We start from the raw sequence: 56059 nt of genomic DNA, 5'->3' as shown, positions 1-56059 counted from the left end.
CGACGACGGGTCGACCAGCGACGAACCGTCCTCGGGATTCCACCTGGACCGTGACGCCCTCGAACGGGTACCGGTGATCCGCACGCTGTGTTCACAGACTGCTCTCGAGGCCACGCACCTACGCCACCCGTGCGCGTCACTGACCGAGGCCCGGGCACAGGTGCGGACCGCTCCCGCCCTGCCGACGCGGCTCCTGATCCTCGACGAGCGGACGGCGGTGATACCGGCCGGCCCCCACCCGTCGAACGGCGCCTACCTGATAAACGGGACGGCGCTCGTGGCGCCGGCGGCCGCCCTGTTCGAGACCATCTGGTCCACCGCCCGAATCCGCCGACCAGAACCAGACGAACCACACAAAAGAGCCCTGTCGCCCCAGGAAGCGAGCACATCCGACACCGCCGCGCATCCCCCCTCACCCCTGCCACCACAGGTACTGGACACCCTGATCCTCTTGGCCCGAGGACACAAAGACGCATCGATCGCACGCCGCACACGCGTATCCACACGCAGCGTCCGTCGCCGCATCACCCAGGCCATGAACCTCCTGCACGCCGACAGCCGCTGCGAACTCATCGCAACCGCCGCACACCAAGGCTGGCTCCCACCCCCCGCAGCACGGCCAAACGACAGCGGTGACCTGCCTCATGCCCTGGGTTCCAGATGCGGTGGCTGACTGGCGGCCCTTCACGAAAGGCCGGCAGTCGTGCCTCGTCCTACGCCGTCATCTGCTTCGCGGCCCTGCAACGGGACCGTCGGTCTCCGGGCCCGGCATGACTGCTGCCCCCTGTCGCTCGAATGAGCTCGAAGGACCTGGGGTTGGTGTCACCGGGCCCGGGGGGTACCGCAGGAGACGCCGATGAGAGGACCGGCCGTCGCCTGACCTGGTGCAACACCAGGTCCTCCGCGGGCGACAGGTCTGCATGACGTGGATGCGCGCGCGGCCCCGAAGCCCGAGGCCGGCATGCCATCGACGACGTGTGGGGGCGCGCCGCCCCTATCGCCACCCTCCGCACCACCCTTCCGCACCGCGCTGCCGCTCGTCGGCCGCGGCGGCGCCATCGGCGCGGTGGATGGCGTGCCGGTGGAACGCGATGCCGGGCGTAGCGGACCACGGCGCGGCCAAGGCTGCCCTGTCCCAGTGGCTCTCCGCGGTACGGGCCGAGGAACGCCGGCGCAGGGTGCAGGTACTGGACGACCGGCCGCCGCATCTGGATACCGGCCTCGCGTGGCTGTTGGCGGCACTCCGCCGGCGGTCCCCGAAACCACGCACGCCAAGAGCGCGGCGACGGCCCCGGTTGATGCGCCGGCTGAAGGAGCAGAGGCCCCCCGCCCTGAGCCGGACGGGGCCTTGACGACCGCGGCTCACTGACCTGCCTCCGCTACGGAGACGGGCGAGCGCGGAGGAGCCGCCCTCAGCCCTTCGCGCGCGGACCGGCGGGGGTGGCGGTGACCAGGAGGAGTTGCTGGTACCCACCGTCTTCGGGCTGGAAGGGGCCGGTGCAGGTGATCAGCGTCAGGACGGGTGGCCCGGTGGTGCGGAAGACGCGGTCGGAGAGGGCGGTCTTGTTCACCGTGCGGCGCGCGGTGATGCGGTAGCGGGTATGGGTGCCGTCGTCTTGGCGGACGAGCAGCGGGTCGCCGCGTCGGACGGTGGCCAGGGCGGCCAGCGCCCCCAGCTCGCCGGACCGGGAGTCCACGTGCCCGACCAGGACCGCGGAACCGTGGCGGGAGCCCGGGCGGGCGCCGGGGCGGTACCAGCCGACGTCGTCGGCGTCGCCCGGAACGGCGAGGTCGCCTGCGGAGGTGACGCCGACCGGCACCACGTCCGCCCGTACATGCTGGTTGGGAAGCCGCAACCGCACCGGCACGCCCGGTCGTCTGCTGCCGGACGCCGCAGCGCCGCCGTGGCGACCGTCATGGCCGGCCGTAGGGGCGCGGCCGAAGTCGGACGGAGCCTGTTGCGGCGCCGCCGCAAGGACCAGCGTGGTGGCCGAGGTGAGCAGGGCGGCCACCAGTACCGCCCACCAGCCCACCGCGCGCACGGGTGGGCGCGGTCGGCCGGTGGTGCCGGGACTCTCCGGTCCCGGCACCACCGGATCCGCCTCGCAGGGCTGGTTCACCGCCTGCGGTGGGCCAGTCGGACGCCGGCGATCAGGGCTACGAGGCCCGCGCCCGCCGCAGCGGCGTACAGCGCGGCGTCGTCGTTCGCGACGGCCGCCCCCGCGCCGCCCGCGGACGGCGCGCCCGGCGTCTTCGAGCCGGTGGTGAGCGTCTGCACCTTGAGCGCGAGGTTGTCGTCCTCGGCGCTGCCCCAGGCGTAGACGATGGTCGAAGCTCCGTCGGCGAGGTCGAGCTTCGCCGGGCCGATCACCACCTCCCCGGTGCCGGCGAGCGTCACGTCGGCGTTGACCGTGCCCGCGGGTACCTCGCCAGTGGCCTCGCCGGGGTTCTTCAGGTCCTTGAAGACGGCCTGGCCGTCGGCCCGTACATCGACGGCCGGAGCGGCGGCGACGTGGCGCACGGTGAGCCGCGACTTGCCGTCGGGCACGGTGGAGACGTCGTTGACGTAGGCGTTCAGGGCCGGCTGGCCGCCCTCGCTGAGGTTCGCCGTCACCGAGGCGTTCGCCCCGCCCGGCACATCGATCTGCTTCTCCACGACGGGATCGCCGGAGGAGGGCGAGGTGCCCACCGCGAACACCTCGATGTCGTAGGACCCGGCCGGCAGCGTCAGCGGGTCGGTCAGTGTGCCGGGCTGGAAGTCCGACAGCAGCTCCTTGCCGTCGGCGTACACATCCACCGGCGTGCCGGGGATGCCATGGAAGACGGTGACCGTCGCCGCGCCCTCCGCCGGGGCGGCCGGGGCCACGGGCGCGAGAGCGAGAGCGAGTACTCCGGATGCGGCGAGCGTGCACGCGGCACGCACGATACGACTGCTCATATGACGTCCCTTCCTCACAGCCCTTCCGGCCTACCCAACCGGCTGGCAGTACGGCCAGCCTGCCGAGCCACCGGGGTCGACTGCTCCGGTCGTGAGCGGCTCACCGATCACGATCGAAGCAGCCCCGCCGGCACACAACCGGAAACGGCAGCAAACCCGCGCCCGGAGCAGAGAAAGGCCAGACACGGGCTCGGGAAAGGAACCGCGAAGCAGCGCCCCCCATTCAGGTGAACACCAAGAGCAAAACAGAACTATCGGGCTGCACGGCGGCATCGCGGTCCTGATGCAGCCCCCGTCGACCGGCCACCCCAAAGGGCTACGTGCTCACCCACGGCAACCTCTGGACCGGAAGCCACGAACACCGCGCCACTACCACATCCGCCCCCCCGGCGGTGACCGGGCAGACCGCGACAACACCACTGTTCCTGCCGCTGACACACATCCTGGGCCGCCATCCAGATCGCCTGCCTACTGGCACACATCGAGGCGGGACCTGCCCGAACATCCAGCCGGACGAACTGCAGCCCAAGCTGCGGGAGTTCCCACCAACGTTCACGGCGGGGGCGCCGTACCCGTCCGAGAAGATCCACAACACCGCACACACCACCACGAAGAAACTGGACCGAGAACAGCACTGGCGCACCTCCCGCCCCTTGGAGCGGGCGGGTGGACGGCAACGCAGGGAGAGGAGACGCTGACGGGCGGCGGTGCTGACCCGACGTATCCGCAGTTGCGCAAAGCGTTCGAGAGCGGTATCGGGCCGGGCGAGTAGATGGAGCGGACCACGCCGGTGCCCACGCGGCACCTCGCGGAGCTGACGTGGAACCTGTTCGAGGACGCCGGTGAAGACGTCCTGGTCACCAAGGAGCAGGTGACCGACCACATCCACGCCACCGACTCGCAGTTCGGAAGGCTCAAGGGCTACATCCGCGACCACGTCACTCTGGTGAAGGGGACGACCTTCCTCGCCTACCGTGGCGGTACATGATCACCACCGACCCGGCGAAGATCGCGGAGAACGTGACCTGGCAGCAACGGCCGGGCGGCCGAACGGTTCAACGTATCGGTCCCCACCGCCCAGCAGTGGGCGACCCGCCACCAGGCCGACAGCGAGACCGCCATGGCCGACCGCTCCTGCCATCCCGGGCGCTGCCCGCGCCGGACCCCGACGCGTATCGAGCGGCGCCTCATCAAGGTCCGCGTCCTGCGCCGCTGGGGCCCCGCACATATCGCGGCCTGGCTGCACCTGGTGCCCTCCACCGTCCACCACATCCTGGCCCGCTACCGCGTCAGCCGCCCGCGACCACTGCGACCGGGCCACCGACCGGGTCATACGCCGCTACGAACGCGACCGCCCCGGCGAGCTGGTGCACGTCGACATCAAGAAGCTGGGCAACCGCGCACGACGGCCAGCCACCCGCCAACCTCACGGCCCATACAACCTGGCGCAAGCGGCCCCGTGGGACGAACACCCGACCGGGGCCGGCCACCGGGCGCCCGGTCACCTTCGCCACAGCAGGTGGTGCGCCACACCGCTCGAACTCGGCACGACCTCCAGATGGAACCGGTCGAGCAATTCATCGGGCGACTCCCAAAGCCGCAACCCGGACCCGAGCTTTACCGGTGAGACCGCTACGTGCATGGTGTCGACGAGGTCGGCGTCCAAGAACTCCCGGATGGTGGTGACCCCGCCACCGAGACGGACGTCCCTGCCCTGCGCCGCTTTCCGGGCCCGTTCCAGGACCGTAGCCGGGGCGCCGTCGACGAAGTGAAATGTGGTGTCGGAGAGCGTGAACGAAGGACGAGGGTGGTGAGTCATGACGAACACCGGAGTGTGGAACGGGGGCTCCTCACCCCACCAACCGCACCAGTCATGGTCCTGCCAGGGCCCGCGCTGTGGACCGAACTTGTTGCGCCCCATGACCTCGGCACCGATGTTGCGCCCGTAGTCCCGCGTGAAGTAGTCGTCCAGGCCCCGGCTCCCACCAGGTTCGGTGCGATTGGGCCAGCTGGCCGTGGCCCCGGCCCAGGCGAACAATCTCGCCGGGTCGACGGCGCGGCCGAACGGGCTCTCGAAACTCTGGTCCTCACCGGCAGCGACCCCATCACTCGAGACGCTGAAATTCTGGACTCTCAGCAGCTGAGCCACGCCCACCTCCTGTGCTGTCGACGACGGTATTGAGACCCTCCCGGCCGCGCAAACTCATCGCTGCGAGCTGCTCTGGGTTGCGTGCTTGGACGTGGCGTACAGATTCCACCCGTTCCGGGGGCTTTGCTCCCGGTAGCGCGTGTGGTGCCCGCACGTACAAGGGCTACCGGCTGATCCTTCAAGACGGTCAGGTCATCGAAGGAGAGCAGCACGACCAGTGCACCTGACAGTGTGCCCCTGTCCACGTTCGCGGACGAGAACCTCACCTCAGCGAGTCCCGACCTCCTGCGCGCGATGATCAAAACGTTCTCCGACGCCATGATCTCTGCGGACGACGACGCAGCCTGCCGCGCGGAGAACGCGCAGGTCAGTGACGAGCGGACCAACCGGCGCAACGGCTACCGCCCCGGGAATGGGACACCTGCGCCGGCACCATCGAGCTCGCCGTCTCGAAACTGAGGCAGGGCAGCTACTTCCCGCACTGGCTGCTGGAGCGCCGTCGCCGGGACGAGCAGGCCCTCGCCCCCGTCTGGCCACCGCATACCTGGTGAGCATCTCCACCTGCCGGGTGGAGAAACTCACCGAGGCCCTGGGCGTGACCCAGCTACCGAAGTCGCACGTATCGGAAGACCGGACCGCTAGTCGACCGCGCAGGCGGCCGTCCTTTCGCCCGGGTGGACGATGAGCAGAGCGAGCCGGATAAGACTTACGTGACCGCCCAACACCCAGGGCCCGGGCTCCTCCACCGTCAACCCACGGATCGGCCTCCGGGAGAACGACTTCCACACGCTCTCCGACTCTCTGCTGCTACAAGCGACCCGTCCGCCTCACCACATAGGACACGGTCTTAGGGCCACGTGATTCACGGGGCGAGCAGTCTCGGCATGACTTGTCGCAGTTCGCGTTCCCAGTACGCGGGGCTGTGGGTGCCTCGGTAGAAGTGGGTCGTGACGCGGACTCCGGCTTCTTTGAGGCGACGGGCCACGGCGCGGGACTCGTCGGCCATGACGGCCTCGGTCAGCGAGATCACCTCGTCCGGGTAGAGGGGGGGCGAGGTCAGCCAAGCCGGGGATGTGGGGGTCCGGCTCGGTGCCCGGTGGGTCGAGGGCGCCCGGGGTGCCGTCCCCGGCGGTGATATGGACCCGTGTGCCGCGGAGCCGTTTGGCCAGGTAGTAAGGGTCGTTGCGCTGCCAGATGTGGCGCTGACGTTGCGGGTCGCCCCAGATTCTCCGCCATGGCACGCCAAGGTAGTCCGCGCCGCCGCTGACTGCTTCGGGGTACTGGAGGGGGTGGAGGAATCCGCTGAAGCTGGCGGCCACGTCGAACATCCCGGGACGTCGGGCCGCGTACTTGACGGCGCCATACCCCCCTTGCGACTGGCCGGCGATCGAGCGCTGCCGTCCAGCCCCATAGTCGCGTTCCAGGATGGGGACGACTTCGTCGAGGTGGAAGGTCTCGACTGCCGGGGCTCCGCCTTCCGCGTTGTTCCACCAGTCGCTGTAGAAGCCGTAGAACGGCATCTGGGGCACGACGACGAGCGTCTGGCGCAGTTGGGGCCACCGTTCGATGTGGTATTCGTCGGTGTAGCTGCGGTAGTCCCCACTGCCGTCGGGCAGTAGGTAGAGCACCGGCCAGCGGTCGTTGGGGCGCCGCGCGTCCCAGCCCTCCGGGGTGAGCAGCCGCACATGGCCTGTGCCCGCCAGGGCTGGGGAGCGGATTGTCAGATCGAGGAGCCGCGGGCCTACCCGTTCCTCGCCGACGACGTAGGCCGCACGTTCGGGTCCGGTCCCCGAAGTTCCGCGGGATGCCGAGGTGATCGACGAGGTGTCCTCGGTGGGGAGCAGCCCAAGACTTGGTACCAGGGCAGCCACCGGCACGATGAGACTGAGGCGCGTACGGGTACGGTTGCGTAGGGTCATGTCTCGAGGGTGGCCGAGCAGAGTTCCTGCTGCATCCGGCAAGTCCCGGAGACTCCCCGGACACGACCCGGACATGCTCCCACTGGAACAGTGGGCCTGGTCCGGCTCGGCCAGGAGCCGCGTCACATCGAGGAGCGACCTGCAACGCCGGGGGCTGTGAACACCCTGTCTCACTTTCGATAGTGACAAATTGTGTTGTCAGCCCACCAGGGGCCGGTCCCGAAGGACCTGGTCGCCGGTGCGAGGCCGGCGCAGGAGGCCAGGTGGGCGCCCGTGGGGAAGCTCCTGCCGTCGCCGACGGTGGCCAGGAGGACTGCGGCGGTCCTGACGCCGACGCCCTTCCGGCGTCAGCGGGGCGTTGGCGTGCCCCGCCACATCGCCTCATCGAGATCCCGCTCCTGGTGATCATCCGGGCAGGTCAGATGAGAGGGATGAAGTAGCCGGCAGCGACGGCGACGCCGATGATGGCGAGGGTGCAGGCGGCGAGCAGCCGCGGTGCCATGACCTTGCTCAGCAGGCCGAGTTCGGGAATGTTGACCCCTGCTGCGGAGATGACCAGTGCGAAGACCGCTCCCAGGCTCATACCGCTGTCGTGCAAAGCGGCGGCGATGGGCAGGAACGCCTCGGTGGAGACGTAGAAGGGGGCGCCGAGTATCGCCGCGACGGGCACGGCCAGTGGGTTGCCCGATCCGGTGAGCCGGGTGATGAGCTCCTGCGGTATCAGGCCGATGACGGCGGCAGCGATGGCCACGGACACGATCAGCGGTAGCATCAGCCCGCGGGCGAGGCCGAGCGCGTAACGCATGGCGCGGCGAACCTCTGTGCGCCACCCGGCCCATCGGGCGGTGTCGGTGAACGGGTCGTACTTGGCGAAGGTGCAGGCGCCGTCGGTCGGCACCGGGTCTCCGGCCGTATCGCCCCCGCCCACCGTGACCGTGACGGGCGCCTGGACGGGCCGCAGGCCGCGCTCCAGGTGGGCCGCGTCGGCGAGCAGCGCGGCCAGCAGCACGCCGATACAGGTCACCGCCACGTAGGCGACGGTGGCCTGCCATCCGAACAGCGGAATGAGGATGGCGACGATGATCGGGTCGAGGACCGGTGACGACAGGAGGAACGCAGCCAGAGTCGCCGTCTGGATCCGCGCGTTGACCATGCCCACAACCGCAGGTAGCGCCGAATAGGTGCAGAACGGCGTGATGAACCCGAGCAGGATCCCCTTCACCGCCCCGCGCAGCCGGCCACCGCCGAGCCAGCCCTGCAGCCGGGACACTCCGATCTTGCGGGCGAGCAACGCCATGACGGCTGACACCGCGACCAGCAGAACCACCAGCTCGACCAGCAGGACAGCGAAATCGACCAGCGCGGCCGCCAGCCTCTCACTCACCGTCCTCACCCGCCTGCCAGGGAGCCAAGACCGGCGCACTGACCCCGGGGCGGACCGGCGCACGCCCCATGACCACCTCGGCAGCGGTCGGGAACTCGGCCAGGCAGTCCGGGTTCACACGCACCAGAGTGGAGGTCCCGGCCCGCTCGACGAACACGAACTCCAACTCGGCAAGGCGGCGCACATGGGTGGAGACGGTCGACTGCCCCACACCCAGTGCAGCCACCAACTTCCCGATCGTCACCGGTGTGCGCTCCGTGGCCAGCAGGTGCAGCAACTGCAACCTCGTCGGGTCCGCCAGGCACCTGAACCAGCTCGCGTATGCCTCTGCGGAAGAACGGTCAAGCACGACCCTCCCCCTTTCATCGTTCATCGGCGATGATAGATGAATAGGTCCGGGAGTGCCAGCCTCAAGCTCATCCGAAGGGTGAATTGCGCTTGCTCCGATGGGCAGGACTCAACGTCATCAGGCTTCACGCGGCGTGGAACAACCTCATGAGACGGCACAGCGCGGGCGAGTGTCACCCGGACCGGCCTGTTCGGGCAGTCGGCCAGACCGCCGGTGAGCGCCCGGCGCTCGGCGTCGCCAACGGTGAGCTACCACCGCGTCTTCACCGCCACCCAGTCCGCGAGGTACTCACACCGGTAGGCCTGGTGCGGCGGGAGCCACATCGCCGGATCCTGATCGGCCTTGGAGCGGTTCGAGCGGGCGGTGACCGCGATCAGCGCGTGCTCGTCCCCGAGGTCGTTGGCGTACTCCTTCCGCTCCTTGGCCGACCACGCCCCGGCCCCGGAGCCCCAGGCCTCCGCGAGCGGGACCATGTGGTCGATGTCCAGCCCGCCCGGCGCACCGACGTAGACCTCGTCGTAGGGCTGTACCACTGGCCACCGGTCAGCTTGTCCGGAGCGACGAACGCCTCCCCCAGCAGGACTTCGTTGCGGGTGCTGCACGAGTCGCCATCGGCGTCCGTGCAGTGCCTGCCCACCGCCACCTGCTCCAGCCTCGACACAGTCACCTGCAACCCGCGCTGCCACCCGGGCGAGGCCGCGTCACCCGCCCACAACGAAAGCCACCTAGAGGCAATTTCTGAGCCATTTGACGTCTATTCAGGTGTACGATGGGTGCTCATGAGCAGTGGACTCGAAGGGGACGGCGTCGCGGCGCTGCTGGCGGAGGTGCAGCTGGCGGCGGCGTTCGAGGACCCGGGCGAGCGGGTGCGGTTGCGGAAGGCGGCCGGACTGTCACTGGACCAGGTCGCGCGGGCCGTGGGCGTGGGCCGGCAGACGGTCGCGAACTGGGAAGCCGGCGGCATGCCCGCCTCCACCTCGCGGGGGAAGTACCTGCGGCTCCTGGAGGGTCTGGCCCAGATCCACCCCGCCACCGCCGCGCAGGCTGAGCCTTCGGTTCAGCAGTCCGACGTTGGGGTGCAGTCCGCAGGGCGGGGTGCCGGGCCCGGATCGGACGGTCGGGAAGCGGTGCCGGTGGAGAGTCCGGCGGCGCGTCAGGCTCGGGCCGGGCACGCCCGACAACAGGCGCGGCGCCGGGCCAGTTCGGCGGAGCAGGTGCGCGTCGAGTTGCGGGAGACGATCACTGCGGCCGTGGACCAGGAACTCGTGAAGGCGGGCGGGGACGCGGACGCCGCCACCGCCGCGCTGGTGAAGCGGGCGATCCCGGATGTGATGGGGCTGTTCGCGCGCACCCGGGCGCAGGCGCGGTACGAGTACACCGCCTACCCCGCCCTGCCGGACATCCTGCGCAAGCCTTCGAAGAGTGACCCGGACCTGATCTGGGAAGCGCGTCCGTCCTGGCGCCACCCAGGCTACCGCCGTCACCCCGACGGTGAGGTGGTGGTGACTGCGCTGGACGTCAATGCGGCCTACCTGTCCGCGCTGAAGACGCACCTGCCGATCGGGAAACTCACCCACAGCCCGGGTGGGGAGCACGACCGCAAGCGCGCCGGAGTCCACCTGATCACCCCCGGGATGTGGGAGCACCCGCACCTCCCCTCACCCATGGGCGACCGCGAAGAGGAAGGGCCGGTCTGGGTCACCGAGCCGACGCTGCGGCTGCTGCTGCGCCTGGCCGGGCCGAAGCACCGCCTGGTCGAGGCGCCGGTCATCCACGAGTCCTGGACCTCCAGCGCGACGGAGACCTTCCTCGACAGCCTCCGGCAGCTCCTCGCCGCCGCACGAGCCGACGCCCTCGCCGACGGCGACGACGTCACCGCCACCTACATCAAGGCCATGTACTCCAAGTTCGTCTCCACCCTGGGCGAGTCCTCCCACAACCGGGAGATCGTCCGCCCGGACTGGATGCACCTCATCCGCTCCCAGGCGTTCGCCAACCTGTGGTCCCGCGCCCACAAGGCCCACCAGGCCGGACTCACCGTCATCAGCGCACTGGGCACCGACGAACTCCACCTCGCCGGCGGGGACTGGCGGCAGACGTGGGCCGAGGGCCGTGGCCTGGGTGAGATGAAGGTCAAGACCGACCGTGACGGCCACCCGGTCACCTACACCGCCACCACTGCTGCCGGGGAGCGTTGATGGCCGGCCGCTGGATGAACCTCGGCCAGTACAACGCCCACGGGATGCGCGGCGCCGACGCCCTGGGCGCCGGCATCGAGAACATGGTCACCGGCATCCACTCACCCGCCGACACCGACCGCGGCATCTCCGCACGGCTGCGCTACCTCACCCACTCCGAAGCCGGCTACGCCGCGATGGAACGCGCCGGGATCCACGTCACACCCCGCACCCTGTTCGCGTGGCTGGCGGAGGAGCGCTCCCCCAGCCAGGCGAACCGGGCGCGGCTGGATGCCGCGTACTGGGACCTGCGACGCCACAACGTCGCCGCCGACCTCAAACGCCGCCTCACCTCCCGGGGCGGCACCCGCATCGAGATCGACCCCGTCGACCAGACCGGCGTGGACCGCCGCCACCGCCGCAACCTTTCGGTGCGGCGGCTGACCGTACGGCCCCACCACTGGAACACCGCAGTCGACGCCTGGCTCGCCGATGACGACGAAGCCCTCGACACCGTATGGGACGAAATCATCACCAACCTCGGCAGCGACTACGACTCCTACACCCACATCTCCTCCCTCGGATGGAACACCTGACAAACCACACCTCCACCCACCACCCCACAAACACAAGACAGGGGGCTTGCCTCAAGGTGACCGGTGAGTAAGTTTACCCAGGAGTAAGGTTCGAGTTCGCCGCGACAGCCACGAACCCCAACCCCAGAAACCAGCCCCCGGGACAGAACGAACGAGCGCCCGAACCTACCCCCTGACCCCCACCACTCAGGCCACTTCGCGCGAGCGGTCGCGAACGGCGACCCAGCCACAGCCGAACCTCGTGAACCAAGATCCCCACGTCGGCACGGCCCCCACCCCGAAGGACCCGGCACCACACACGTCCACAAGGACACCGGCGCGACCATCACGCTGGGCAGCCACGTAACGGAACCGGCCTCGCGCGACGGGCGGGCGGCTGCTCCGGGTGGGAGGCTCCCGTCAGGAGGCGGGAGGCGCCATGGCCCAGCGAATGCCACGCGTCACCGCCGCGCCCGCCGGGAGCACCAAGGCCCTCTCCACCGCGGGCACACCCGGAAGGCGCAGCTCCCGGCGCGCCCACGGCGGGAGCAGCGCGACAGCACTCGCGGCCAGAAGGCCGTACGGAGGCCGTGCAGCCAAAGGCAGTGGCGGGTGCCGGAGCAGGAAACGCGCCGCGTCCAACGCAGGGGCCGTAGCACGCAGTTCGGGCGCGAATCCGTCCAGCACGGCACAGAGCTCGGACCGGCTGCGAGGAGGATCCCGGACACCCAGCGCAGCAGCGACACGGGCGGTGTCCGCGATGTACCCGTCACACTCGGCATCACTGAGACGACGAGCACCGAAACGACGGAATGCACAGAGGAAACTGTCGACCTCGGCGGCATGTACCCAGGCCAGCAGACGAGGATCGGAAGCCGCATAGCACCGGCCCTCGGCAGTCCTGCCCCGCACACGCCCGTGCACGGCCCGGACTGCCTCGACCGCCTGGCTCGCATCACCGGCGGTACCGAAGGTCGTGACAGCAAGGAAAGCACTGGTCCGCTGCAGACGCCCCCAGGGGTCGCCTCGAAATCCCGAGTGCCCCGCAACCGCCGCCATGGCCAGGGGGTGCAACGACTGAAGCAGCAACGCGCGCAATCCACCCACGAACATCGACGCGTCACCGTGCACAAGGCGGATCGGACTCCCCTCGGCAAACCAGCGCGGTCCCGGAGTGTCATGAATGCGGGCACGCACGGCGGGCCCGTCCGGTCCGGCCACGCGCGCGAAGATCGCCCTGCGCAGTCGTGCGCGGAGCACCTCGAGGCCGGGTGCGGCGGATATGCCGGTCCTGGAAGCCGTCACGTCAACCACACTAGGAGGTCCGGCCCGGGGTGCGGAGTCCTGCGTGCGCAAGACCCGCGGCGCACGGTTGCATCTGGTGTGCGAGGTTTCCGGGAAGAGCCGGTACAGGCGTCCTCCGCATCCGGCGGGGTCCTCGACGGCGGAGGTTCCTCATGCTGATCAGCAAGCTGTACGACGCCGGGGGGAGCGAGCACGCCTACACGGCGGCGTGCCCGTCGATCGGTGCCTCGTTCCTGGCCCGGATGGTGTCGACCGAGGAGGAGAAAGCGGGCCTGGACGGGGCGGACCGGCGGGGGACATGCGTCGGGGAGTGAGCGCCGACGTTCTCCGGGCTCGGTGTCGCACTGGCGGTCCACGAACAGAACGAGGGTGCTGCCTGACCTTGGTCGGCCGGGGACGGGATCGGCGACACCGTCCCTTCACACATGTGAAGTCGCCGCTCCGGCCACGGGCATGCGCGCCGCAGAACGCGGCCGGTCGTCGGCGCGGGCCGCACCGCTCCACGTCCGCAACAGGTGTGACCTGCGTAAACAGTCATGACTTTCGCCGTTCCGCTTTCGTGTCGCGCCGATAGGCACGATGCTTGACCCGGCACCACGCCGGGAGCCTCACCGGGTCCGCGGGGTGCGACCGCGCGCACACCGCGGGCGGTCGGTGTGTAAACCGAGGAGAAGGTGTGTCTATGGCGAAGCACGATGCCGACGTACGCAACGCGGTGCTGCTGCTGGCGTTGACCGCCCTGGGTATCGGTCTCGTGGCGACACTGGCGGTCATGAGCTTCTGACCGGTGCTTCCGTGGCCGCGTGAGCACCGCTGTCTGCGGGGTGCCTCGGTTGGTTCACTGCTCGCCGTGCCACGGGCTCGTGCCCGTCGCCGGTCCAGCAGAAGGAACCCCATGCAGCACGCCGACCCCGCTCACACCAGGCCGGTCTCGGTTTGGCCGCCCGTGCCGCCGGGCGCCGAGTCGCCGGTGTTCCCGGACGCCGCACCACCGGTCCGCGTCACCCTGCCCGACGACAGCATGCACTGGCTGGTCAGCCGGTACGCGGACGTGTGCGCCGTGCTGTCCGACAGCCGGTTCTCCGCGGACGACCAGCATCCGGGATTTTCCCCGCCTGATTCCGCTGCCGCCGCTGCCCGGCGGCAGCGCCTTCCCGCGGATGGACCCGCCCCGGCACGACGTGCTGCGACGGGCCCCGACTCCGCGATTCACCGTGCGCCGCATCGAGGCGCTACGGCCGGCCGTCGAGCGCACCGCGGAGCGGAACCGCGCAAGGAACTGCCGTCGCGGGCGGGCGGACAGCGTTCACGGGCGGTGGTGCCCCCCGGCCGCAAGATCCGGCCGGCTCGGAGTCCCGGGCTGTCGTGCTCCCCGCGAGATCGACAGCCGTGGAGACCGGCCCGTGCCGTCGTCCCATCGAGATTCCGGGGCGATGTGATCACCAGCTGCCTCAGCATCCCGTCGACGGACCCCTGTTCCCGGGGATGGACGAACCGGGTGGTCTACGGGCGGCGTGAGGGGTTACCCGCCCCGCGGTACGGCCGCGGGAGGACGCATGGCGAGCACGATCGTGTCGGAACGGTTGACGCTGCGCCCGTGGAGGCTGGACGACGTGGAGGCCGCCTTCGCGATCTACGGGCGACCGGACGTGGCACGGTGGCTGAGTCCGGCGATGGACACGGTCAGCGACCGGGACGCGATGCGGCTGGTGCTGCAGCAGTGGATCGCTGAGGATCACAGGGGGTCACCGCCCACCGGGCGCTGGGCGGTGGAGCTGACGGCGGAGCGGCGGGTGGTCGGCGGCGTGATCCTGCTGTACCTGCCACCCGGCGGCGAGGACCTCGAGATCGGATGGCAGCTCGAGCCGGGCTCCTGGGGGCGGGGGTACGCAGCGGAGGCGGGGCACGCCACGGCCCACTGGGCGCTGCAGCAGGCGGGGGTCGACGAGCTTTTCGCCGTGGTGCGTCCGGCGAACGCGCGGGCGGCGGCCACCGCGGAGCGCATAGGCATGGAATGGGTGGGCGAGACCGACAAGTACTACGACCTCCGGCTCCAGGTGTACCGGCTGCGGACGGGCGACCTGGACCGTCCGCTGCCCGGCCGCACCTACGGAGCGGACCGGCACTCCCGGTAGCCGGGCGGCGGGGTCGGTCGAACCGGATGTGGCGCAGCCCGGCGTGGAGGCGGCGGAGGAGACCGCGCAACCGGCCGAGTCCCGACGAGGTAGGAGGGCTCGACAGCGGTCATGGGCACATGACGGCGCCGTGGCGCTCGCCAGGAGATGGTCGAGGACCTCGTACACGCCCTGCCGCCAGACGGGGTAGTCCTGGAAGTCGCGCCGGAGAGCGGGCGGACGCATGCGCTGCAGACCCAACCCGGAGTGTTCCGGTCGCTGACGACGCTCCCGGGGGAGTCGGCGGCAAGGTTCGTGGACGGTCTGCGTCCTCCCGCCGCCCGAATGGGCCGTAGATCCATACGGGCATGCCCGGACCCTACGCCGCCTGTGTGGGAACACACCCGCCGAAGGCGCCAATGCCACCCGGGAGGAACGAAACGGAACATACTGGGCGGGTCCTGTTCCGTGGTGTGGGGGTGGTGTCCTTGCCCGAGACCGGCGCCTGCGTGCCCGACGACCTCAATCCCCTCCGGCCGGACTTCTGGCGACTGCCGGGGCCGCAGCGGCAGGCAGCGTTCGCGCGCCTGCGCGCGAGGGATCAGCCCGTGCTGGTGGAGGAGGGCGAGCGCGGCCGGACGTTCGCTCTTGTGCGCCACTGCGATGTGACGGAGGCGAGCAGGAGGCCGGAGGTGTTCCGCAGCGCACCAGGGGCGACGACTCCCCCGCCGGCACGCTGGGTGCAGGCGCTCTTCGGGGCGTCCATGGTGAACCTGGACGGCCCGGAGCACGCCCGGTTGCGCGGCGTCGTGGCACGGGCGTTCACCCCCCGCATCCTGGCGCGCGCCGAGGACGACATCCGGCGCACCGCGGACCGTGTGGTCGACGGGATCGCGGGCGCCGCGGGCGGGGACGGCACCGGGGACTTCGTGGCGGCCGTGGCGGCGCCGATGCCATTCCACGTGTTGTGCCGGATGATGGGCATCCCGGAGGCTGAGCGGGAGCGCATCCAGGTGCTGATCGACCGTGCGTCCGAGCACGTCGGCCTGGACCGCACCCTGGCGCAGCGGCTGCGGACGCCCGGTCGGGGACTGCGGGCGCTGGCGGGGATGCACCGCATCGTCGCGCGGGTCGGGCGGGAGCGGCGGGAGCGCCCCGGTGACGACCTGATCTCCCGGCTGGTGGCGCCGGACCGGGACGGCCAGAGCCTCTCGTCACGTGAGCTGGGCGCGTTCTTCTCGCTGCTGCTGGTGGCGGGTGTGGAGACGACGCGCAACGCGCTGGCGCACGGCCTGCACCTGCTGACTGTCCATCCCGGCCAGCGGGAGGTGCTGCTCTCCGGCCTCGACGCCCACCTGGACACGGCGGTGGAGGAGATCGTCCGGCACAGCACGCCCATCCACCAGTTCCGGCGCACCGTCGCCGGGGAGTACGGCGGGGGTCCGGGCGGCTACCGGCCCGGCGACCGGGTGGTCCTCTGCTACGGCTCCGCCAACCGGGACGAGCGCGTGTTCGCAGATCCGGAGGCGTTCGACGTCACGCGCAGCCCGAATCCGCATCTGGGCTTCGGCGGGGGCGGGCCGCACTACTGCCTGGGCGCGCATCTGGCGCGGCAGGAGATCCGGGCGGTGCTGCACGCCCTGTTCACGCGGTATCCGGACGTGCACACCACGGCGCCGCCGTCCGTGCCGCCGACGAGCTTCGACCACCGCGTCGCCCGTCTGCCGTTCCGCCTGTCGGTGCCGCGAGGGACGATGAGGGTATGAGCGGCGAATCGTATGAGAACGGCCCTGCGGCCCGGCGTACGGGCGTCCCCCGCGACCTGCCGGACCAGGAAGCGGCCGGCGGCAAGGAGACGCAGGAGGAGAGCACCGGCAGCGCAGAAGGACTCCCCGACGCGGACGAGGCCGGGTCGGGCCCTCGCGGGTCCGGCACCTCGGGTGGCGGGGATCTCGGCGACCGGGAGCCGCCGGAACCGGAGGAGCCCACGGACTGAGCCGCGCGGTGCGCGGCGGCGCGTCACGGCGATTCCGTTAGGGTGGACTCCAATCCTGAGGCATTTGTCCATTTCTGTCGGCATCCGGAAGTGAGGCGAGGCGGAGTGGCGGCTGCGAAGCGCCCGATTTCCGGCGCACCCTGCTGGGTGAGCCTGGCCACCTGCGACATGGCGGCGGCTCAGGAGTTCTACGGCCCGGTGCTGGGCTGGACCTTCCGGCCGGGACGGCTCGGGGAGGAGTTCTGCATCGCCATGACCGACGGGGTCCCGGTCGCGGGAATCGGGGCCGTGAGCCGCAGACTCGGGGTGGCGGTGGCGTGGACGCCGTTCTTCGGCGTCGGCGACGCCGACACGGCTTCGGCCCGTGTCCGTGAGCGGGGAGCGACGGTGGCGATCGGTCCCATCGCGCTGGGCGACGGGCGGGCGGCCCTGGCCGCGGATCCGGGCGGTGCGATCTTCGGGCTGTGGGAGGGGACGGTGCACTCCAGTTGGCACGTCGCGCACGGCAGCCCGCCCGCCAGACTGGAGCTGCGCACCAGGGACGCGTTCGCCGCCGCGCTGTTCTACGGCGAAGTCCTGGAGTGGGCGTCGGAACACCCCGAACACTGCGAGGTGGACTACCGCGACGACGCGGTCACCGTCGAGTTCGGGCCGCACACGGTGGCGACGATCCGGGGCGGGGGCGTGGACTCCGCCCCGGACCCGCACGTGCGGCCGCGGTGGCACGTGTCGTTCTACGTGGAGGACGTGGATGAGGTGGTGCGGGTGGCGGTGGAGGCCGGCGGCACCGTGGCGGCCGCTCCCGAGGACTCCCCCAGGGGCCGCAACGCGATCCTCCGCGACCGGCAGGGCGGCTTGTTCACCGTGCAGGCCCGCAAGTAGCGCATCGTGCCGGGGCCGCCTGACGGGCGCCGGGCAAGGTGGTCAGTCCGCGGGGCCGTACCAGACGGTGGTGATGTTGCAGAACTCCCGGATGCCGTGTCCGCCGAGTTCCCGCCCGTAGCCGGAGCGCTTGACGCCGCCGAAGGGCAGGCCGGGGTGGGACGCGGTCATGCCGTTGACGAAGACGCCGCCGGCCTGTAGGTCTCGGGCACAGCGTTCCTGCTCGGCGGGGTCGCGGGTCCAGACGTTGGAGCCGAGGCCGAAGGGGGTGTCGTGAGCGGCCTCCAGCGCCTCGTCGAGGCTGCCGACGCGGTAGAGGACGGCGACCGGCCCGAAGGCCTCCTCACGGTGGATGCGCATGCGGTCGGTGACGTCCGCGAGCACGGTGGGCTGGTAGTACCAGCCGGCTCCGTCCGGCTCGGGTCGAGCGCCGCCGACCAGCACGGTGGCGCCCTGGCGGCGGGCGTCCTCGACGAGCTCCTCCACGTCGCGGCGGACCTGTTCGGTGGCGAGGGGGCCGATGTCGGTGCCGTCGGCCATCGGATCGCCCACCGTGAGGGCATCCATGGCGCTCACGAAGCGCTGGGTGAAGTCGTCGTAGACGTCGTCGTGGACGATGAAGCGCTTGGCGGCGATGCAGGACTGGCCGTTGTTCTGGGTGCGGGCGGTGACGGCCGTGGCGGCGGCTTTGGCGATGTCGGCCGAGGGCAGGACGAGGTAGGGGTCGCTGCCTCCGAGTTCGAGCACCGTCTTCTTGACGACGTCGCCGGCGATGGACGCGACGGAGCGGCCGGCTCCTTCGCTGCCGGTCAGGGTGGCGGCGGCGACACGCGGGTCGCGGAGCAGAGTGGCGACCTCCCCGGAGCCGATCAGCAGGGTCTGGAAGCAGCCGTCGCGGTAACCGGCACGGCGGAACAGGTCCTCCAGGTAGAGGGCGGTCTGCGGCACGTTGGAGGCGTGCTTGAGGAGTCCGACGTTCCCGGCCATCAGGGCGGGGGCGGCGAATCGCACGACCTGCCAGAGGGGGAAGTTCCACGGCATGACGGCGAGGACCGGGCCGAGCGGGCGGTAGCGGACCACGGCGCGGACCGCTCCGGAGTCGGCGACGTCGTCCTCGGCCGGGTGCTCGTCGGCGAGGAGGGCGGGCGTGTGCCGGGCGTACCAGCGCATGGCCTTCACGCACTTGGCCGCCTCGGCGCGGGCGGCGGCGAGGGGCTTCCCCATCTCCAGCGTCATGGTGCGGGCGACGTCGTCCTGCTCTCCCTCGAGGAGGTCCGCTGCGGCGCGCAGCAGTTCCTGACGGCGGTCCATGGGGGTGACGCGGTGGTGCCGGAACGCTTCGTGGGCCGCCGCCAGCCGGTCCTCGATCTCGCGGGGGCCGAGGGCGTCGAAGGTCTTGAGGGTCTCCCCCGTTGCCGGGTTGACGGTCGCGATGGGCACTGCCGGGTCCCTCCTCCTGGGATCGTTCTCAGGGCTCCGGGTGCCCGGCGCGGCGGCGGCTAGTCCCAATGCCGTTCGGTTAGCCGTCTGGCGGGTGTGGCAAGGCGTTGTGCTGGATCTTGATGGTGATCGGGTGGGTTCGGTGGTCGATGTCGCGTCCGACGGCGCGGTATTTGGAGTTGATCGCTCGTTTCTTCACGCGGGGTCGGGTCCGGTTCCGGCGGGCGGGCAGGAGGCCGTGGAGTAGGGCGGTGCCGATCCGTCCGACGAGGTCGATCCGGGTGTGGGCGATGATGCCGGCAGCCCGGATGATCTGGTCACGTGCCGTGTCCAGCGCGACGCTGAACGCGGCACGGTCGGGATCGATGTCGGGCCGGTGCAGGACGGCGTCGCTCATCGCTGTGCGTAATGCCTGGTAGGCGACCAGAAGCGCCCAGGTCTCCTGGGTCACGGCTGTCGGATGGCGGCCGCGCAGGACGCGGCCACCGAGGAGGGTCGATTTCAGTTCGCAGTAGCCGGTCTCGATCTCCCAGCGCTCGTGGTAGAGCCTGACCAGGTCGGTCGCGGATGCTTCGTCGGGGTCGAGGAGGCTGGTGATCAGCCGGTAGGTGCCGTGGGTGACGGCGTGTTCGGCGGTGCCGTGGGTGGGGGTGGCGGTGACGTGAGCGTCGATGACCCGGACGGTGACCTGGCCGACGCGGGAGAGGAAGGTGCCATCGGGCAGACGGCGCAGGACCGGCAGTTTCAGCGCCGTGCTGTGAGTCTTGGCGCGGATGAGGAAGTCCGCGCCCGTGGAGGCGAGCGTGCTCACAAAGGCGGTGGCCGAGAAGTTCCGGTCACCCAGCAGCAGCATCCCGGGCCCGAGCGCCTCGTTGGGGACCAGGTCACGAGCGTAGGTCAGCTCGCCGGTGGCATCGGTGCCGAAGACCGCGTCCAGGAGTGTTCGGGTTCCGCAGGCCACCAGGGTGACCAGACGCAGCATCGGGTAGCCGGCCGGCCCGTTCGGTCCGGGTTTCGCCTTGGGGAAGGCCGACAGGTTCGCGGGCGTGTCCGGCAGCGCGATCTGCGTGCCGTCGATCGCGACCACCAGCCTGCCCGCGAACCGTGCAACCTGCATCGCGGTCACCGCAGCTGGGCCTTTGACCAGGTCGAACAGGGCTTTGACTGGTTTGGGCCCGACCCGTCGCATCGCCTCCGTGATCGACGAAGCAGCTGGTGAGGGCAGTGGCACGGGCAATGAAGCGGTCAGCCGGGACCAGACCCGCACCCAGCCCACTCCGGTGAACAGTGCGCCCGCCAGGAGGAGATAGACCACCACCCTCGACGGCAATCGCCGCACCCGGTGCTGCTGACCACCCGCGGAAGCGAGTGCCTCGTCGACGACGTCGAACGGAACAACCTGGGTCAACTCGCCCAGGTGTCCCACGGCCCATGTGCCGGGAGCATGCGTAATGACAGAATCGGACACTGCAGCCCTTGTGGAGGAACACGAGTCTTGGCGGACCCGAGAACCACTACAGGGGCTGCACCCGTATCACCAGCCGAACCCCGAAAGTTGCACCGCAAACCAGACGACTAACCGAACGGCATTGCGGCTAGTCCTCTCTGGGGGGAGCGGCTGGGGCGGATACCGGTGACCGCCGCTGCGGTCAGGCCGCGGTGCCCTGCGGGCTGCGGGTGGCCCAGCGCAGTACGGCGCCGCAGCCGCCCGCGGGGCCCGGGCCACCGGCGGGCACCCGGAGCACGTCGGCGTCGGCCGCGGCCGCGGCGCGCAGCAGGGCGTCGTCGGCGCGGGCCGACAGGGGGCGGCGCACCCCGGTGGCCTGGGCCTCGTTGCGGCGGACGGCGACCTGGTCGGGGGCGGGGCCGACCCACACCTCGTGGGCGGGGTCGGGGCCGGACACGGCGAGGAGCAGGGTGGCGAGCCGGCGACTGCGTGCGGCGTCGACGACGGCGGGGATGCCTTCGGCGGCCTGTCCGGGCCCGGCTTCCCTGCCCGGCGCGAGGTGTGTGCCGGGACGCCCGCGTCCCGCGCGGAAGAGGTCGAGGGTGTCCTCCAGGTGGCGGTGGACGTGGGCGTCGCGTGCTTCGGCGACGGCCGCGTCCACCGCGTCCGGGGAGCCGCCGCGGTCACGAGTGCCGCGGCCGGCCTCGACGGCCCGGCGGCGGATGTGCTCGGGCAGGCGTTCGCGCACGGCTCGGCGTTCGCGGGGATCGCCGGCGAGGACCAGCAGGGCGGCGCCCGAGGGGTCCCAGTGGCGGGCGAGGGCACGGGCGATCATGTCGGCGGTGCGGGCCCAGCCGTTCTCGATGCGGTGACGGTAGTGCCATTCGTGACGGTCCGCGGGAAGGCTGCGGTGTCCGCGGCCCGGCCCTTCGGCGCCGACGGCGCGGCCGACGGACCGGCGGCCTCCGGCGTCGCACAGTTCGATGTCGGCGCCGGTGTGGTCGACGCGGGCGAGGAGGCAGGCGGGCGCGTGATCGAGGTGGTCCAGCAGCGGGGCGAGGCGCGGCAGGGCGGACCAGTTGGTGAGGACGGCCGAGGGGGACGTGGCGAGAGGGACGTCGAGTACGACCTCGGCGGCGGTGGCGAACAGGGCCCGTCCCGGGGGTGCTCCAGCGGCGGGTCCGGCGGCGAGGTGCCGCGCGACGGCGTCGCGGGTGTAGTCGTCGGCGCCCTGGGCGGTGAGCTGTTCGGCGGCGGCCCGGGCGCGCAGGCGCAGCCGGTCAGCGGCGTCCTGGGTGGCCCGGGAGGTGTCCAGGTAGACCGAGGCCCAGGGGCCGGGACGGTCCAGCAGCGGGGCAAGGAAGCGGGTGTCCATGGTGTCCTCCGGGAGGTGGGAGGTCAGCGTGTGTTTCCCGTGCCGTCCAGGTGACGGAGGAGGCGTGGCAGCGGCCAGGTGTTGATGACGTCCTCGGCGGTGAGCCAGCCGCGCTGCGCGGTGCCCACGCCGAAGCGGTGGTATTCCAGGTCGCGGACGGAGTGGGCGTCGGTGTCGATTGCGAACTTCACGCCGTGGCGCTTGGCGCGGAGGATGTTCTCGTCGTTCAGGTCGAGCCGGTTGGGGTGGGAGTTGATCTCCAGCGCGGTGCCGGTGCGGGCGGCGGCCGCGAAGACGGCGTCCAGGTCGGCGTCGACGGGCTCGCGCTTGCCGAGGATGCGGGTCGTGGGGTGGCCGATGATGTGGACGTGGGGGTTCTCGCAGGCGCGGACGAGGCGGCGGGTGAGGGCGTCACGGCTCTGGCGGAAGTGGGAGTGGACGGAGGCGACGCACACGTCGAAGCCGGCGAGGAACTCCGCGTCCCAGTCGACGCCGCCGTCGGGGTCGATGTTGAGTTCGGTGCCGTGCAGCAGGCGCATGCCGCGGTGGCGCTCGCCCAGTGCGCGGACGGCTTCGCGCTGTGCGAGCGCCCTCTCGTCCGTCATGCGCTGCATGACCAGGTCGGGGGCGTGGTCGGTGACGGCGTAATACTCCAGACCGCGACGGGCCGCGGCGTCGACCATGTCCTCCAGGGAGGCCAGGCCGTCGGTGAGGTCAGTGTGGGTGTGCAGGTCGCCGCGGATGTCGGCGTCGGTGACAGTGGCGGGCAGTTCGCCGCGCAGGGCCGCGGCGACCTCGCCGCGGTCCTCGCGCAGCGTGGGCGGGATCCAGGGCAGGCCGAGGCGCCGGTAGACGTCCTCCTCGGTGCGGGCGGCGATCTTCCGCCCGGTCTCGGCGTGGAAGAGGCCGTACTCGGAGAGTTTCAGCTTGTGCCGGACGGCGCGTTCGCGGATGCGGATGTTGTGCGCCTTGGAGCCGGTGAAGTAGATGAGGGCGGCTCCCCAGGAACCGGGCGGGACGACGCGCAGGTCGATCTGGAGACCGTCGGTGGTGCGTACGGAGGTCTTCTTGGTGCCGTGGGCGAGGGTCTCGGCGACGTAGGGCAGCCGGGTGAGGGCGTCCATGAAGGGTGCGGAGCGGCGGGCGGCGACGAGGATGTCGAGGTCGCCGACGGTCTCGCGCATGCGGCGCAGGGAACCGGCCCAGGTACACCGTTCGCAGCCGGCGATCGCGGTGAGTGCCGCGACGACTGCTTCGGCGGTCTCGGCCGCCTGCCCGAGACGGACACGGCCACCGGAGGCCTGGACGACGTCGATGCCGTGGAGGATGTTCTCCTCGGTCTTGGGCCCGAAGCCCTTGAGGTCCCGGAGCCGTTCGGCCTCGATGGCCTCCCGGAGCGCGGGCACGGAGGAGATGCCGAGCGTCTCGTAGAGGGTGAGCGCTTTCTTGGGGCCGAGGGTGGGGATGGCCATCAGGCGGCGGACGCCGTCGGGGATGCGCGCGCGGACCTGTTCGACCTCGGGCATCGTGCCGGTGGTCAGGTAGGCGGCGACCTTGTCGGCGATGGACCGGCCGACGTTGGGGATGTCGCGCAGGGCCCGGGCGTCGAGGGTGGAGACGTCCGTGTGGTGGCCGCCGATCGCGCGGGCGGCCTTCTCGTAGGCGCGTGCCTTGAACGCGTCTCCGCCACTGATCTGGACGAGGTCGGCGTACTCCTGGAGCAGTGCCGCGACGTCGTCGTTGGGTCGGGCCACGAGGCCAGTGTAGGGAGGGGCGAGGGGTCTCGCCGGGCCTGCGCCCGGTGCGTGGCGCCTCAAGGGGTGGTGGGGCGGGAGAGGATGCCGACGACCTCGTCGTCGGTGGTCTGGGAGAAGTCGCGGTACCACTCCCCCACGGCGAAGAACACCTCCGGCACGGACAGGCAGACGAGTTCGTCGACGGTCTTCTCGAGGCGGGCGGCGGTGTCGGGGGGCGCCACGGGGACGGCGAGGACGACGCGGGCGGCGCCGTGGGCGGCGGCGACGCGGCACGCGGCGGAGGCGGTGGCTCCGGTGGCGATGCCGTCGTCGACGAGGATCGCCGTGCAGCCGTCCAGAGGGACGCGGGGGCGGTCGCCGCGGAAGCGGAGGGCCTGGCGTGCGAGTTCCGTCTCGGCGGCCCGCTCGGTGTGCTCCAGTTCACCGGGGCCGGCGTGGGCGGCCGCGAGGACGTCCGGGTTGAGGACGCGGACGCCGTCCTCGCCGAGGGCACCGTACGCCACCTCGGGGTGGCTGGGGACGCCGAGCTTGCGGACGAGCACGACGTCCAGGGGCGCGTCGAGGGCGTGGGCCACGGGGTGGGCGACGGGCACGCCGCCACGCGGCAGGGCGAGGACCACTGGACGGTTGCCGCGCTGGTGGCCCAGCCGTTCGGCGAGCAGCCGGCCTGCTTCGGCGCGGTCGGTGAAGAGCATGCCCCGCTCCTTCCTCGCTCCCTTTGCGGCGGGGGCGGTGAGTCCGGTGAGTCCGGTGGGCGCGGGCGACCGGGCGGGGTCAGCCGTCTGCGGCGGCGAGCGCCGCGCGGAGCCGGGCCGCCACGTTCTCCGCTTCCGCCTCGTCCGCGTACCGGGTACGGGGCCAGAAGAAACCTCGCAGGCCGTCCTTGCGGTTCCGGGGGACGACATGGACGTGGAAGTGGGGCACGGACTGGCTGACGCGGTTGTTGGCGGCGACGAAGGTGCCGGCCGCGCCGAGCGCGTCCTCGACGGCGGCCGTGGTGCGGCGGACACGGGCGAAGAACGGACCGAGTTCGTCCTCGGTGAGGTCGGTGAGGGTCTCCGCGTGCCGGCGCGGGACCACCAGGACGTGGCCGTGGAACAGGGGGCGGGTGTCGAGGAACGCGACGGCGGTGGCGTCCTCGAGCACGCGGTGGGCGGGCGCGTGACCCGCGACGACACGGCAGAAGACGCAGCCGGGTGAGGCGACGCTCCCGCCGACGACCGGTGAATCACCCATTTGCGGCTTTCCTCCCTATAATACTTTCTGTGATGGTGGAACAGCTCATGGTGAAGGTCCCCTAGTCCAGGAGTCTCCATGATTCTGTCCATCTCCGGCGTGGTGCTGCTCGGCATCGTCATCTTCCTCTTCTTCAAGAAGGACGGGATGAAGCTGTCGCACTTCGCGGTGTGCGCGCTGTTCGGTTTCTACCTGGCGGGCACGGCCATCGCGCCGGGCATCAAGGCAGGTGGCGAGACGCTCGCGGGCCTGATCGGCGGCCTCCAGCTCTAGGACCGGGACGGTGGACGCGGTGAGGTGCCGGCGGCGCTTGAGGGAGGAGAGGCTGTGGGTCTGCTGCCACTGCCCGGTCTGACGGGGCTCGGGAGCGGAGCGATGCAGGCGGTCCGAAGGAGCCGGGGCGCGGCGCGGGCCGGCGCGGACGGCGCCGCGGACGTCCTCCAGCCGCTGGTGATGGTCGGCCGCGGCCTGCGCAGGCTGACGTACGAAGGCCGCGCCTGGTGGCAGGCCGCACCGCAGGAACGGCGGGGTCCGGTGGGCGCGCTGGTCTTCGTGGGTCTCATGTGCGTGTACCTGCTGCCGTACGGGCCTGTGCTGGCGGTCGGGGCGCTGCTCGTCGTCGCGGGGTGGAAGGGCCGGGGCGGCGACGGCGCGGAGGGACCGGCGGAGACGGGTCCGGGCCCGGAGGAACTGGCCCGGCTGCAGTCGCTGTACGAGGCGCTGGTGCCGTGCTTCGCCCGCGCGGACGAGCCGGGTGAGGAGCCGCTCTACGCCCACGACGGGACCTACGAGCGCAGCTTCGAGGAGTTCTCCTTGACCGGGGAGGGCCGCGTCGAGCGGCTGCTGCTGCGCTATCCGGCGCACTTCGCCGACTGCGACGCCGAGCAGCGGCAGCGGGTGGAGCGGGTGCTGGACGCGAAGGCCGGGCGGGGACGAGAGTACCGCTTCGGGTGGGACGAGGAGCGCAACCGGCTGGAGCTGTCGGTGCTGCCTCCGCTTCCGGCGGACGTGGTGGCGCAGCCGTTCGTCACCTCGCCGGGCGAGACGGTGCTGGGCTTCACCGACGAGGGGGCGGTTCCGCGGACGCTGCCGGTGACCGACGGCTGGGGTTCGCGGGACGTGCCGCCGGTGGTCTGGCGCACCGGGCCGCGTTCGACCGAGCCGCACCTGCTGGTACTGGGCAATCCGGGGTCGGGGGCGAGCACGCTGCTGCGTTCGGTGGCGCTGCAGGCGCTGCGGCACGGGGACGTGCTGGTGGTGGACGGCGGCGGGGCCGGCGAGTTCGCGTTCCTGACCGGGCGGCCGGGGGTGCCGGCGGTGGAGTCGTCGGTGGTGGGAGCGCTGGCCGCGCTGGAGTGGGTGGTGCACGAGACGGAGCGGCGGCTGCTGACGGGGCACCGGGCGCGGCAGGCGGGTGACCCTGTCCCGGCGGACGTGCGGCGGCCGCTGTGGGTGGTGGTGGACCGGCCGGCGCTGCTGAGCCATCTAGCCCGCGCGGAGGGCCGCCGCGACCCGCAGGAGCTGCTGGAGGTGCCGCTGCGGCACGGGCGGGCCGCGTACGTGACGGTCGTGGTGGCGGAGCAGTTCGAGGGGGCGCAGGCGCTGGCCCAGGCGGTGCGGGCGTACACGCGGGCGCGGGTGGTGCTGGGGCCGGAGTCGGCGGACCAGGTGCGTGCGGTGCTGGGCGAGGGCCCGGCTGCGGCGCCGGCGCCGCAGCCGCCGCGGGGGCGCGGGTACGCGCGGCTGGGCGGTGGTCCGGTGCTGCGCCTGCAGGTGCCGGCGACGCCGGACCCGCACGACGAGGAGACCGACGAGGCGCAACGGCAGGCGGTGCTGGCGCTGCTGCCCGAGCGGGGGCAGCCGGCGGGTGCGGCGCGGGCCGCCGCACAGGCCACTGGACCGCCTCCGGCGGGCCCGGTGAGGGCGGGGGCGGGTCAGGCGACGTAGCTGCGCGGAGTGGGGCTGCCGCCGACGGCGCCGGAGCGCACCAGGTCCGCGGCGGCTGCCAGCCGGGCGACCGCTTCGGTGGCCAGCGGGTCGGCGAGGGTGAACGGCAGCCGTACGTACGCCTCGAACGCGCCGTCCACGCCGAACCGGGTGCCGGCGGGGACGCGCACGCCGAGGCGTTCGCCGGCCTCGGCGATGCGCGAGCCGGAGAGGCCGCCGGTGCGCGCCCAGAGGGTCAGGCCTCCGTGGGGCAGGGCGAACTCCCAGTCGGGCAGGTGCTGCCGGAGTGCGCCGGTGACGGCGTCGCGGTTCTCCCGGGCGCGGTCGCGGCGCAGCCGCATCGCAGGTTCCCAGTCGGTGTCCAGCAGGTGGGCGACCGCGAGCTGTTCCAGGACCGGGCTGCCCAGGTCGGCGTAGGCGCGGGCGGCGGTCAGGCTCCGTACGGTCTCCGGCGCGGCACGGATCCAGCCGATGCGCAGCCCGGCCCAGATGGTCTTGCTGACGGAGCCGACGGTGACGACGGTGGAGCCGCCGGTGTCGAAGGCGGCGACCGGCCGCTGCCCCGGCACGTCGTCGAGGGTGAGTTCGGCCATGGTCTCGTCGGCGACCAGGAGGGTGCCGACGGCGCGCGCGGCGGTGACCAGGTCCCGGCGCTGCTCGTCGTCGACGAGGACGCCGGTGGGGTTCTGGAAATCGGGGATGACGTAGGCCATGCGGGGTGCGGAGTCGCGGAGCACCTGGCGCCAGGCGGTCAGGTCCCAGCCGGGGCGGCGGTCGGACAGGGCGACGGGCACCAGGCGTACGCCGGATTCGCGGAGGAGCTGGAGGATGTTGGCGTAGGAGGGGTGTTCGACCGCGACGCGTTCCCCGCGGGGGGTGAAGAGGCGGGTGAGGGCGGCGAGGGCGCCCATCGCCCCCGTGGTGATCATGATCTGTTCGGGCATGGTGGAGACGCCGCGCGCGGTGTAGTGGCGGGCGACGGCCTCGCGGAGCACGGGCAGGCCTGCCGGGTAGTCGCCGTGCGTGTGGGTGTAGGGCGGGAGTTCGGTCAGGGCGTACTCGAAGGCGGCGGTGAGGTGGGGTTCGGGGGCGGGGAGAGCGGCGCAGCCGAGGTCGATCATGGTGTCGGCCGCTTCGGGCGGGAGGGGTTCCAGGCCGCCGGTGGGCAGCGGGCTGCCCTCGGGCAGGGCGGTCCAGCTTCCGGCGCCGCGCCGGGAGGCGAGGTAGCCCTCGGCGCGCAGGGCCTCGTAGGCGGTGGCGACGGTGGTGCGCGAGACCTTCAGCGCGGCGGCGAGTTCGCGTTCGGCGGGGAGACGCGCGCCCACGGGCACGCGGCCTTCGAGGACGAGGATGCGGATGCCGTCGCACAGACGCCGGTAGGCGGGCCGGACGGGGCCGGTGCGGCCCGAGGTGCCGGTGTGCTGGGAGGTGAGGAGGCGGGCGAGCTGCGGCGCACCCACCGCCGATGTCCAGGGAGCCATCCGCATCCAGTCCACTCGTCGTTGATTGGCCGTGTTTTTCTCAGTCTTTCAGGCCACATGCTGCCACGGTCGGTCCATGGTCGCCAGAAAGGGGTTCCCCGTGTCCGTCTCCCCCGGGTCGGGTCGTCGTCTCGCGCGCCGGTTGGTGCAGCTGTACGTGGGCCTGGTGCTCTACGGTGCCAGCGCCGCGTGGATGGTGCGGGCCGAACTGGGCCTGGGGCCCTGGGACGTGCTGCACCAGGGCGTTGCGGAGCTGTCGGGGATGTCCATCGGCATCGTGTCGGTGATCGTGGGCGCGGTGGTGCTGCTGCTGTGGGTGCCGCTGCGGCAGCGGCCCGGGCTCGGCACGGTGTCGAACGTGTTCGTGGTCGGGCTGGCGATGGACGCGACGTTGTGGCTGAGCCCGGAGCCGACGGCGCTCGCGGTGCGGATTCCGCTGCTGGCGGGCGCGGTGGTGCTGAACGGCGTGGCGACCGGGCTGTACATCTCGGCACGGTTCGGGCCGGGACCGCGGGACGGGCTGATGACCGGCCTGCACGCCCGGACCGGGATGTCGGTGCGGCTGGTGCGTACCGGCATCGAGGTGGCGGTGCTGGCCACCGGGTGGCTGCTGGGCGGTGCGGTGGGCGCGGGCACGGTGCTCTACGCGCTGGCGATCGGGCCCCTCGCACAGGTCTTCCTGCGCGTCTTCGCGGTGCCGGCTCCGGACCGCGGGCGGAGCCGGGTGGCCGCAGCGGACCCGCGCGGGGCGGCGGACGGTCCGCGCGGGGTGCGCGCGATACTGCGTCGGTGACCGAGATACGACACCCCTTCCTGGACCGTCCGCCGCCCCTGGCCTTCGCCCACCGCGGCGGAGCCGTCGAGGGCCTGGAGAACACCGTGACCGCGTTCCGGCGGGCGGTGGACCTGGGGTACAGCTACCTGGAGACGGACGTGCACGCGACCGCGGACGGCCGCCTCGTCGCCTTCCACGACGACACCCTGGACCGGGTCACCGACGGCCGGGGGCGGATCGCGGACCTGACGTGGGAGCAGGTACGGCGGGTGCGGATCGCCGGGAAGGAACCGGTGCCGCTCTTCTCCGACCTGCTGGAGACCTTGCCCCACGCGCGGTGGAACATCGACGTCAAGGCGGACGCCGCGCTCGCCCCGCTGCTGGCGGAGCTGGAGACGGCGGACGCCTGGGACCGGGTGTGCGTCGGCGCGTTCGACGAACGCCGGGTGGCGCGGGCGCAGGAGCTGGCGGGTCCGCGGCTGGCGACGTCGCTGGGGACGAGGGGAGTGCGGGCGCTGCGGCTGCGTTCGTGGGGACTGCCGCTTCCGGTGCGGCGCGGCGCGGTGTGCGTGCAGGTGCCTGTCCGGCACGGGCGGATCCGGGTGGTGGACGCGGCGTTCGTACGGGCGGCGCACCGGCTGGGGATGCAGGTGCACGTGTGGACCGTGAACGACGCGGACACGATGCGGGCGCTGCTGGAGCTGGGCGTGGATGGCATCATGACCGATCACATCGAACTGTTGCGTGAGGTGCTGACCGCGCGGGGGGCCTGGCAGGGCTGACCGCGGGCGCCGCGCGACCGGACGTCCCCCCTTTCGAGGCGGCGGAGCCCGGCGTGGAGGGGACGAGGTATCCGGATGGACGCGGTCGCGGAGCGGGCGGCGGAGGGCGGTGCGGCCGAGCGCCGCCGGGAGCAGCGGGGCTGGTACTTCTACGACTGGGCGAACTCGGTCTTCTCCACCAGCGTGCTCACGGTGTTCCTCGGCCCGTACCTGACCGAGGTGGCGAAGGCCGCTGCGGACCCCGAGGGCTTCGTGCACCCGCTGGGTGTTCCGGTGCGTGCGGGCTCCTTCTTCGCCTACTCGGTGTCGGCGTCGGTACTGCTGTCGGTGCTGGTGATGCCGGTGGCCGCCGCGCTGGCGGACCGCACGGGGAGGAAGAAGCCGATCCTGGGCTTCTTCGCCTACCTGGGAGCGGGCGCGACCACGGGGATGTTCTTCCTGTCCGGCGACAGGTATCTGCTGGGCGGGGCGCTGTTGATCCTCGCGAACGTCGCGTTCGGTGCGGCGGTGGTGGTCTATCACGCGTTCCTGCCGCAGATCGCGCTGCCGCACGAACGGGACAAGGTGTCCTCGCGCGGCTGGGCGTTCGGCTACGCCGCAGGGGCACTGGTCCTGGTGGCGAACCTGGCCGTCTTCCTGGGGCACGACTCGCTGGGCGTGGACGAGGGAACGGCGGTGCGGATCTGCCTCGCCTCGGCCGGCCTGTGGTGGGGGCTGTTCACACTGGTGCCGCTGCGCCGGCTGCGGGAACGGCCGGTGGCGGGTGCGGGGGGCGGTCGCCGGATCTCCTTGGGCGGCGGCGGACGGCAGCTGCTGGCGACGGTGCGGGACCTGCGGCGGTACCCGCTCACCCTGCTCTTCCTCGGGGCCTATCTGCTCTACAACGACGGGGTGCAGACAGTGATCACCCAGGCGTCGGTGTTCGGGGCGGAGGAGCTCGGTATGGAGCAGACGACGCTGATCACCGCCGTGCTGCTGGTGCAGGTGCTCGCCGTGGCCGGGGCGCTGCTGATGGGCCGCCTGGCCCAGCGGTACGGCGCCAAGCGGACGATCCTGGGGTCACTGGTGGCGTGGACGGCCACCGTGGGGGCGGGCTGGTTCCTGCCCGCCGGGGCGCCGGTGTGGTTCTTCGCGCTGGCGGCGGCGATCGGCCTGGTGCTCGGGGGCAGCCAGGCACTGTCGCGTTCGCTGTTCGCCCAGCTGATACCGAAGGGCAAGGAGGCGGAGTACTTCGCCCTGTACGAGATCAGCGACCGGGGCACCAGCTGGCTCGGTCCGCTGCTCTTCGGGCTGACGTACCAGCTGACCGGCAGCTACCGGGACGCGATCATCTCGCTGGTGGTCTTCTTCGTGCTGGGCTTCGTCCTGCTGGCACGGGTGCCGGTGGCACGGGCGGCGGCCGCCGTGGGCAACCCGGAACCGGACCGGATTTAGCCCGGGGCGGTGCGGGGCGGTAGTGTACGCCTTTGGCCCGCCGGATGGACCGTGACCGCATGCACCGCGGCGAGCAACGCCGGGTGACAACCTCTGTCACATGTGACAAACCGGGCGTCGGCGGGTATCGCAACATTCGACGCGGCACGACGGGCGACGCATGTCCCCTTACGGGAATCTTCACCGCCGACGAGACGTTGACTTCGATGACGACGACAGCGACACCTGTCCTGTGGGCGACCAGCCCGGGAGGCACGATTCATGAGTGAGCGAGCTCTTCGCGGCACGCGACTCGTGGTGACCAGCTACGAGACGGACCGCGGTATCGACCTGGCACCGCGCCAGGCCGTGGAGTACGCATGCCAGAACGGCCATCGTTTCGAGATGCCGTTCTCGGTTGAGGCCGAGATCCCGCCGGAGTGGGAGTGCAAGGTGTGCGGAGCACAGGCACTCCTGGTCGACGGTGACGGGCCGGAGGAGAAGAAGGGCAAGCCGGCGCGTACGCACTGGGACATGCTCATGGAGCGCCGCACGCGCGAGGAGCTGGAGGAGGTGCTGGCCGAACGGCTGGCCGTGCTGCGCTCCGGCACCATGAACATCGCCGTGCATCCGCGCGACAGCAAGCGCAAGTCCGCCTGAGCCGAGGCAGCAGGCGCACGGGCCGGGGCGGCCGCACCTTCACGGTGCGGCCGCCCCGGCCCGCTGTCGTGTCCGTTTCCCCCGTCCGCCTCCGTGCCCACCGTTCCCGGTGTGCCGGGTGCCGCGCCCCTGTACGCCGTTCGTGGGGGCGGGTCAGCGCGCAGGGGGGCCGTCGTCGTCGCGGAGGACCTCGCCCTGCACGATCCGTCCGTCCGGGCGGTGGATGCGGGCCTGTTCCTGTGCGCTGCGCGCCTGCCGCATGGCATCACCCAGATCGCCGCCGGCCAGGCCGGACAGCCGTCGCTCCGCGCCCCGGCGCAGCAGCTTCGCGGTCGGCGGGAAGAGGCACAGCAGGGCGGCGGCGTCGGAGACCAGGCCCGGCACCATCAGCAGCAGGCCGCCAAGCATCGCGAAGGTGTTGCCGCCGCGGGGCCCCGCCCCCTCCCGGGCCTCCCCGGGCCCGCCGGGCGTGGCGAAGGCCGCGGACAACTGCCGCCAGGCACGCCGCCCGGCCCGGCGCACCACCAGGACGCCGAGCACGAAACCGCCTGCGAGCAGCAGCAGGACGGTGAGGCCGCCGGCCGCGTCGGCGACGACGGTGAGCAGCCAGATCTCCAGCACCGCCCAGGCCGCGACGATCAGCGGGGCCAGGGTACGGGCCGGGGAGCGGCGCCGCGCCGTCCGCCCCCCGCCGTCCGGGCCGCCGGGACGGCCCGTGCCCTCCTGCGGGGCCTCGTGGCCGTCACGGTGCGGTGGCTGAAACGGATTCGGTGCGCCGTTGCTCATGTCTCAAGTGTGCCTGCGGCCGAGTGCGCGCTTCACCCTGCCCTCGACGCCCCAGGCGGTGACGCGCCACAGCGCCTCGGCGACGATGTCGCGGCTCATCTTGGAGTCGCCGCGTTCGCGCTCGACGAAGGTGATGGGCACCTCGACGACGTGGTAGCCGGCGCGGACGGCGCGGTGGGCGAGGTCGACCTGGAAGCAGTACCCCTGGGAGGCAACGGCGTCCATGGTCAGGCCGCGCAGCGTCTCGGCACGGAACGCGCGGTAGCCGCCGGTGACGTCCCGGATCGGGACGTCCAGCAGGGCACGGGAGTAGAGGCTGCCGCCGCGGGAGAGGAACTCCCGGGAGCGGGGCCAGTTGACGACGCGTCCGCCGGGCACCCAGCGGGATCCGAGGACCAGGTCCGCTCCCTTGAGGGCGTGCAGCAGGCGCGGCAGTTCCTCGGGCTGGTGGGAGCCGTCGGCGTCCATCTCGACCAGCACGCCGTAGCCGCGTTCCAGACCCCAGTGGAATCCGGCGAGGTAGGCCGCTCCGAGCCCCTCCTTGCCGCGCCGGTGCAGCACGTGCACGTGGTCGTCGGAGGCGGCGAGTTCGTCCGCGAGCTTGCCGGTGCCGTCGGGGCTGTTGTCGTCGGCGACCAGTACGTGCGCCGCGGGCACAGCCTCACGGACACGTTCCACCACGGGCGCGATGTTGTCGGCCTCGTTGTAGGTGGGAATGATCACGAGGACGTCCCCCGGGGGGCCGTAGCTCCGCTGTCCGCCGTGTGTCACTGCTGCCGTCCCTCCGCCAGGCGTGCCGTGCCGCGTGTCCGGCGGCGGAGGACGAGCGCCCACGCGCAGGACAGGAGGCCCACGATAGCGAGTGCCCATTCGGGTGCCGCGCCCACACGGTCCGCGAGCGTGATGTCGTCGCGCAGGGGGAGTTCGGCCAGCAGCACGTCCTGGGTGAACTCCTCGGTGCGCTGCTCGACGGTGCCGTCCGGGGCGACGATCGCGCTGATGCCGCTGGTGGCGGCGGTCACGATGGCCCGGCCGTGTTCGACTGCACGCAGCTTGGACATGGCCAGCTGCTGCTCGGGCTGGCCTGTGCGGCCGTAGGTGGCGTTGTTGGTCTGCACGACCAGGGCGCGGGCACCGTCGTTGACGGTGTCGCGGACGATCTCGTCGTAGGCGATCTCGAAGCAGATGACGTCGCCGAGGCGGGCGGGCCCCACCTGCAGGACGCCGGTGCGGTCGCCGGGCCAGAAGTCGCGGGGGACGCGCTGGAGGCGCGTGATGACCGTGCTCAGCACATCACGGAAGGGCACGTACTCGCCGAACGGCACGGGGTGCTGCTTGGTGTAGGAGGCTCCGGGGCCGGTCCGCGGGTCCCAGACGATGCCCTGGTTCTCGACGTATCCCTCCTCCGTCGGATGGTCGACCAGGGCGCCGACGAGAATGGGGGCGCCGATCGCGTCGGCGGCCTCGTCGATGCGGTCGTGGGCCGCGCGGTGCTTGTGGGGGTCCAGGTCGGAGGCGTTCTCCGGCCAGATCACCAGGTCGGGACGGTCCACCTCGCCCTTGTCGATGCGGTCGGCGAGCTTCAGGGTGGCCTCGACGTGGTTGTCGAGGATGAGCATGGGGCGGCCGAGGAAGTCCATGCCGGGCTGCTGGACGTCGCCCTGGACCACGGCGATGTCGACGGTGTCGGCGACCTTGGTGGGGACCGGGACGGCGTAGCCGGCGGCGGTGACGACCGCCGCGAGCGCGCACGCGGCGGCGGTCTGGAGGGCGGAGCGGCGGCGGGGGCCGGCCTGTGCGGCGTCCGGTACGGGGGCTCGGTCTGCCGGTTCGGCGGCGCGTACGGGGGCGGCGGTGCGGCGCAGGCGCCAGGCTCCGAGGGCGGCAGCGGCGAGAAGGGTGCCGGTCAGCGCGACCGCGAACGTGACGAGTGGGGCTCCCCCGAGCGCGGCCAGCGGCGTGTAGGGCGAGCCGGTGTTGGCGAAGGCGAGACGGCCCCAGGGGAAACCGCCGAAGGGCAGCCGGTCGCGGGCCCATTCCTCCGCCACCCACAGGCAGCCCGCCCACAGGGGCCAGGCGGGGAGGCGGGAGGTGAAGGCGAGGCCGGCGCCGAGCGCGGCGAGGAAGAGCGCCTGGAGGAAGGACAGCCCGAGGACGGCGTCCCAGCCGATGACGTTCAGCCACTTCAGCAGGCCGACGAAGAAGGCCATGCCGAGGACCAGTCCGGTCCAGGCGCCCTGGCGGGCCGTACGGCGGTGGGTGAGGACGGCGAGGGCGCCGACGGCGACCAGGGAGAGCGGCCACAGGTCGTACGGCGGGAAGGCCAGGGCCAGGGCGAGGCCGGCGAGCAGCGCGGCCGCCGTGCGGAGGGCCTCGCGCCGGACAAGGGCGCCGGCGCGTCGCATCCTCCCGGGGCGCCCGCCGGAGGCGAGACGGACGGTGGGGCTCGGGGCGGCCGTTCCGGCGGGCTTCTCCGCGGCGGAGGTGGGCTCCGGGCCGGAGGGAGGGTGCGTGGCCCCGGGGCGGCGGCCGGGGGCGGCTCGGCGGGCCCGCTCCGGGCGGTGTCTTCGGTGGTGTCGGGGCCCGATGGCACGGTCGCGTCTTCCCTCGTGGTCGTGGGGATCTCGATGTGACCCGACGGTACATCGAAGGGGGCGCGTCGCGGGGCCGCGGGTGGGGACGTGAGGAGGCTGCGGATGGGGGCCCGGCGCCCTTCGGGCCGACCTGGGGCCCGCTGGCTGCGGGTCGACCGAGAGCCGTTGTCTACTGAGCGCCCGGGCCCCACCCGGGTCACACCTGCCGACCAGGCGAAACCTTCCGCCCCCGGGCTGCGGACGCTGGACCTGGCTCCCAGTGGTGGTGTGCCGGTGCGACGCACCACCCCATGGCCCAGCGGCGCTCGGGGACCGCGTACAGGATCCCCCGGTCGGACGTCCTGTGGTGGACTCGGCCGAACCTACCGGGCGGGATGCGCGGTGTGTCAACATCCCCCCGGCCTGCGGCGTTTCGCCGTCGCACCAGGTGGGTTCCGGGTCTCCACGGGCCTGCCGGGGGCTTCGGGGGGCGCCGTTCGGCGGTATCGGGCGCCCGCCCTTCACTCGTTCGGACGCGTGTACACGGTGCGGCCGGCCACGGTGGTGCGCAGGCAGACGGGAAGCGGGACGCCCGGGGTGAGGTCGGGGAGACCGGGGGTGCCGGAGCGCGGGTCGGTGGACCAGTTCGCGACCCGGGTGTCGGGGGCCTGGACGACGAGTTCACCCGTGCGCCACACGGCGTAGTCCGCGGGAGCGCCGGGCACAAGGGTGCCGGCGTCGTCGCGTCCGGTGGCGCGCCAGCCGCCGCGGGTGTGGGCGGCGAACGCGGCGCGGGCGGAGATGCGGTGCTCGGCGGTGCGGTGGAACGCCGCGGCGCGGACGGTTCCCCAGGGGTCGAGCGGCGTGACCGGGCTGTCGGATCCCAGGGCAAGGGGGACACCGGCGCGGAGCAGCGCGGCGTACGGGTTGAGGGTGCGGGCACGTGCGGCGCCCAGGCGGCGGGCGTACATGCCGTGTTCGCCGCCCCAGGCGGCGTCGAAGGCCGGCTGGACGGACGCGGTCAGGGCGTGGGCCGCGAACGCGGCGATGTGGTCCTCGTGCAGCATCTCGGCATGCTCGATGCGGTGCCGTGCGGCGCGCACGCGGTCGGCGCCGAGTCGTTCGGCGGCGCGCAGCACGCCGCCCGTGACGGCGGTCAGGGCGGCGTCGCCGATGGCGTGGAACCCCGCCTGGAGTCCGGCCTCGGTGCAGGCGGCGACGTGGGCGGCGACGGCGTCCGCGTCCAGGTGGGCGGCACCGTGGCCGTGCGGCGCGTCGTCGTAGGGGGCGTGCACGTGCGCGGTGTGCGAGCCGAGGGAGCCGTCCGCGAACAGGTCTCCGGCGGCGCCGACGGCGCCGAGATCCCGGACCCGCGCGGCGTCCTTCGCGGACGTGACGGGTTCGGCCCAGTATCCGGTGACGCGCGGGCCTTCGCTCCCGGCGGCGAGACGGAGCAGGCCGGTGAAGTCGTCCTCGCTGGAGATGTCGGGGCCGCCGCACTCGTGAACGGAGCCGATGCCGAGAGACGCGGCGCGGTCCAGGGCGGCGCGCTGCGCCTCGGTGCGCTGGGCCGCTGTCAGCGAGCCGTGCGCGGCGGCCCGGACGGCATGGTGGGCGGCGCCGGTCAGGGGCGCGTCGGGGGCGTAGCCGTCGAGGCCGGTGACGCCGGGCACGAGCTCCAGCATGGCCGTGGTGACCAGGGCGGAGTGGACGTCGACGCGGGTGAGGTAGAGGGGGCGCCCGCCGGTCGCGGCGTCGAGCTCGGCGCGGGTGGGGTGGCGCTGTTCGGGCCAGGCGGTGGCGTCCCAACCGGTGCCGAGCAGGACCCGGTCGGCGCGGCGGGCCGCGGCGTGGGCGGCCACGCGCGCCAGGGCGTCGGCGAGGGTGGCGGCGCTGCTCAGGTCGAGGCCGGTGAGGGCGAGCCCGGTGGCCGTCGTGTGCACATGTGCGTCCGTGAACGCGGGGGTGACGAGCGCGTCCTCGAGGTGCAGGACGTCGTCGACGCCGTCGGCGAAGGAGTCTGCGGCCCCCTCGGAACCGACCCAGGCGATGTGGCCCCCCTCGACGACCATGGCCGTGGCGAAGGGGTCGGCGGGGCTGTGCACGCGGCCGCCACGCAGCAGGAGAGTGCGGGGACGGTCGGCGTCCCGCGGGGGCGCGGAGTGGTTCACGGCGTTCCTCGATCCCCGCCCCCGGTGCGGGGATGCGGCGCGTCGTTCGGGTCGGTACGGCCTCAGTCTCGCCCGTGCGGCGGAGTGCCGTGCGCCCGGGGGTCCGGCGTGGGGCCCGGGGCGGCCGCGGCGGGACCGGTCAGACCCGCGGCGGGCGGGCCTCGTACGGCGTGGAGAGGACCACCGTGGTGCGGGTGGAGACGCCGGAGCGGGACCGGATGCGGGCCAGCAGGTGCTCAAGCTCGATCGGGGTGCCGACACGCACCTTGAGGATGTAGTTCTCCTCGCCGGCGACGCTGTGGCAGGCCTCGATCTCGGGGACGTCCGCGAGCCGGTCGGCGATGTCGTCGGGGGCGCTGGGGTCGAACGGCTTGACCGAGATGAACGCGGTCAGCGGCAGGCCGACCGCCTCCGGATCGACGAGGGCCGCGTAACCGCGGATGACGCCGCGCTGCTCCAGACGGCGCACCCGCTGGTGCACCGCCGAGGTGGACAGGCCGGTGGCCCTGCCCAGGTCGGTGTAGCTCATCCGCCCGTCCGTGACGAGCAATTCCACGATCTGCCTGTCCAGCTCCTCCACAGCAGGTCAACCTACTGCCCCGGGCACGCTCCGGCACAGTGGGCGCAGCCGCCGGTGCACACCCGGACGCCGAGTGTGACCAACGCCACACCTGTGCGCCCTCGTCCTGGGGGACGGGGAGATTACGTGGGGGTCACGGAGGGAAGTGCTTCGCTGGTGGCCGGGGGGAGACGCCCGGCCTGCTCACCCGAGGGGGATTGCATGCGCACAGCGAAGTCGCTCGAACCGGTGCGGTTCGACGAGGCCGAGGCCGGCGACGTCGAGGAGGGGGACGAAACATACGAGATCTTCCGGGTGGACTGCCCGGAGTGCGGGCAGTCGATCGCGCTGTTCGCGGAGGAGAGTGCCCTTCCCCAGCACGCACTGTGCCCGACCCGATGGAACCCGTTCGGTCTGACGGTGTGTCCGGGGTCGGCCCGGCCAGCCGCCGATGCGGCGCCGACGGCGGGCGCGGAGGGGGCGCAGGAGGAAGAGCTGGCGGCGCTGCTGACGCTGCCTGCGGGTCTGGACTGGCGACGGCAGCCGTTCTCGCATGTGGGTGGGCCCGGCACGCGACCGGCGGGTCGCGCCGTTCCCGCCGCCCGCGCGTAACGCGCGGGCCGAGCGTCCGGGCCGGGCGCGCCACCGACGGCGGGACGAGTCCGCCGAAGCGACCCGGCTCGCACGGTTTCCCTGCTCGCGGGTGCTGAGGTCGCCCGCGGGCGGGCCCGGGGCTCGTGGCTCCCGGGCCCGGCGTGTCAGCGGCTCTCGGGACCCAGGAGGTCGCGGGCGATCACCACGCGCTGCACCTGGTTGGTCCCCTCCACGATCTGGAGGACCTTGGCGTCCCGCATGAAGCGCTCCACGGGGAAGTCCACCGTGTACCCGTAGCCGCCGAGGAGCTGCACGGCGTCCGTGGTGACGCGCATCGCGGCGTCGCTGCAGAACAGTTTCGCCATGGCAGCCTGCCGGGAGAACGGGCGGCCCTGGTCGCGGAGCCGGGCGGCGGCCAGGTACAGGGCGCGGCCCGCCTCGATCTGGGTGGCCATGTCGGCGAGCATGAACCGCAGGCCCTGGAAGTCGGCGATGGGCCGCCCGAACTGCTGCCGCTGCCGGAGGTAGCCCGACGCCTCGTCCAGGGCGGCCTGGGAGATCCCGACGGCGCAGGCCGCGATGCCGAGGCGCCCGGAGTCCAGGGCGTCGAGCGCGATGCGGAAGCCCTGGCCCTCTTCGCCGATCCGGCGCGAGTCCGGCACCCGTACGCCGTCGAAGTGCAGCTGGGCGGTGGGCGAGCCGGTCATGCCCATCTTCTTCTCCGGAGCGGCCGCGGACAGCCCGGGCGCGTCCCCGGGGACCAGGAACGCGGTGATGCCCTTCGCTCCCTCTCCCCCGGTACGGGCGAGGACGGTGTAGAAGTCGGCCACGCCACCGTGCGTGATCCACGCCTTGGTGCCGTCGATGACCCAGTCGTCGCCGTCCCGCACGGCGCGGGTGCGCAGGCCGGCCGCGTCCGAGCCGGAGGCCGGCTCGGAGAGGCAGTAGCCGCCGAGGAGGCCGCCGCCGAGCATCTCCGGCAGGTGGCTGGTGCGCTGTTCCTTGGTGCCGAACGCGGCGACGGCGTGGCAGGCGAGCGTGTGCACGCTGGTTCCCACGCCGACGGTCAGGCCGGCGGCCGCGAGTTCCTCGACAGCCTGGAGGTAGACCTCGTAGGGCTGGTCGCCCCCGCCGTACTCCTCGCTGTAGGGCAGGCCGAGCAGGCCGGAGCGGGAGAGAAGGGTGAAGACCTCGCGCGGGAACCGGCCCGCGAGTTCGTCCTCGTTCACCGTCGGGGCGATCTCCCGCTGCGCGACCTCGCGCACCAGGGACATCAGGTCCCTGGCCTCCTCGGTGGGCAGGCTGCGTTCCACCGGCTGGGGACCGGACTCGGGCATGGCGGCGGCTCCTTCTGTCGCGCGCTGCGGCGACGGCGCCGGGGTGTGCGGCGTCGCCGGGGGTCGTCACTGCCCCTGCCGCGATGCTGCCGCGTCGGGTCGCGACGGCGGCTGACCAGCGGCTGTGGCGCTCAGGAGTATGCCCGATCGGCGGGCGCGCGTCACTTGTGGGCGGCCCCGGCTCCCCAGTCGTGACGGGATTGTCGGTGCCGCGTGCCAGACTCGCCGTTCATGTCCGGTGTGACGGGTGGTGACGGGGCGGAGCAGGACCGCGGGACCTCCGCGGTCCGCTGGGCGCTGGCCGAGACCCGGGAGGGGCGCGCCCTGGTCTGCCCGCTCGACGCCGGGGGCGTCCCGGCAGGCCCGGTGTGCGAGGAGAGCTCCGCGGTGGCAGCGGTGCGGGCCCGGCCCGGGGCCGGACGATGGGTCTGGCGGGCCACGGCCGGCGTGTACCCGAGGCTGCTCGCGGCCGGTGTGCGGGTGGAGCGGGCGTACGACGTGGAGGCCGCCGAGGGGCTGCTGCGCGGCTACGAGGGTCATGGCGGGGAGCCGCGTTCGCTGCCCGCGGCATGGGCGCGGCTGCACGGGCTGCCGGTGCCGGACGATCCGCTGCCCCGGGTACGGGACGGCGATCCGCAGCCGTCGCTGTTCGAGGCGGGCCCCCCGCCGCTCCCGGACGAGGCGGACCCGCTGCGCGCCCTGCTGGAGGTGTACGCGGCGCAGACGGGGCGGGCCGGGCGGACGGCGCATCCGGGACGGATGCGGCTGCTACTGGCGGGCGAGTCGGCGGCGGGTCTGGTCGCCACCGAGATGTCACGGACGGGGGTGCCCTGGTCCGCCGAGGCGCACCGGGCGCTGCTGACGGAGCTGCTGGGCGAGCGGTACGCCGGCGGCGGCGAGCCCCGTCGGCTGGCGGAGCTGGCGGAGGAGGTCTCTCGGGCGTTCGGGCCGGGCGAACGGGTCCGGCCCGACCTGCCGGCGGACGTCGTGCGGGCCTTCGGCCGTGCCGGGATACGCCTCACCTCCACCCGCGCCTGGGAGCTGCGCCGCGTGGATCATCCGGCGGTGGAGCCACTGCTGCGGTACAAGAAGCTGTACCGCCTCTACACCGCGCACGGCTGGACGTGGTTGCGCAGCTGGGTGCGGGACGGCCGGTTCCGTGCCGAATACCAGCCCGGCGGCACGGCCACCGGCCGCTGGACGACCAACGGGGGCGGAGCGCTGCAGATCCCGAAGGTGGTGCGGCGCGCGGTGCGGGCCGAGCCGGGCTGGCGGCTCGTCGTGGCGGATGCCGGCCAGATGGAGCCCCGGGTGCTGGCGGCGATCTCCCGCGACCCGGGGCTGATGGAGGTGGCGGCCAGCGGCCGCGACCTGTACGCGGTGTTGTCCGAGCACGGGTTCTCCGGCGACCGTGAGCAGGCCAAACTGGCCCTGCTGGGCGCGGTCTACGGGCAGACGAGCGGTGACGGGTTGCGTCATCTGGCGGCGCTGCGCCGACGGTTCCCGGCCGCGGTCGGGTACGTGGACGCGGCCGCGCGGGCGGGTGAGGACGGCCGTCTGGTCCGCACCTGGCTTGGGCGAACCTGCCCACCGCCGGGGGCTGACGGCCACACGCTCGACGAGGAGGCCGGCGGGGACAGTGCCGGGGGCGGCACCCCGGCCGCCCGCGCCCGGGGCCGCTTCACCCGCAACTTCGTGGTGCAGGGCAGCGCCGCGGACTGGGCGGTGGTGATGCTGGCCGCGCTCCGTCAGGAGCTGCTCGGCATGCGGGCGGAGTTGGTGTTCTTCCAGCACGACGAGGTGATCGTGCACTGCCCGGCCGCGGAGGCCCCGGCTGCGGCGGAGGCGGTGCGGCGGGCGGGCGCGCGGGCCGGTGAGGTCGTCTTCGGTGCGACGCCGGTGCGCTTCCCCTTCGGCGTGGCGGTGGTCGAGTGCTACGCGGACGCCGCGTAGACGACCGCCGGACGCCACCGTGGCGGTGGTCGCCCCCGGTTTCCTCCCAGGGGGAGCATTCGGGACACACGCTGCCGCTGCGTTCCGGCCTCCCCTTCCCGGCGCCGCTCCGCGCCATGTCGTCCGCCGGCCGGTGGCAGGGCGGTTGCAGCCTGTGCGCCCGGCCGGCGGACTGGTCAGCGGATGCCGAGGTCGCGCAGGACGCGGCGCTGCTTGCCGGTGAGGCGGGTCGGGAAGTAGACGTAGCAGACGCCGCCGGTGCCGCTGCGGACCTCGCCCTCCTCGTTGTAGCGCTTGGTGCGCAGCCAGATGTTCTCGAACTGGCGTCGCTTGTAGATGTTGCGGACCGACGGGTTGTCGGAGGAGGCGGGGTCGTTCGCGATGACGTCGCCGTTCTGGGTGAAGCCGACGATGGTCATCAAGTGGCCGGCGGTGCCGTAGCCGGCGCCGTCGAGTTCGGCCTCGATGAAGGACTGCGAGGTGATCAGCGGGATGCCCGCGGCGATCAGGCGTTCGGCGTCGTGCAAGGAGGTGCAGCGGGTGACGACGGCCTGCATCCGGCGGTACGTCGCGGCGTACGCGGCGTTGAACGGCCAGTTGCCGCAGCCCTCGTAGGCGTAGTCGTAGGTCATGCGGGCGGCGTGGCAGACCTGCGGGTCCTGGTAGTCGGGGTCGACCCACGCCAGGTCTTCCTCGGCGGGCTTCCGCCCCCAGTACTCGATGATCATCTGGGAGGAGGTGGGGCTGCACCACGCCTCTCCCCCGCCGTCGTACTGGGGGTACTGGCCTTCGTGGATGTTCTGCGAGTAGCGCGGGACCTCCAGTTCGACGCCACGTGCGACGCCCGGGCGGGTGGCGGGGACCTCGAAGCGTTCGGGCACGTCGGAGGCCATGGCGCCGAGGCGCCACACCGTGGGCGTGGCGTCGCCGCCGGGGGCGCGGTAGAGGGTGGCGCGCAGCCTGTAGGAGGTGAGGCGCAGCCCGCTGCCGAGGTCGGAGATGGAGAAGGTGTCGGTCCAGATGTCGCTCTTGCCGTCGCTCTGGTCGTCGACCGAGGTGCGGCGTGGCACGTCGTCGCCGTCGCCGGCGGTCCAGATCCCCATGGTGTACCAGGGGGTGCGGGCGCCGTCTGAGTAGGTTCCCTGGAGTTCGGTGCGCACCCACGTGCCGCCGGGGGTGTCGGCGTTCCAGGAGACGATGACCTCGCCGGCGGGGACGCGCGGGGTGTGGAGGGGGGAGGTCCAGGTGGCGTACTCCCAGGCGGCGGTACGGCCGGTGTGCGGGTCGGTGTAGTCCACGGTGCCGGCCGGGTTGGCGAGGACGAGTCCGGGCCGGGCGCCGGGAAGCGGGCGGGTGCCGGAGCAGTCGCCGCGGCGGAAGTCCCGGTGGGAGGTCCAGGCGTGGTAGTCGATGAGGTCGTCTTCCCTACGGGCGCGCGGGTGGGCGCCGGTGGCGGTGGGGGTGTGGGCCGGGGCGCCAGTGGCGAAGGCGGCAGGTGCGCTCGCAGCCGCGGCGGCGACGGCCGCCGCCGTGAGCACGGTACGGCGGGTGGCTGGTCTGCTGTGCATGGGCGGGGACCCCCAGTAGGTCGCTGCGATGGCGGCGGATGAGCACGCGCGACCAACTATCGCCGGACCAGGCCCGTTCCTGCCAGGCATTCGCCTGTGCCGCACGCCGGTAGGGGGAAGAATCATTGGGCCGACCGGTGGCGGTGGCGTTCCCCCTGCACCTCGTCGCGGCGGCGTGGCGGACGTCTAGTCTGGCGGCATGGATGCCGAGGGAGACCTGCGGGAGCTGGCCGGGTGGCTGCGGGCGCTGCCTCCGTCGTGCGGTCCGGTGCGGCTGGTAGCGGTGGACGGGCACGCCGGGTCGGGAAAGTCGACGCTGAGCGGGCGGCTCGCCGCGGCGCTGGGCGGAGCACCGGTCGTGCATGTGGACGACCTCGCCAGTCATGCGGCTCTGTTCGAGTGGGTGGACAGGCTCAGCGCGCAGGTGACGGCGCCCTTCTCTCGAGGGGAGACCGCGCGCATGGACGTGTACGACTGGGAGCGACGGGAGTTCGCGGGGACGGCAGAGGCGGCGCCGGAGGAGGTCGTGCTGCTGGAGGGTGTGGGTGCCGGACGGCGGGAGCTGCGGCCGCAGCTGGCGTGTCTGGTGTGGACGGACATGCCGGAACTGCAGGCGTGGGCCCGGGGACGCCGCCGCGACGGGGAGGCGCTGTCCGGATTCTGGGACGACTGGACGGCTGCGGAGCGGTCCCACTTCGCGAGCGACCCGTCGCACGTCTTTGCCCATGTTCTGGTGCGGGAGAGCCCGGGGGGATACCAGGTGCTGCCGGGACCGGCTGGGCAGCCTCGTGCGCTACGGGGCGTCACGGTGGGTGAGGGCGCGAGCAAAGCCGCAGTACGCGGACCTCGCGGCGGCCCCGGGCAGGCTTGACCGGGCGCTGCGCAGGAATTACGTTTCCGGTACGCGGCCGGTCCGGCCGCCCCCGACGCGAAGCCCCCGGTTGTTCCCCCGTGACCGGGGGCTTCGTCCTGTCCGGAGCGCGTCTCCGCGTGTGCCCCCACCTCCCCGCCGATCACTTTCCGTCACCCCACCCTGGCGGTGTGCGGCGCCTGGAGGCCGCTGCGGGACGGCTCGCGCTGTTCGAGTGTGGGGAAATCCGCGAAGGAACGATGCACAACGGCGTGGAAATGCGGGTAATCCTCTCGGGTACGGCCACAACTCCCGGTGCGGAGGCGGCCGTTCGCACGAACGGCGCCGGTGTCCGCCGGTGTGCCGTCGAGGGACGGGGGTGGAGGTTCTCGTGGGGGATGTGACGGGTTTCGGCGGCCGGGGCCTCCCGGGGCCCGGCGCGCCTGCCGACCTCGCATGGCTGCGGGGTGTCGACGCCTACACCATGGGCGCGTACGCGCAGGCCGAGGAGGAGTTCCGGGCCGCGGTGCGGCTGGACCCGGGCATGGCGGACGGCTGGCTGGGGCTGCACGCACTGCGCGCCGACACCACGACGGCGCTGCTGCGCATGTACCACCACCGGGAGCGGTTCGGGGAGCAGCGGTCCCGGCACCGCCGCCAGCTCAATTCCTGGTACTGGCTGGGCTGGTGGGTGCAGCCAGTGCTGGAGACGCGGCGCGATCTGTTACTGGCGCACGCCTCCCACTGGCTGGACGGCCGGCACGTCGCGGAACTCGACCGGGCGCTGGCGGAGTGTCCGCCGGTGGAGACGGACGCACAGGCACGCTTTCTGCACGCCTGCCGGGCGTACCTGGCGAAGGACTGGGACCGCCTGGTGCGGCACACCGAACCACTGGTGCAGGACGTGCTGCTGGGCATTGAGGCCGGGTTGTTCGCGGGGATGGCGCGAGTGCGGCTGGAGATGTACGCGCAGGCGGAGCCGCTGCTGGCGGCCGCGCTGATGCGGTGCCGCAGCGAGCAGCCGCAGCGCAAGGAGCTGCGGTACTGGCTGGCGCGTGCGCGGGAGGGGACCGGGCGGACCGCGGCGGCGCTGCCGCTGTACCGGGCGGTGCACCGGGTCGATCCGACGTTCATGGACACCGCGGCCCGGCTGACGACCATCGCGGAGGGAGACGGGCTGGGGGACGGCGTGGGGCTGGCCACGGCGGTGAGCCTGAGCGGAGGTGGCCCGGGCGGTGGCCTGGACGGTCCGGACCGTTTCGGGGCGGACGGGGTCACCGGCCTGCCGGGGTTCCCCGGCGGGCTGGGCGTCCCGGACGGGGGTCCGGAGTACGACCCCGGTGCGGACGCGCTGCGGCTGGAGGATTCGGGTGATCCCGCCGAGCCTGTGCGGGTGGACGGTGACTGGGTGCGGGAGCGGGCGGCAGCGCGGACCGCCGATGGCGGCGGGCAGGGGCCGGTGGGCCCGGCGGACCCGGTGCTGCTGGCGCAGGCGCTGGAGGAACTGGAGCGGATGGTCGGGCTGGAGCCCGTCAAGCGGCAGGTGCGGGCGCTGTCGGCGCAGCTGCGGATGGCTCGGCTGCGTGCCCGGCAGGGCATGCCGGTGCAGCCTCCGAAGCGGCACTTCATCTTCTCGGGGCCGTCGGGGACGGGGAAGACGACCGTGGCGCGGATACTCGGGCGGGCGTTCTACGCGCTGGGGCTGCTGGGCGGCGACCATCTGGTGGAGGCTCAGCGCTCCGACCTGGTCGGGGAGTTCCTCGGGCAGACGGCGGTGAAGGCGAACGAGCTGATCGATTCGGCGCTGGGCGGGGTGCTGTTCGTCGACGAGGCGTACGCGCTGGCCGGCAGCGGCTACAGCAAGGGCGACGCGTACGGCGACGAGGCGCTTCAGGTGCTACTGAAGCGGGCTGAGGACAACCGGGACCGGCTGGTGGTGATCCTGGCCGGCTACCCGGAGGGCATGGACCGGCTGCTGGCGGCCAACCCGGGGCTGGGATCCCGTTTCACCACGCGGGTGGACTTCCCCAGCTACCGGCCACTGGAGCTGACGGCCATCGGGGAGGTGCTGGCGGCCGAGAACGGCGACGCGTGGGACGCCGAGGCGCTGGAGGAGCTGCGCAGCATCGGCGGACACGTGGTGGACCAGGGCTGGATCGACGAGCTGGGCAACGGGCGGTTCCTTCGGACGCTGTACGAGAAGAGCTGCGCGTACCGCGATCTGCGGCTGTCCGGCTACGCGGGCACACCCACGCGGGACGACCTGGCGACGCTCCGGCTGCCGGATCTGATGCAGGCGTACGGCGAGGTGCTGTCGGGGCGGGGCCCGGAGGGTCCGCTTCCGGGTGACCGTCAGGGGTGAACCGGCTTCGCTGGGCCGGACGTTGCTGGGCGGACGTTGCCGGGCCGGCGTTCAGCGCGCTGCCGAGCCGCCCGTGCCGTCGCCGGTGCCGTGGCTCTCCGTGAGGGCGCGCAGGGCGCGGGCGTCGGCGATCGCCTGCTCGCGGGCGATGCCGGGCTGGATGCCCATGGCGGGAAGGCTGGTGCCGTCGGAGAGGTCCAGGCGCACCCACGGGTCGCCGGGCCGGAGGTTGACGCGGAGCACCTCGGCCCACTCCAGCTGCCGGGTGGTGGTGAGGTTGACGACGGTGAGGCCGTCCTCGGTGGCGGTGACGTGGGGGCGGCTGAGGAGCGCCAGGACGCCGAGGAAAAGAGCGGCGACGAACACGAAGCTGAGACGTTCGGCCGTGTCGAGAGTGTCGAGGACCATCGCGATGACGGCGATGGCGGTGAACGCCAGCACCCCGGACCCGAGAAGGACGATCCGGGTCCGGGTGGGACGGAAGGTGACGGGGAGCGGGGGCGGCGGGGTCACGTGCGGTCCGTTCCTTGGTTCTCTCGGGAGATCCTTCTGGTCCTGCGTGCCGGTCCCCCGTGCGCCCCGCGGGGCGCACGGGGGGTCAGATGCGGCAGGCGTGGATGCCGGTGGTCAGGATGGCGCGGGCGCCGAGCTCGTACAGGTCGTCCATGATCCGCTGGGCCTCCTCGGTGCGCACCATGGAGCGGACGGCGACCCAGCCCTGGTCGTGCAACGGGGAGACGGTCGGCGACTCCAGTCCGGGGGTGAGGGCAACGGCCTCTTCCAGCCGTTCGGCGCGGATGTCGTAGTCCATCATCACGTAGCGGCGGGCGACGAGGACGCCCTGCATGCGGCGCAGGAACTGAGCGACCTTGGGGTCCTCGCGGGCCGGGTCCTCGGCGGTCTCCCCGGCGCGCCGGATGACGACGGCCTCCGAGTGCAGGATGGGCTCGCTGATGATCTCCAGGCCGGCGTTGCGGAGGGTGGTGCCGGTCTCCACGACATCGGCGATGATCTCGGCGACACCGAGCTGGATGGCCGTCTCCACGGCGCCGTCGAGACGGACGACGGAGGCGTCCACGTCGTTGTCGGCGAGGTGGCGGGTGACCAGCCCGGCGAAGGAGGTGGCCACCGTCATGCCGCCGAAGTCGCGGACGTCCTTGGCGGTGCCGGGGCGGGTGGCGTAGCGGAAGGTGGAGCCGGCGAAGCCGAGCTGCATGATCTCCTCGGCCTCGGAGCCGGAATCCAGCAGCAGGTCGCGGCCGGTGATGCCGATGTCCAGCTTCCCGGAACCCACGTAGACGGCGATGTCGCGGGGGCGGAGGAAGAAGAACTCGACCTCGTTGTCGTTGTCGACGAGCACGAGTTCCCGGCGGTCCCTGCGCTGCCGGTAGCCCGCCTCATGAAGCATCTCCGACGCAGGCTCGGCGAGTGAACCTTTGTTGGGGACGGCGATGCGCAGCATGAACGGGCTTCCTTCACGTGGTGGTGTGCGGGTGGTGCGGGCGTTCACCGGTGGTGCGGGGACGCGCTCACAGGTGAGCGTATACGTCGTCGAGGGTGACGCCGCGGGCGATCATCATGACCTGCAGGTGGTAGAGGAGCTGGGAGATCTCCTCGGCGGTGCGGTCCTCGCCCTCGTACTCGGCGGCCATCCACACCTCGGCGGCCTCCTCGACGACCTTCTTGCCGATCGCGTGCACGCCCTGGCTCACCAGTTCGGCGGTGCGGGAGGTGATCGGGTCGCCGTCGGCGGCCTTCTGCTGCAGCTCGGTGAAGAGCTCCTCGAATGTCTTGTTCGCCATGGTGCTCTCACCCTACGTGGTCGCGGTGCGTGGCCTGCGCCGGGTTCCGCGATGTGGGCGGTGTCCCAGCGGAGCGGTCAGCGCCAGGGTTCGGCGACGGTGCGCAGGGTGGTGGCGGTGGCGACGGCGGCGGTGACGGCCTCGTGGCCCTTGTCCTCGGTCGAACCGGGCAGACCGGCCCGGTCCAGGGCCTGCTCCTCGGTGTCGCAGGTGAGCACGCCGAAGCCGACGGGGACGCCGGTGTCCACGGAAACCTGGGTGAGGCCGTGGGTGACGCCCTGGCACACGTAGTCGAAGTGCGGGGTGCCGCCGCGGACGACGACGCCGAGGGCGACGACGGCGTCGTACCCGCGGCCGGCCAGCACCTTGGCGACGACGGGCAGTTCGAAGCTGCCGGGGACGCGCAGCAGGGTGGGTTCGTCGATGCCGAGTTCACGCAGGGCCCGCAGGGCTCCGTCGACCAGGCCGTCCATGATCTTCTCGTGCCACTGCGCCGCGATCACGGCGACGCGGAGGTCGCCGCAGTTCCTGACGGTCAGTTCGGGTGCGCCCTTGCCGCTCACGTTCTCTCCTGGTCTTCGCTGCTGTCTCGTCGGGGTGTGGGGACGGTCGGGGTGTGGGAACGGTCGGCGGGGCCGGTCCGGGGGGCGGCGGCCGGGGACGGCCGAGTCACTGATTGCCGCAGGCGGAGACCGGCTCGGCGTCCAGCCAGGGCAGTTCGTGTCCCATCCGGTCACGCTTGGTGCGCAGGTAGCGGATGTTGTGTTCGCCGGCGATGACGGCCATGGGTTCGCGTCCGGTGACGCGGAGGCCGTGCGCGACCATGGCGGCGGTCTTCTCCGGGTTGTTGGTCATCAGCCGCAGGGAGCGTACGCCGAGGTCGGAGAGGATCTGCGCGGCCGCCCCGTAGTCGCGGGCGTCTGCGGGCAGGCCGAGTTCCAGGTTGGCGTCCAGGGTGTCGCGGCCGCGTTCCTGCAGTTCGTAGGCGCGCAGCTTGGACATCAGGCCGATGCCGCGGCCCTCGTGGCCGCGCAGGTACAGCACGACGCCGCGCCCCTCCGCCTGGACCCGGTCCAGGGACGCCTGGAGCTGCGGGCCGCAGTCGCAGCGCTGGGACCCGAAGACGTCGCCGGTGAGGCATTCGGAGTGGACGCGCACCAGCACGTCCTGGCCGCCGAGGGCGGCCGGGTCCCCCGCGACCAGGGCGATGTGCTCGACGCCGTCGGCGGTGGAGCGGTAGCCGTGGGCGTGGAAGTCCCCGTAGCGGGTGGGCAGGCGCGTGGTGGCCTCCCGCCGCACGGTGGGCTCCTGGGCCCGACGGTGGGCGATGAGGGCCTCGATGGAGATGATGGACAGTCCGTGCTTGCGGGCGAACGGCACGAGTTCGGGGAGGCGGAGCATCGCGCCGTCCTCGCCCGCGATCTCGACGATCGCCGCGGCGGGCCGCAACCCGGCGAGGCGGGCCAGGTCGACGCCGGCCTCGGTGTGCCCGGCGCGGGCGAGGACGCCGCCGGGCTTGGCGCGCAGCGGGAAGACGTGCCCGGGCCGGACGAAGTCACCGGCCGCGGCGCCGGGGTCGGCGAGCAGCCGGATGGTGGCGGCGCGGTCGGCGGCGGAGATGCCGGTGGTGACGCCGTGGCCGGGGTCGGCGTCCACGGACACGGTGAAGGCGGTGCCCATGGACTCGGTGTTGTGGGCCACCATCTGCGGCATGGCGAGCCGGTCGAGGTCGGTCTCCTCCATGGGCGTGCAGATCAGGCCGCGGCACTCGCTCATCATGAAGGCGACGATCTCGGGGGTGATCGTCTCGGCGGCGACGATCAGGTCGCCCTCGTTCTCCCGGTCCTCGTCGTCGACGACGACCACCGGGCGGCCGGCGGCGATGTCGGCGACGGCCTGCGCGACAGGGTCGAGGGCGAGCGGGCGGTCGTCCGGCCCGTCGGGGAGGTCGGCGTAGAGGTTCCGCAGTGCGGTCATGACAGCGCTCCTTCGAGGGCGGTCGGCCGGGCGGTGGCGGTGCGGGAACGCAGCCACCAGGCGCGCAGGCCCCACAGGACGAGGCCGAGGTAGAGGACGTAGACCAGGCCGGAGAAGGCCAGGCCGCTGCTGAAGGCCAGGGGCACGCCCACCAGGTCGACCAGCAGCCAGGCGAACCAGAACTCGACCAGGCCGCGGGCCTGGGCGACCATCGCGGTGAGGGTGCCGACGAAGATGTAGGCGTCCGGCCAGGGGTTCCACGAGAGGTGGGGGACGAGGGTGAACAGCCCGCCGACGGCCAGGGTTCCGGCCGCGGTGCCGGCTGCGAGGACCCCGCGTTCGCACCAGGTGGCGAACCGGACGGCCACGGAACCGTCCTGGGCCTGACGGTTGCCGCGCGTCCACTGCCGCCAGCCCCACACGGCGACGGAGATGACGATCAGCTGCTTGCCCACGCCCCCGGCGAGGTCGGCGCCGTGGTAGGCGACGACGAGGACCAGGCCGGAGAGCAGCTGCGCCGGCCAGGTGAGGACGTTGCGGCGCCAGCCGAGGGCGAGCGCCGCCAGACCGATCGTGTTGCCCAGCATGTCGGACCAGATGACCTGTTGGCCGAGGGCGGTGAACGCCACGTCGCCGAGCCAGTCCAGGGCGCTCACCGTGCGGCCTCCGCGGTGGGTCCGGCGAGGGGGGTGACACCGGCGGCGAGGAGCCGCTCGACGTACTTGGCGAGGACGTCGACCTCGAGGTTGACGGGATCGCCGGGCTGCTTGTGGCCCAGGGTGGTCAGGGCCAGCGTGGTCGGGATGAGGCTGACGGTGAGGAAGTCCTCGCCTGCCTCGACGACGGTCAGCGAAACGCCGTCGACGGTGATGGAGCCCTTCTCCACGACGTAGCGGGCGAGTCCGCCGGGGATGCCGACCCGCACGATCTCCCAGTGCTCGGCGGGCGTGCGCGCCAGGAGGGTGCCGGTGCCGTCGACGTGGCCCTGGACGAGGTGCCCGCCGAGACGGCCGCCGAGGGCCGTGGGCCGTTCGAGGTTGACGCGGGACCCGGCGGTCAGCGCGCCGAGGCTGGAGCGCTGGAGCGTCTCGGCCATCACGTCGGCGGTGAACTCGCCGTCGGCGGTGTCCACGACGGTGAGGCAGACGCCGTTGACGGCGATGGAGTCGCCGTGCCGGGCGCCCTCGGTGACGAGCGGTCCGCGCAGCCGGAAGCGGGCGGCGTCCTGCCGTTCCTCGACCGCGACGACTTCGCCGAGTTCCTCGACGATTCCGGTGAACATGTCGGCGGGCTCCTTCAGGGTCGGCCGGCTGCGGCGGCGGCTGCGGCGGCGGCGGGGACGGGCACGGCGGTGATGCGGAGGTCGGGGCCGAGGTGCGCGGTGCCGGTCACGTGCAGCCGCAACGCCTCGGTGAGAGTGGTGATTCCGCCGCCGGCGAGGGCGGGCGGGCCGTCGCCGAGGAGGACGGGGGCGAGGTAGCCGACGACCCGGTCGACGGCTCCTGCGGCGAGAAACGCCCCGGCAAGGGTGGGTCCGCCTTCCAGCAGAACGGACCGCACGCCGCGCGCGTGCAGGGCGGTGAGCAGGGGCCGCAGGGCGAGCCCGTGGCCGTCCTCGCCGCGCGGGAGGCGCAGGACGTCGGTCTCCCCGGGCAGGTGGCCGGTACCGGCGTCCTCGGCGACGGCGACGAGGGTGGGCGCGGCGCCGTCCAGGACGCGGGCGCCGGCCGTGAGGGTGGCCTCGGTGTCGAGGACGACGCGCAGCGGCTGGACGGCGCCTTCGACGCCCCGGACGGCGAGGTGCGGGTCGTCGGCGCGCAGGGTGCCGGAGCCGACGACCACGGCGTCGGACTCGGCCCGCAGCCGGTGCACGTCGGCGCGGGCGGCGGCGGAGGTGATCCAGCGGCTGGTGCCGTCGGCGGCGGCGCTGCGGCCGTCGAGGGTGGCGGCGTACTTCCAGGTCACGTGCGGTGTGCCGCGGCGTACGGCGGTGAGCCAGGCGGCATTGACCTCTCCGGCCTCGTCGCCGAGCAGCCCGGAGACGACGTCGACGCCGGCGGCGCGCAGCGTCGCGGCTCCGCCCGCCGCACCGTCGGTGGGGTCGGGCACGGCGTAGACCACGCGGGCGACGCGGGCGTCGAGGAGGGCGCGGGTGCAGGGGCCGGTGCGTCCGGTGTGGTCGCAGGGCTCGAGGGTGACCACGGCGGTACCGCCGGCCGCGTCGTCGCCGGCCTCGGCGAGGGCGTGGATCTCGGCGTGCGGGCCGCCGGCGCGCTGGTGCCATCCTTCGCCGACGGTGCGCCCGTCGCGGTCGAGTACGACGCAGCCGACGACCGGGTTGGGGCTGGTGGAGCCCAGGCCGCGGGCGGCGAGCGCGAGGGCGCGGCGCATGGCGGACTGCTCTGCGGATGCCGCGGGGTGGCCGGCCACCGGTCCTCCTGCCTCATCGGGCACGGACTCCGGGGCGGGTGAGGACCACGGACGGACGGGTGACCGGTGGAAGCGCGCCGGGCACGGGATGCCGACGTCTCCCCGAACGGGAGTACGGCGCGCCGTGGCGGCGGGTACCGGTCTCGTCCGCCGCGCACTGCCTCCCATCCGGACTTTCACCGTCGGTCCAGGAGTTTCACCTGGTCAACCGGCCGCTGGCTGCGGCCGGGTCGCGGACTGTAACCGCCGGTTCGGACTTTCACCGACCCCGGAGTGCGCTGACGTCACTGGTACGCCTTCAGTCTGCCACGCGACGGCGCGGTCCATGCGGGTGACCCCTGTGGAGTGACTCACAACGCTCCGCGGCCGGGTCTTCACAGGACCCGACGCCCCGTGGGCGGTCCCCGGGCTTGCGGCGGGCGCGGGGACGGCTCGTAGCGTGGGTCCGGTCGGGTGGGACGGCGGACGGGGAGCGATGGCCCGGGGCGAGGAGCGGATCGGCGGCGGGCGGGAGACCCGTTCGGCGCGGCGGGCCGTGGCGGTGGTGTTCGCGGTGCACGGGACGGCCAGCGGCACGTTCGCCACCCGCATCCCGTGGATGCGCGAGCACCTCGGCCTGAGCCCCGGATGGCTGGGCGTGGCGCTGGTGTGCGTGACGCTGGGGGCGTCGGCGGCGATGCCGCTGTCGGCTTTCCTGGAGCACCGGTTGGGGCCGCGGGCGACGTTGCGCGGCACCTCGCTGGCGTGCTCCGCGGGCCTGGCGCTGCCGCCGCTGATGCCGGGACTGGGGTGGCTGTGCGGGGCGCTGTTCCTGTTCGGCTGCGGGCTGGGCCTGATGGACGTGGCGATGAACGCGCAGGGCGTGTACGTGGAGGAGCGCTACGGGCGTTCAGTGCTGTCGTCACTGCACGGCATGTGGAGCGTGGGCGGTCTGGCGGGCGGCGCGCTGGGGGTGCTGGCCGCGCACGGCGGCCTGCCGGCGACGCTGCACCTGGCCCTCGTGGCGCCGGCGCTGTGCGGGGTGGCGGTGGTGGCCTGCCAGTGGGTGCTGGACGTGCGGCCGGACGCCGGGGCGGCGGAACCGGAGCCGCCGCGGTTCGCGCTGCCCACCCGGGGCGCGCTGGCGGTCGGGCTGGTGGGATTCTGCGCGGTGTTCGCCGAGGGCGCGTCCATGGACTGGTCGGGCATCTACCTGCGGGACGTCACCGGCGCGTCACCCGGCCTGGCGGCCACCGCCTACACGGCGTTCGCCTGCACCATGGCGGTCACCCGGCTGGCGGGCGACGCGACGGTGGAACGCTTCGGGGCGGTGCGCACGGTGCGTGCGGGCGGGGTCCTGGCGACGCTCGGCGGAGTGCTGGTGACGACCGCGGAAGCGCCCGCGTCCGCCGTGGCCGGTTACGCGCTGATCGGGGTGGGCATCGCGGTGGTGGTGCCGCTGTGCTTCTCGGCCGCCGGGCGGGCCTCGGAGGGCTCCGCGGGGCGGGCCGTCGCCGGCGTGGCGACGCTGGCCTATGCGTCGGGCCTGGCCGCTCCGGCAGCGGTGGGCTGGGTGGCCGAAGCCACCTCGCTGCCGGTGTCCTTCGGCGTGGTCACCGTGCTGACGTCCGGTCTGGTGCTGGGGGCGGGCGTGCTGCGGCCGGCCCCGCGCACCTCCGGACCGGCCGCCGTCCCGACGGGCGGTACGGACGGCGGGAGCGGGACCGGCACCGCCGGGCGCAGCGCGGGGAAGTGCGCCGCGGACGGCGGCACGGGAGCCCGGGAGGCGTAAGGGCGGTCCCCCGGTGGGGCAAGCCGGGCCGAACAACCGGTGCGTCACGGTGGGCCCCTGCGACGCTGGGCCCATGGCATGGGTCGAGGAGCCGCCGCTGCGGGACGCGGGAGCGGTGGCGGACGTCGTACGGCGGAAGCGTGCGGTCGGCGCGGGCGTGTCCGCGCGGGACGGCGTGGCGGTAGGTGGCCGGGCCGCGGGTCGGCGCGGGGCATGCAGTGCCCCGCGCCGGGGGGAACGTGCGGGAGGAGCGATGGCGGGGCGCCCCTCCGGGTGCGGTCAGTCTTCGGGGAGCTCGACCGGGGCGATCTCGTCGTAGACGTCGCCCGGTCCCGGGTTCGACGGGTCGGTGGAGCCACCGAACTGGTGCATCACGCCCCAGACGGCGTTCAGCGCGGTGTGCACGGCACCCTCCGCCCAGCCGGCGGTCCAGGAGATGTCGTCTCCGGCCAGGAACAGGCCGCGCTTGTCCTCGGGCAGCCGGTCCTGCATGAAATGCGTGAACAGGCGCCGCTGGTAGCGGTAGTGGCCGGGCAGGTTGGCCTTGAACGCCCCCATGAAGTAGGGCTCGTTCTCCCAGGAGACGGTCACCGGGTCGCCGATGATGTGCCTGCGGATGTCGACCTTGGGATAGATCTCCCGCAGCGACTTCAGCATCACCTCGAGGCGCTCCTCGGGGCTGAGCGGCAGCCACTTCAGGCTGTCGTCGCACCAGGTGTAGGAGAGGCAGATGACCGCGGGCCGGTCCGGGCCGTCGTCGAGCAGGTAGGTGCCGCGGGTCATGCGGTCGGTGAGCGTCATCGACATCACGTCCCGGCCGGTCTCCTCGTCGGTGTCGAGCCAGAACGGCCGGTCGACGGGGACGAACAGCTTGGAGGACTCCATGTAGTGGGTGCGCTCGACGGCGGTCCAGTGATCGATGGGCAGCAGCGCGTCGTCGCAGTCGATCTTGGCGAGCATCATCCAGGACTGCGCGGTGAAGACCGCGGCCCGGTAGGTGCGGATGCGGCCGTCGGCGTCGGTGATCGTGACGCGGTTGCCGGCCGTGCGGTGCATCCGGGTCACCGCGGGGCGCGGGCGGCCGCCGTCGTGCAGCGAGGCCAGCGAGGTGCCGTGCTGCCAGTGCACGATCTTCGCCGGCTCCCGCTCCCACAGCCGCTCCGGGAGCTGCTGGGAGCCGCCGACGATGCCGCGGTGGTCGTCGTCGGCGCCGGTGTAGACGACC

Annotated in this window: 49 protein-coding genes, 7 pseudogenes and 1 riboswitch (2 of these 57 only partly in view); of the genes and pseudogenes, 23 read left to right on the top strand and 33 right to left on the bottom strand. The window is 72.8% G+C overall.

Features of this window, described 5'->3' with window-relative positions; translation table 11 throughout:
* A protein-coding gene (locus E4198_RS24645; RefSeq protein WP_136181328.1) for a hypothetical protein crosses the window boundary here: on the top strand, positions 1-673 show its 3' portion. 428 nt of this gene lie to the left of the window's left edge; the window shows 673 of its 1101 coding nt (coding positions 429-1101); the start codon falls outside the window, past its left edge; the stop codon is at positions 671-673.
* A gap of 739 nt (positions 674-1412) precedes the next feature.
* Here E4198_RS24645 and E4198_RS24640 read toward each other — a convergent pair.
* Together E4198_RS24640 and E4198_RS24635 are read right to left on the bottom strand one after the other, a co-directional pair.
* A complete protein-coding gene (locus E4198_RS24640) occupies positions 1413-2042 on the bottom strand; it encodes a class F sortase (protein WP_247597486.1) in 630 nt (209 codons plus the stop codon).
* Between the two features lie 74 nt (positions 2043-2116).
* Positions 2117-2938: a DUF4397 domain-containing protein gene (locus tag E4198_RS24635; protein WP_136181329.1), complete on the bottom strand. Its 822-nt coding sequence runs from the start codon at positions 2936-2938 to the stop codon at positions 2117-2119.
* Between the two features lie 790 nt (positions 2939-3728).
* Between E4198_RS24635 and E4198_RS24630 the strand changes: the two genes are divergently transcribed.
* A complete protein-coding gene (locus E4198_RS24630) occupies positions 3729-3926 on the top strand; it encodes a hypothetical protein (RefSeq protein ID WP_168711500.1) in 198 nt (65 codons plus the stop codon).
* A 51-nt stretch (positions 3927-3977) separates the two neighbouring features.
* Positions 3978-4332: pseudogene (locus E4198_RS25640) on the top strand (leucine zipper domain-containing protein); the annotation flags it as partial.
* Positions 4333-4439: 107 nt separating this feature from the next.
* Here the strand turns inward: E4198_RS25640 and E4198_RS24620 are convergent.
* The gene (locus E4198_RS24620; protein ID WP_136185088.1) at positions 4440-5087 is read right to left on the bottom strand and encodes a dihydrofolate reductase family protein; all 648 of its coding nucleotides are present in this window, start codon (positions 5085-5087) and stop codon (positions 4440-4442) included.
* A 231-nt stretch (positions 5088-5318) separates the two neighbouring features.
* Between E4198_RS24620 and E4198_RS24615 the strand changes: the two are divergent.
* Positions 5319-5712: pseudogene (locus E4198_RS24615) on the top strand (transposase); the annotation flags it as partial.
* A pseudogene (locus E4198_RS25635) lies at positions 5708-5948 on the top strand (hypothetical protein); the annotation flags it as partial. The pseudogenes E4198_RS24615 and E4198_RS25635, both read left to right, overlap by 5 nt.
* Position 5949: 1 nt before the next feature.
* Here the strand turns inward: E4198_RS25635 and E4198_RS25630 are convergent.
* The 6 genes and pseudogenes from E4198_RS25630 to E4198_RS24585 all read right to left on the bottom strand — a co-directional run.
* On the bottom strand, positions 5950-6117 hold the full coding sequence (locus tag E4198_RS25630; RefSeq protein WP_247597987.1) for an alpha/beta hydrolase: 168 nt from the start codon (positions 6115-6117) through the stop codon (positions 5950-5952).
* A 148-nt stretch (positions 6118-6265) separates the two neighbouring features.
* Positions 6266-7006 (bottom strand): annotated as a pseudogene (locus E4198_RS24605) (alpha/beta hydrolase-fold protein); the annotation flags it as partial.
* Positions 7007-7221: 215 nt separating this feature from the next.
* A pseudogene (locus tag E4198_RS24600) lies at positions 7222-7344 on the bottom strand (transposase); the annotation flags it as partial.
* Positions 7345-7424: 80 nt separating this feature from the next.
* Entirely contained in the window at positions 7425-8390 is a 966-nt protein-coding gene (locus tag E4198_RS24595; RefSeq protein ID WP_168711499.1) for a permease, read from the bottom strand.
* A complete protein-coding gene (locus tag E4198_RS24590) occupies positions 8383-8763 on the bottom strand; it encodes a metalloregulator ArsR/SmtB family transcription factor (RefSeq protein ID WP_136185086.1) in 381 nt (126 codons plus the stop codon). Before E4198_RS24590 ends, E4198_RS24595 begins: the two co-directional genes overlap by 8 nt.
* A 227-nt stretch (positions 8764-8990) precedes the next feature.
* Positions 8991-9370, bottom strand: a pseudogene (locus tag E4198_RS24585) (HNH endonuclease family protein); the annotation flags it as partial.
* A gap of 148 nt (positions 9371-9518) precedes the next feature.
* Between E4198_RS24585 and E4198_RS24580 the strand changes: the two are divergent.
* Both E4198_RS24580 and E4198_RS24575 read left to right on the top strand, forming a co-directional pair.
* Positions 9519-10937, top strand: a complete 1419-nt coding sequence (locus E4198_RS24580; protein ID WP_136185085.1) for a helix-turn-helix domain-containing protein — start codon at positions 9519-9521, stop codon at positions 10935-10937.
* Positions 10937-11512 carry a transcriptional regulator gene (locus E4198_RS24575; protein ID WP_136185084.1) on the top strand — a complete coding sequence of 192 codons (576 nt, stop codon included), beginning with the start codon at positions 10937-10939 and terminating at the stop codon, positions 11510-11512. The genes E4198_RS24580 and E4198_RS24575 overlap by 1 nt, the downstream gene beginning before the upstream one ends.
* A 399-nt stretch (positions 11513-11911) precedes the next feature.
* Here the strand turns inward: E4198_RS24575 and E4198_RS24570 are convergent, their stop codons facing one another.
* On the bottom strand, positions 11912-12775 hold the full coding sequence (locus E4198_RS24570; protein WP_136185601.1) for an oxygenase MpaB family protein: 864 nt from the start codon (positions 12773-12775) through the stop codon (positions 11912-11914).
* 173 nt (positions 12776-12948) lie between these two features.
* On the opposite strand from E4198_RS24570, the gene E4198_RS25110 reads away from it, so the two are divergent.
* The 5 genes from E4198_RS25110 (at position 12949) to E4198_RS24550 (ending at position 17788) form a co-directional block, all read left to right on the top strand.
* On the top strand, positions 12949-13110 hold the full coding sequence (locus tag E4198_RS25110; RefSeq protein ID WP_168711498.1) for a hypothetical protein: 162 nt from the start codon (positions 12949-12951) through the stop codon (positions 13108-13110).
* Positions 13111-14352: 1242 nt separating this feature from the next.
* Positions 14353-14931 carry a GNAT family N-acetyltransferase gene (locus tag E4198_RS24565; RefSeq protein WP_136185083.1) on the top strand — a complete coding sequence of 193 codons (579 nt, stop codon included), beginning with the start codon at positions 14353-14355 and terminating at the stop codon, positions 14929-14931.
* A gap of 467 nt (positions 14932-15398) precedes the next feature.
* The gene (locus tag E4198_RS24560) at positions 15399-16676 is read left to right on the top strand and encodes a cytochrome P450 (protein WP_247597829.1); all 1278 of its coding nucleotides are present in this window, start codon (positions 15399-15401) and stop codon (positions 16674-16676) included.
* Complete coding sequence (locus tag E4198_RS24555) at positions 16673-16906, top strand: hypothetical protein (protein WP_136185081.1); 234 nt, start codon at positions 16673-16675, stop codon at positions 16904-16906. Before E4198_RS24560 ends, E4198_RS24555 begins: the two co-directional genes overlap by 4 nt.
* Positions 16907-17053: 147 nt before the next feature.
* Positions 17054-17788 (top strand): VOC family protein, encoded by a 735-nt coding sequence (locus E4198_RS24550; RefSeq protein WP_247597828.1) that lies wholly within the window; start codon positions 17054-17056, stop codon positions 17786-17788.
* 42 nt (positions 17789-17830) lie between these two features.
* Here the strand turns inward: E4198_RS24550 and E4198_RS24545 are convergent, their stop codons facing one another.
* The 6 genes and pseudogenes from E4198_RS24545 to E4198_RS24520 form a co-directional block, all read right to left on the bottom strand.
* Positions 17831-19228 carry an NADP-dependent succinic semialdehyde dehydrogenase gene (locus E4198_RS24545; protein WP_136185079.1) on the bottom strand — a complete coding sequence of 466 codons (1398 nt, stop codon included), beginning with the start codon at positions 19226-19228 and terminating at the stop codon, positions 17831-17833.
* A gap of 79 nt (positions 19229-19307) precedes the next feature.
* Positions 19308-20636, bottom strand: coding sequence for an IS4 family transposase (locus E4198_RS24540; RefSeq protein ID WP_247597827.1), 1329 nt, complete (start codon positions 20634-20636; stop codon positions 19308-19310).
* 241 nt (positions 20637-20877) lie between these two features.
* Positions 20878-22050 carry a hypothetical protein gene (locus tag E4198_RS24535; protein ID WP_136185077.1) on the bottom strand — a complete coding sequence of 391 codons (1173 nt, stop codon included), beginning with the start codon at positions 22048-22050 and terminating at the stop codon, positions 20878-20880.
* A gap of 23 nt (positions 22051-22073) precedes the next feature.
* Positions 22074-23804 carry a DNA polymerase/3'-5' exonuclease PolX gene (gene polX, locus E4198_RS24530; protein ID WP_136185076.1) on the bottom strand — a complete coding sequence of 577 codons (1731 nt, stop codon included), beginning with the start codon at positions 23802-23804 and terminating at the stop codon, positions 22074-22076.
* Positions 23805-23878: 74 nt separating this feature from the next.
* A pseudogene (locus tag E4198_RS24525) lies at positions 23879-24502 on the bottom strand (phosphoribosyltransferase family protein); the annotation flags it as partial.
* 79 nt (positions 24503-24581) lie between these two features.
* Positions 24582-25043 carry an HIT domain-containing protein gene (locus tag E4198_RS24520; RefSeq protein WP_136185074.1) on the bottom strand — a complete coding sequence of 154 codons (462 nt, stop codon included), beginning with the start codon at positions 25041-25043 and terminating at the stop codon, positions 24582-24584.
* A 78-nt stretch (positions 25044-25121) separates the two neighbouring features.
* Here E4198_RS24520 and E4198_RS24515 point away from each other — a divergent pair, with 78 nt between their 5' ends.
* The gene (locus tag E4198_RS24515; protein WP_023531621.1) at positions 25122-25316 is read left to right on the top strand and encodes a hypothetical protein; all 195 of its coding nucleotides are present in this window, start codon (positions 25122-25124) and stop codon (positions 25314-25316) included.
* A 54-nt stretch (positions 25317-25370) separates the two neighbouring features.
* Positions 25371-26990 (top strand): hypothetical protein, encoded by a 1620-nt coding sequence (locus E4198_RS24510; RefSeq protein WP_247597826.1) that lies wholly within the window; start codon positions 25371-25373, stop codon positions 26988-26990.
* On the opposite strand, the gene E4198_RS24505 is transcribed toward E4198_RS24510, so the two are convergent.
* Positions 26978-28471, bottom strand: coding sequence for a PLP-dependent aminotransferase family protein (locus E4198_RS24505; protein WP_136185073.1), 1494 nt, complete (start codon positions 28469-28471; stop codon positions 26978-26980). The genes E4198_RS24510 and E4198_RS24505 overlap by 13 nt on opposite strands.
* Before the next feature lie 76 nt (positions 28472-28547).
* Here E4198_RS24505 and E4198_RS25240 point away from each other — a divergent pair, with 76 nt between their 5' ends.
* From E4198_RS25240 to E4198_RS24490, 4 genes are all read left to right on the top strand, one after another.
* Positions 28548-29264, top strand: a complete 717-nt coding sequence (locus tag E4198_RS25240; protein ID WP_210732894.1) for a hypothetical protein — start codon at positions 28548-28550, stop codon at positions 29262-29264.
* Entirely contained in the window at positions 29261-30028 is a 768-nt protein-coding gene (locus tag E4198_RS25235; RefSeq protein WP_210732893.1) for a glycerophosphodiester phosphodiesterase, read from the top strand. Before E4198_RS25240 ends, E4198_RS25235 begins: the two co-directional genes overlap by 4 nt.
* Before the next feature lie 75 nt (positions 30029-30103).
* Complete coding sequence (locus E4198_RS24495) at positions 30104-31462, top strand: MFS transporter (RefSeq protein WP_136185071.1); 1359 nt, start codon at positions 30104-30106, stop codon at positions 31460-31462.
* 261 nt (positions 31463-31723) lie between these two features.
* Positions 31724-32101 (top strand): RNA polymerase-binding protein RbpA, encoded by a 378-nt coding sequence (locus tag E4198_RS24490; protein ID WP_027765009.1) that lies wholly within the window; start codon positions 31724-31726, stop codon positions 32099-32101.
* A 153-nt stretch (positions 32102-32254) separates the two neighbouring features.
* Here the strand turns inward: E4198_RS24490 and fxsA are convergent, their stop codons facing one another.
* The 5 genes from fxsA to E4198_RS24465 form a co-directional block, all read right to left on the bottom strand.
* Positions 32255-32887: an FxsA family membrane protein gene (gene fxsA / locus E4198_RS24485; protein WP_136185070.1), complete on the bottom strand. Its 633-nt coding sequence runs from the start codon at positions 32885-32887 to the stop codon at positions 32255-32257.
* Positions 32888-32890: 3 nt separating this feature from the next.
* Positions 32891-33658, bottom strand: coding sequence for a polyprenol monophosphomannose synthase (locus tag E4198_RS24480; RefSeq protein WP_247597825.1), 768 nt, complete (start codon positions 33656-33658; stop codon positions 32891-32893).
* Entirely contained in the window at positions 33655-35292 is a 1638-nt protein-coding gene (gene lnt, locus E4198_RS24475; protein ID WP_247597824.1) for an apolipoprotein N-acyltransferase, read from the bottom strand. Before lnt ends, E4198_RS24480 begins: the two co-directional genes overlap by 4 nt.
* 689 nt (positions 35293-35981) lie before the next feature.
* A complete protein-coding gene (locus tag E4198_RS24470; RefSeq protein WP_136185600.1) occupies positions 35982-37532 on the bottom strand; it encodes an amidohydrolase family protein in 1551 nt (516 codons plus the stop codon).
* A gap of 238 nt (positions 37533-37770) precedes the next feature.
* Positions 37771-38211 carry an Lrp/AsnC family transcriptional regulator gene (locus E4198_RS24465; protein ID WP_027765005.1) on the bottom strand — a complete coding sequence of 147 codons (441 nt, stop codon included), beginning with the start codon at positions 38209-38211 and terminating at the stop codon, positions 37771-37773.
* 201 nt (positions 38212-38412) lie between these two features.
* Here E4198_RS24465 and E4198_RS24460 point away from each other — a divergent pair, with 201 nt between their 5' ends.
* Complete coding sequence (locus E4198_RS24460) at positions 38413-38802, top strand: hypothetical protein (protein WP_136185067.1); 390 nt, start codon at positions 38413-38415, stop codon at positions 38800-38802.
* 146 nt (positions 38803-38948) lie between these two features.
* On the opposite strand, the gene E4198_RS24455 is transcribed toward E4198_RS24460, so the two are convergent.
* The gene (locus E4198_RS24455) at positions 38949-40121 is read right to left on the bottom strand and encodes an acyl-CoA dehydrogenase family protein (protein WP_136185066.1); all 1173 of its coding nucleotides are present in this window, start codon (positions 40119-40121) and stop codon (positions 38949-38951) included.
* A gap of 231 nt (positions 40122-40352) precedes the next feature.
* Between E4198_RS24455 and E4198_RS24450 the strand changes: the two genes are divergently transcribed.
* Entirely contained in the window at positions 40353-42074 is a 1722-nt protein-coding gene (locus tag E4198_RS24450) for a bifunctional 3'-5' exonuclease/DNA polymerase (protein WP_136185065.1), read from the top strand.
* A 176-nt stretch (positions 42075-42250) separates the two neighbouring features.
* Here the strand turns inward: E4198_RS24450 and E4198_RS24445 are convergent, their stop codons facing one another.
* Complete coding sequence (locus E4198_RS24445) at positions 42251-43642, bottom strand: peptidase C39 family protein (protein ID WP_136185064.1); 1392 nt, start codon at positions 43640-43642, stop codon at positions 42251-42253.
* A gap of 199 nt (positions 43643-43841) precedes the next feature.
* On the opposite strand from E4198_RS24445, the gene E4198_RS24440 reads away from it, so the two are divergent.
* Both E4198_RS24440 and E4198_RS24435 read left to right on the top strand, forming a co-directional pair.
* Positions 43842-44513, top strand: coding sequence for a hypothetical protein (locus tag E4198_RS24440; protein WP_136185063.1), 672 nt, complete (start codon positions 43842-43844; stop codon positions 44511-44513).
* Positions 44514-44883: 370 nt separating this feature from the next.
* Complete coding sequence (locus tag E4198_RS24435; protein ID WP_247597823.1) at positions 44884-46854, top strand: AAA family ATPase; 1971 nt, start codon at positions 44884-44886, stop codon at positions 46852-46854.
* Between the two features lie 51 nt (positions 46855-46905).
* Here the strand turns inward: E4198_RS24435 and E4198_RS24430 are convergent, their stop codons facing one another.
* The 8 genes from E4198_RS24430 to ribD form a co-directional block, all read right to left on the bottom strand.
* Positions 46906-47367: a PH domain-containing protein gene (locus E4198_RS24430; protein ID WP_136185062.1), complete on the bottom strand. Its 462-nt coding sequence runs from the start codon at positions 47365-47367 to the stop codon at positions 46906-46908.
* An 85-nt stretch (positions 47368-47452) separates the two neighbouring features.
* Positions 47453-48316 carry an ATP phosphoribosyltransferase gene (gene hisG / locus E4198_RS24425; protein ID WP_027764997.1) on the bottom strand — a complete coding sequence of 288 codons (864 nt, stop codon included), beginning with the start codon at positions 48314-48316 and terminating at the stop codon, positions 47453-47455.
* Positions 48317-48383: 67 nt separating this feature from the next.
* On the bottom strand, positions 48384-48656 hold the full coding sequence (locus E4198_RS24420) for a phosphoribosyl-ATP diphosphatase (protein WP_136185061.1): 273 nt from the start codon (positions 48654-48656) through the stop codon (positions 48384-48386).
* A gap of 77 nt (positions 48657-48733) precedes the next feature.
* The gene (ribH, locus tag E4198_RS24415) at positions 48734-49219 is read right to left on the bottom strand and encodes a 6,7-dimethyl-8-ribityllumazine synthase (RefSeq protein ID WP_136185060.1); all 486 of its coding nucleotides are present in this window, start codon (positions 49217-49219) and stop codon (positions 48734-48736) included.
* Between the two features lie 106 nt (positions 49220-49325).
* Positions 49326-50633, bottom strand: coding sequence for a bifunctional 3,4-dihydroxy-2-butanone-4-phosphate synthase/GTP cyclohydrolase II (locus tag E4198_RS24410; protein ID WP_136185059.1), 1308 nt, complete (start codon positions 50631-50633; stop codon positions 49326-49328).
* Positions 50630-51289, bottom strand: coding sequence for a nicotinamide mononucleotide transporter family protein (locus E4198_RS24405; protein ID WP_136185058.1), 660 nt, complete (start codon positions 51287-51289; stop codon positions 50630-50632). The genes E4198_RS24410 and E4198_RS24405 overlap by 4 nt, the downstream gene beginning before the upstream one ends.
* On the bottom strand, positions 51286-51915 hold the full coding sequence (locus E4198_RS24400; RefSeq protein ID WP_136185057.1) for a riboflavin synthase: 630 nt from the start codon (positions 51913-51915) through the stop codon (positions 51286-51288). Before E4198_RS24400 ends, E4198_RS24405 begins: the two co-directional genes overlap by 4 nt.
* Positions 51916-51929: 14 nt before the next feature.
* Complete coding sequence (ribD, locus tag E4198_RS24395; RefSeq protein ID WP_136185598.1) at positions 51930-53024, bottom strand: bifunctional diaminohydroxyphosphoribosylaminopyrimidine deaminase/5-amino-6-(5-phosphoribosylamino)uracil reductase RibD; 1095 nt, start codon at positions 53022-53024, stop codon at positions 51930-51932.
* A gap of 189 nt (positions 53025-53213) precedes the next feature.
* Positions 53214-53344: riboswitch (FMN riboswitch) on the bottom strand.
* 194 nt (positions 53345-53538) lie between these two features.
* On the opposite strand from ribD, the gene E4198_RS24390 reads away from it, so the two are divergent.
* Positions 53539-54834: an MFS transporter gene (locus E4198_RS24390; protein ID WP_136185056.1), complete on the top strand. Its 1296-nt coding sequence runs from the start codon at positions 53539-53541 to the stop codon at positions 54832-54834.
* Positions 54835-55113: 279 nt separating this feature from the next.
* Here the strand turns inward: E4198_RS24390 and E4198_RS24385 are convergent, their stop codons facing one another.
* Positions 55114-56059: the 3' portion of an NAD(P)/FAD-dependent oxidoreductase gene (locus tag E4198_RS24385; protein WP_247597984.1), read on the bottom strand. It continues 692 nt past the right edge of the window; the window shows 946 of its 1638 coding nt (coding positions 693-1638); its start codon lies off the right edge, out of view; the stop codon is at positions 55114-55116.

The sequence above is a fragment of the Streptomyces sp. RKND-216 genome, from assembly GCF_004795255.1.
In the GTDB taxonomy this organism is placed as follows: Bacteria; Actinomycetota; Actinomycetes; order Streptomycetales; family Streptomycetaceae; genus Streptomyces; species Streptomyces hazeniae.
Note: the sequence above shows the minus strand (reverse complement) of the source record. Positions and strands in the feature narration are given on the sequence as shown.

What these genes read in the sequence shown, in the direction of transcription:
- E4198_RS24635 (WP_136181329.1), bottom strand. Translation starts at nt 2,938, where the DNA reads ATGAGCAGTCGTATCGTGCGTGCCGCGTGCACGCTCGCCGCATCCGGA.
- E4198_RS24590 (WP_136185086.1), bottom strand. Translation starts at nt 8,763, where the DNA reads ATGAACGATGAAAGGGGGAGGGTCGTGCTTGACCGTTCTTCCGCAGAG.
- E4198_RS24580 (WP_136185085.1), top strand. Translation starts at nt 9,519, where the DNA reads ATGAGCAGTGGACTCGAAGGGGACGGCGTCGCGGCGCTGCTGGCGGAG.
- E4198_RS24575 (WP_136185084.1), top strand. Translation starts at nt 10,937, where the DNA reads ATGGCCGGCCGCTGGATGAACCTCGGCCAGTACAACGCCCACGGGATG.
- E4198_RS25110 (WP_168711498.1), top strand. Translation starts at nt 12,949, where the DNA reads ATGCTGATCAGCAAGCTGTACGACGCCGGGGGGAGCGAGCACGCCTAC.
- E4198_RS24565 (WP_136185083.1), top strand. Translation starts at nt 14,353, where the DNA reads ATGGCGAGCACGATCGTGTCGGAACGGTTGACGCTGCGCCCGTGGAGG.
- E4198_RS24555 (WP_136185081.1), top strand. Translation starts at nt 16,673, where the DNA reads ATGAGCGGCGAATCGTATGAGAACGGCCCTGCGGCCCGGCGTACGGGC.
- E4198_RS24535 (WP_136185077.1), bottom strand. Translation starts at nt 22,050, where the DNA reads ATGGACACCCGCTTCCTTGCCCCGCTGCTGGACCGTCCCGGCCCCTGG.
- E4198_RS24520 (WP_136185074.1), bottom strand. Translation starts at nt 25,043, where the DNA reads ATGGGTGATTCACCGGTCGTCGGCGGGAGCGTCGCCTCACCCGGCTGC.
- E4198_RS24515 (WP_023531621.1), top strand. Translation starts at nt 25,122, where the DNA reads ATGATTCTGTCCATCTCCGGCGTGGTGCTGCTCGGCATCGTCATCTTC.
- E4198_RS24505 (WP_136185073.1), bottom strand. Translation starts at nt 28,471, where the DNA reads ATGGCTCCCTGGACATCGGCGGTGGGTGCGCCGCAGCTCGCCCGCCTC.
- E4198_RS25240 (WP_210732894.1), top strand. Translation starts at nt 28,548, where the DNA reads ATGGTCGCCAGAAAGGGGTTCCCCGTGTCCGTCTCCCCCGGGTCGGGT.
- E4198_RS24495 (WP_136185071.1), top strand. Translation starts at nt 30,104, where the DNA reads ATGGACGCGGTCGCGGAGCGGGCGGCGGAGGGCGGTGCGGCCGAGCGC.
- E4198_RS24490 (WP_027765009.1), top strand. Translation starts at nt 31,724, where the DNA reads ATGAGTGAGCGAGCTCTTCGCGGCACGCGACTCGTGGTGACCAGCTAC.
- fxsA (WP_136185070.1), bottom strand. Translation starts at nt 32,887, where the DNA reads ATGAGCAACGGCGCACCGAATCCGTTTCAGCCACCGCACCGTGACGGC.
- lnt (WP_247597824.1), bottom strand. Translation starts at nt 35,292, where the DNA reads ATGCGACGCGCCGGCGCCCTTGTCCGGCGCGAGGCCCTCCGCACGGCG.
- E4198_RS24470 (WP_136185600.1), bottom strand. Translation starts at nt 37,532, where the DNA reads ATGGTCGTCGAGGGGGGCCACATCGCCTGGGTCGGTTCCGAGGGGGCC.
- E4198_RS24460 (WP_136185067.1), top strand. Translation starts at nt 38,413, where the DNA reads ATGCGCACAGCGAAGTCGCTCGAACCGGTGCGGTTCGACGAGGCCGAG.
- E4198_RS24455 (WP_136185066.1), bottom strand. Translation starts at nt 40,121, where the DNA reads ATGCCCGAGTCCGGTCCCCAGCCGGTGGAACGCAGCCTGCCCACCGAG.
- E4198_RS24450 (WP_136185065.1), top strand. Translation starts at nt 40,353, where the DNA reads ATGTCCGGTGTGACGGGTGGTGACGGGGCGGAGCAGGACCGCGGGACC.
- E4198_RS24445 (WP_136185064.1), bottom strand. Translation starts at nt 43,642, where the DNA reads ATGCACAGCAGACCAGCCACCCGCCGTACCGTGCTCACGGCGGCGGCC.
- E4198_RS24440 (WP_136185063.1), top strand. Translation starts at nt 43,842, where the DNA reads ATGGATGCCGAGGGAGACCTGCGGGAGCTGGCCGGGTGGCTGCGGGCG.
- hisG (WP_027764997.1), bottom strand. Translation starts at nt 48,316, where the DNA reads ATGCTGCGCATCGCCGTCCCCAACAAAGGTTCACTCGCCGAGCCTGCG.
- E4198_RS24420 (WP_136185061.1), bottom strand. Translation starts at nt 48,656, where the DNA reads ATGGCGAACAAGACATTCGAGGAGCTCTTCACCGAGCTGCAGCAGAAG.
- E4198_RS24410 (WP_136185059.1), bottom strand. Translation starts at nt 50,633, where the DNA reads ATGACCGCACTGCGGAACCTCTACGCCGACCTCCCCGACGGGCCGGAC.
- E4198_RS24400 (WP_136185057.1), bottom strand. Translation starts at nt 51,915, where the DNA reads ATGTTCACCGGAATCGTCGAGGAACTCGGCGAAGTCGTCGCGGTCGAG.
- ribD (WP_136185598.1), bottom strand. Translation starts at nt 53,024, where the DNA reads ATGCGCCGCGCCCTCGCGCTCGCCGCCCGCGGCCTGGGCTCCACCAGC.
- E4198_RS24390 (WP_136185056.1), top strand. Translation starts at nt 53,539, where the DNA reads ATGGCCCGGGGCGAGGAGCGGATCGGCGGCGGGCGGGAGACCCGTTCG.